Below are 47,184 nucleotides of genomic sequence, written 5' to 3' on the forward strand. Positions count from 1 at the left end.
CGCTATGACAAAACTCCTTCACTTACGTTCACTATCTATCAGCAGCCGTCTGTATCTGCTGGGCTTGATCATTACCATTCTGACCCTGCTCCCTCTGATTACCTTTATATCTGGCTATCAGGAAACCCTTCTGGACCAAAAACGAGATAAAACCAGAAATCTGGTCGAGAGTGCCCACAGTTTGCTGGCTTACTACTACCAGCAGGAAACTCAGGGCCAGCTGACACGCATTGAAGCACAACAGCAGGCAAAACTGGCCATCGCCAGCCTTCGCTATGAAAATAATGATTACTTCTGGATTAACGATAACCATCCCAACATGGTGATGCACCCGTTCAAACCCGAACTGGACGGTAAAGATCTCTCCCAGTTCAAAGATCCGCTCGGCAACACACTGTTTGTCAGCATGGCAGACGTCGTCAGGCAGCAAAGCCAGGGCTTTGTCGATTATCAGTGGGAAAAACCAGGTCACTCTGAGCCTGTTGATAAAATTTCCTATGTAAAAGGATTTGCCCCCTGGGGATGGATTCTGGGATCTGGGATATATGTCGATGATGTCAAAGCGCTGTTTTACACAGAGTTACAACGCCTCGGGCTCATTTTGGCCGCTTCATTGATCCTGATGCTGCTTCTGGCCAAAGTGATAGGCCGCAGCATTACCGCCCCGTGTGAATCCACCTTGCTGGCCATGCAGGATATTTCCCGCGGTGAAGGTGATTTAACCCGGCGCCTGCCGGTTCAGGGTAATGATGAACTGAGCCTCATCGCTACTGCCTACAACCAGTTTGCCGATAAAATCACCGACATGCTGCGTGCTGTCGAACCCGTCAGTGAGCATATCAGTTCGGCCGCCAGTCAGCTCAATGCCGTCGCCAACACCACGGCCGAGAGTGCAAGTCAGGCGCATCAGGGGGTGGATTCCGTCGCCTCGGCCATGACAGAGCTGCATTCCAGTAACCAGGAAGTCGCACGCTCGGCAGCAACAGCTGCCGACGCCGCAACAACAGCGCAATCTCACAGTGAACAGGGGCTGAGTGTTGTATCTCGCTCGGGAGAGGAAATGCGTGCCCTGCTCGCCTTGTTGGATGAAACCAATAAAAGTGCGCAAGCATTGGCCGAAGACTCTGAAGCCATAGGAGCTGTGCTGGACGTGATCCGCAACATTGCTGAACAGACCAACCTGCTGGCCCTGAATGCCGCCATTGAAGCAGCCCGTGCTGGCGAGCAGGGCCGTGGTTTTGCCGTAGTCGCCGATGAGGTACGTACTCTGGCTACCCGCACTCAGTCCAGTACCAATGAGATAGAATCCATTATCACCCGGCTGCAGAATCGCTCCAGCAATGTCAGTAACGCCCTGATCCAGACAAGTGAGCAGTCAGCCAGTACGGTAAAACATGCCCAGGATGTCGCCAATGCACTGGAAGCGATCAGTCAGCAAATTCATACTATTCGAGATCTGAATCAACACATTGCCGATGCCAGCCAGCAGCAGTCCGATGCGACAGAAGCCATTAACATCAGCCTGTCGCAACTGAGTGAACACAGTCACAGCCATGTTTCACAGGGTCAGCAGATTGCGGCGGCCAGTGAGCAACTGCTCGCTAGTGGTCGTCACCTTAATGTACAGATCTCTCAATTTAAGATTTAGCGAAAAGCAAAGTGGATTAATAGCAAGCTCCCTGTGGCTGAGGTAAGATATTCATCTGCCTGTCCCGGAAATTCACCCTATGATAGTCCGGGTAAGGCAGCATGAATGACAGTTTATTAGGGAGAGTTCTGTGTCTGAAATCAGCCATCTTTCGCCACAAATCGTGTGGCAATTCTTTGATCAAATTTGCGCTATACCACACCCGTCCAAGCATGAAGAAGCATTGGCTCAACACATCATACGTTTTGCTGAAACCGAAGGCCTGGCCGTACGCCGAGATCCCACTGGCAACGTATTTATTACAAAGCCAGCCACTGCGGGAATGGAAAACCGCAAAGGCGTGGTGCTTCAGGCACACATTGATATGGTTCCGCAAAAGAATGAAGACACAGATCACGACTTTGCTGCTGACCCAATTCAGCCTTATATCGACGGTGAGTGGGTAACCGCCAGAGGAACGACCTTAGGGGCAGATAACGGTATTGGTATGGCAACTTGTCTGGCTGTACTGGCCTCGAAAGATATTGAGCACGGCCCTCTGGAAGTACTGCTAACTATTGATGAAGAAGCCGGTATGACAGGTGCATTTGGTCTGCAGGAAGGCTGGCTGGAAGGCGATATTCTGCTGAATACCGATTCAGAGCAGGAAGGCGAAATCTACATGGGTTGCGCCGGTGGCGTTGATGCCGAGCTATCTCTGGCGATTGAGCGTGAGACGGTTCCGGCAGAGCACACTGCTGTCAAACTGATGATCAAAGGCCTGAAAGGCGGCCACTCTGGCTGTGATATTCACACCGGCCGTGCCAACGCCAATAAGTTGCTGGGACGTTTCCTGTTTGCCCATGCCGCAGAGCTGGGGCTGCGAGTACACAGCCTCAAAGGCGGCACACTGCGCAACGCGATTCCCCGCGAAGCCTTTGCCATCGTTACGCTGCCAGCCAGACAGGCTGATGCGCTGCAGGATCGCTTCGGTCATTTCCAAAACATACTGAATACCGAGCTGGGTAACGTAGAAACCGGTATCAAACTGTCGGTTGAAAACAGCGAATTGCCTGTAGATGTGCTCTGTGCTGACAGCCAGCAACGTCTTCTGGCACTGATCAATGCCTGTCCGAACGGTGTTGTGCGCATGAGCGACGACATTCCCGGTGTCGTTGAAACCTCACTGAACCTGGGCGTGATCACCACAGAGACTGACCGCGTGACCCTGCTGTGTCTGATCCGCTCTCTGATTGACTCTGGCCGTAGCAGTGTTGAACACGCGCTGAGCGCCCTGGCCCAGCTGGCTGGCGCACAGTGTGAGTTCTCCGGCGCCTATCCGGGCTGGAAACCAGACCCGGATTCAGAAGTGATGCATCTGTTCCGCGACACTTACAAAGAGATTTACGGTAATATCCCGGATATCATGGTGATCCATGCTGGCCTGGAATGTGGCTTGTTTAAAGAGCCGTACCCAAACATGGATATGATTTCTTTCGGTCCGACCATTAAATTTCCGCATTCCCCCGACGAAAAGGTGAACATTAAAACCGTTGGCCTGTTCTGGGAGCAAATGGTCGCCATCCTGAAACAGATCCCGGTGAAAGCCTGATAAATGCAGCGGGGAGCGTATCCGCTCCCCTTTGTCTGTTCCGGAAAACCTGAGTTTCCTAAAACACACCTACCAGTCAAACGACAATTGCTGCGCTTTGACGCCTGATTCCAGCCCGACGCTGATACCAACTAAGCGAATTTCCCGCCCTTTTTGTCTGGTCAAGGCTTCGGTCAGTAAAGCGGCGAACTGCTGCTTCTGCAATACCGGTTGACTATGCTCGACCGTGGTTTGCTGGAAATCGGCGAATTTCACTTTGACTCCCTGACGGGCAATACGCAGATCCGGACGCACTTTTCTGAGCCGTGCTTCCAATTCAGGATACAGTTTCTCAACGACTTGCCAGCATTGAGCATAATCAACAATGTTGCGGGAAAAGGTTCTCTCGACACCCACAGATTTTCGCTCACGCGAGACCACAACGTCACGCTCATCAATGCCGTGTGCACGCGCCCACAGTGATTGGCCAAACTTGCCAAACTGCTTTAACAACTCCCGCCTGTCATAAGCTTGTACATCCTTGCCGAGATACAGGCCGATATCGTGCAGTTTTTGGATGGTGACTTTGCCAACTCCAGGTATTTTCTCCAATGGCAACTCGGCCACAAAATCAGACACGCCGGCTGGCGTCACCACATACTGACCATCCGGTTTATTCATATCGGAGGCTATTTTGGCAATGAATTTTACCGGTGCCACCCCTGCGGAAGCTGTGAGATGCAACTCTTCACGGATAGCCTGACGGATGTCCTGAGCAATTAAAGTCGCTGAACCTCGGTGCAGGTGGCTGTCTGTGACATCCAGATAGGCTTCATCGAGAGAAAGGGGTTCGATCAGCGAGGTATAGCGCCGGAAAATCGCCCTGATTTGATGCGAGACCTCTTTATAAACAGCCATCCTGCCGGGCACCAGTACCAGATCCGGACAGAGCTGCATCGCCTGAGCTGTCGGCATAGCAGAACGCACGCCGAATTGCCGGGCCAGATAATTACAGGTACTGAGCACTCCCCGCTGTTCAGATCGCCCACCGATAGCAATAGGGACATGTTGCAGTTCAGGGTTATCGCGCATCTCAACCGCCGCAAAAAAGCAGTCCATATCAACATGGATAATTTTCCGTTGATGGCTGTTGGTCACGTTTTTATCTGACATAACATCGGCTTTCAACATGTGACTGGATAATAGATAGCTGTATTTATACACAGTATTATATGTGCTCACCTTGCAGATAGCGAGCAACAAAAAGCCCGCGGTTTTAACCACGGGCTTTTTACTCAGCGAGAACGCCAGTCATAATCAGATGATCTGATTTTTCTTCCATTCTTCCTGCTTGGCGGCGCGAGCTTCACGTTTCAAACGCTTATCACAGGGCTCAGGACAGTCACATTCTTTTTCAATGCCAACCGCACCAAGGCCGCCGCAGCTACCAGCTACCGTTTTACGCTGGAAAATATAGCCGACAGCCATAGCGACTATGACCAACAGAAAAACACCAAAGGTTGTTACATATACCAACATACTATGCTCTCAACTTATTTCTTCTGCATGTAAGTCGTAAAGGCATCAGAGGCATATTCCTTAAAGCCTTCTTCCGTACTTACAATTAACAGAACTGGCAATTTTTCTTGGTTTGCCAGTGCAATTGCTTTCTCTTCTCCCATTACAGAAAATGCCGTTGCCAGAGCATCTGCTGTCATGCTTTTCGGATGCATCACAGTCACTGACACCACATGGTTGGTAATCGGCTTACCTGTTTTAGGATTTATCAGATGTGAATAGCGTACACCATTTTCTTCAAAATAGTTACGATAATCACCCGAAGTGGCCACCGCCATTTCCCCCGGCTCAACCACTTCCTGTATCGAACGGCTGCCATCTTCTGTTGGCTTTTCAATGGCTATCCGCCATGGAACACCTTCCAGATTCTTGCCTTTCAGGCGAATTTCACCACCGATTTCAACCAGATAGTCATTCACACCCAAAGAAGCAATATAGTCAGCCACAACATCGACGCCATAACCCTTCGCAATGGATGACAGATCAACATACAGTCCGGGCAAATCTTTTACCAAAGCGTTACCTTCGACTTTCAGATGCTCTATGCCGATTTCCTGACGTCGAGCACTCAGCTCTTCATCCGTCGGTACCACATCCGGACGGGCTTCCGGTCCGAAACTCCATAAGTTAACCAGGGGGCCAACCGTCACATCCAGCGCTCCATCCGTCAATTTTGCCAAGCGAATCGCTTCCCGGACGACTGCCGCCGTATCAGCCGACACAACAAACGGTTCACGGCTTTGATGCTGATTAAATTGGCTGAGCTCGGAGTCCTCACGATAGGTCGACATCTGATCGTTAACCAATTCAAGGCGGCGATCAATTTCTTTCTGAAGTGCCACTTCGCTCGGTAAGCCTTCCTGCTCAATCAACTTGATCGAATAATAGGTCCCCATTGTTGAGCCGGTCAGGTGAATTAACTGACGTTGCTCGCTACAGCCACTGACAACCAGTGCCATCACCAGCAGCACAGCTGCCCGGGTGAATAGTTTCATCATGCAGGGATCTCCCAAATACAGACAATGTCACTCAGTTACCGCTCACACGGCATTGATACGCGCTAAAGAATTTATGCAGGGCTTGACGAAAAATGGCTGATCCCAAGGGATCAGCCATTTTAAAGGAAGACCTCAGGCAGGATTAGCCACCAAAGTCATCCAGCAGGATGTTTTCGTCTTCAACACCCAAGTCTTTCAGCATACTGATAACAGCAGCGTTCATCATCGGTGGACCACACATATAGTATTCGCAGTCTTCCGGTGCATCATGATCTTTCAGGTAGTTTTCATAAAGCACATTATGGATGAAGCCGGTGTAACCGTCCCAGTTATCCTCTGGCAGAGGATCAGACAGGGCGCAGTACCACTTAAAGTTATCGTTTTCGTTCTGCAGCATATCGAAATCTTCCACATAGAACATTTCACGCTTAGAACGAGCACCATACCAGAAAGTCATCTTACGCTTAGACTGCAAACGTTTCAGCTGGTCAAAGATGTGTGAACGCATAGGTGCCATACCTGCACCACCGCCGATAAACACCATCTCAGCATCGGTATCTTTCGCGAAGAATTCACCAAACGGACCAGAGATAGTCACCTTATCACCTTCTTTCAGTGACCAGATATACGAAGACATGATACCTGGTGGCACGTCCGGGTTACGAGGTGGCGGCGTAGCGATACGCACGTTCAGCATAATAATGCCTTCCTCTTCCGGATAGTTCGCCATCGAGTAAGCACGAATTGTTTCTTCGTTAACCTTTGACTCGTATCGGAACAGGTTGAACTTGTCCCAGTCTTCACGGAATTTCTCAGGTACGTCGTAATCAGCATACTTAACATGGTGTGGTGGCGCTTCAATCTGAATATAACCACCAGCACGGAATGGTACTGACTCACCGTCTGGAATGCCCAGCTTCAGCTCTTTGATGAAGGTCGCTTTATTATCATTAGAGATAACAGAGCAATCCCACTTTTTAACACCAAAGATTTCTTCCGGCAGTTCGATGTCCATGTCGGCTTTCACGTTAACCTGGCAAGACAGACGCTCACCTTCACGTGCTTCACCTTTAGTGATGTGATCCAGTTCCGTTGGCAGAATATCGCCGCCACCAGATTTGATTTTCACGCGGCACTGACCGCATGAACCACCACCACCACAAGCAGAAGAGACAAAGATGCCGCTGCCTGCCAGTGCGCCCAAAAGTTTACCACCCGCAGGGGTCGTGATTGCTTTTTCCGGGTCGTTATTGATTGAGATAGTAATGTCACCAGATGGTACCAGCTTGGATTTAGCGAACAGAATCACTAATACCAGAGCCAGGATAATCAAGGTGAACATAACTACGCCAAGAATAATATCCATGAATTATTCCTTATTATCCTGATTACAGCTGTACACCGGAGAAGGACATGAAGCCCAACGCCATGAGACCTACAGAGATGAAAGTGATACCCAGGCCACGCAGACCGGCAGGTACGTCAGAATACTTCATCTTCTCGCGAATACCCGCCAGGGCAACGATAGCCAGCATCCAGCCCACACCAGAGCCAAAGCCGTATACCACAGACTCCGCGAAGTTGTAGTCACGCTGTACCATGAAAGATACGCCACCGAAGATTGCACAGTTAACGGTGATCAGCGGCAGGAAAATACCCAGCGCGTTGTACAGCGGCGGGAAGAAACGGTCCAGAATCATTTCCAGAATCTGTACCAGTGCCGCGATAACACCGATAAAAGTGATAAAGTTCAGGAACGTCAGGTCAACGCCCTCAACAATGGCGCCGTCTTTCAGCAACAGGTTATAAACCAGATTGTTCATCGGCACTGCAATTGTCAGTACCACTGTTACTGCAATACCCAGACCAAAAGACGTTTTGACTTTCTTAGAGACTGCCAGGAATGTACACATCCCCAGGAAGAAAGACAGTGCCATGTTCTCGATGAAAATCGAGCGAACCAGCAAGCTAATATAATGTTCCATGTTTCCCTTACTCCTTCGCTTCTACTTGATCCGGACGTAAAGTACGGATTGTCCAGATCATAAAGCCAATCAGGAAGAAGGCAGACGGTGCCAATAGCATGATACCGTTTGGCTGATACCAGCCACCTTCAGAAATCAGCGGCAGTACCTGAACACCGAAGATGCTACCTGAGCCTAGTAGCTCACGGAAGAAGCCCACTGTCAGCAGTACGAAGCCATACCCCAGACCGTTACCAATACCATCCAACAGAGATGGCAATGGGGCCGATTTCATTGCATAGGCTTCTGCACGTCCCATAACGATACAGTTGGTGATGATCAGACCAACGAATACAGACAGCTGCTTAGAGATGTCGTAAACGAATGCTTTCAGCACCTGGTCAACCACGATTACCAACGAGGCAATAATCGCCATCTGAGCGATAATACGTACGCTGTTAGGGATTTGGTTACGCACCAGAGACACAAAGAAGTTGGAAAATGCAGTAACGAAGGTCACAGCCAGCGCCATTACGAACGCAGTTTCCAGTTTAGTGGTTACAGCCAGCGCTGAGCACACACCCAGTACCTGTAAGGCGATCGGGTTATTGCTAACGATCGGCCCTAACAGGACTTTTTTCATTTCTTTAGTATCAGCCATTGTTCAGGCCTCCATTGCGCACTTTAGCCAGGAACGGACCGAAGCCGTTGTCACCTAACCAGAACTGGAAGGTGTTCTGAACGCCATTACTCGTCAGCGTTGCACCAGACAGGCCGTCGATACCATGAATATCACCTTCCGGCGCGCCGCCTTTCACAACGCGGATGGCAGGTTCGAAGTTATCATCAAGCAGCTTCTTGCCTTCCCACTGTGCACGCCATTTCGGGTTAACGACTTCACCACCCAGACCAGCGGTTTCACCCTGTTCATAGTAAGCGATGCCAGACACGGTGTTGCCGTCGGTTTCAACTGCAACAAATGCGTACATCATGGACCAAAGTCCTTTACCATTAACTGGCAGAATCAGCTTCTGAACCTGACCGTTTTCATCTTTTACCAGATACACTTTGGCAACGTTCGCACGACGAATCAGTTTCGCCGGATCAGCAGCCGGATCCAGTTTCACAGAAAGAGCCGGCGTTTTTGATGCGTCACGCTGGTCATACTCTGCTGGTGATTCACCTTCGACAGACTCGACGAAGTTACCGGATTTCAGTTCAACCAGTTTTGGTTCAATGAACTTGTTATACGTGTCTGGAACATTCACACCCTCTTGCAGCAGGCCAGCTACAGACAGGATATTGCGCTGAACATCCAGCTTAGCGTTCGCTTGCTGCATCGGGCGCAGCATGACTGCTGCTGTTGATACCACGATAGAGCACACCAGGCTCAGGACAACAACAACAATCAGCGTTTTCTTAAAGCTATCATTCTTATTTGACATGACGAGCCAGTCTCCGTTTGATGTTGCCTTGAATTACTGCATGGTCAAACAGCGGTGCAAACAGGTTTGCGAATAGAATCGCCAGCATCATGCCTTCCGGGAACGCAGGGTTAACCACACGTACCATCACAGCCATCACGCCAATCAGTGCACCGTACCACCACTTACCTTTATTGGTAAAAGCAGCAGAAACCGGATCGGTTGCCATGAACATCATACCGAAGGCAAAGCCACCCAGTACCAGATGCCAGTGCCAAGGCATAGCGAACATTGCGTTGGTATCGGAACCAATGATGTTAAACAGTGTTGCGGCAGCAACCATACCTATCATGGTACCGGCAATAATGCGCCAGGACGCAATGCCCAGATACACAATGAAAGCACCGCCGATCAGAATGAACAGAGTCGACACTTCACCGATGGAACCAGGAATGCGTCCAATGAAAGCATCCATCCAGCTCACAGCTTCACCTGTGATAGTGTTAACCACTGCTGTCTGGCCACCGGTTGCCCACTGGCTCAATGCCGTTGCACCAGAGAAACCATCAGCGGCAGTCCACACCAGATCGCCTGAGATCTGCGCCGGGTAAGCGAAGAACAGGAAGGCACGACCGGCAAGAGCCGGGTTCAGGAAGTTACGACCTGTACCGCCAAAGATCTCTTTCGCCACGACCACACCAAAGGTAATACCCAGTGCAGCCTGCCACAGAGGCAGTGTTGGCGGAACGATCAGCGCAAACAGAATCGAAGTCACGAAGAAACCTTCGTTCACTTCGTGCTTACGCACCATACAGAACAGTACTTCCCAGAAGCCACCAACGATAAATACCGTGGCATAGATAGGCAGGAAGTATGTCGCACCCAGCAGCATTTTACTGCCCCAGCCGGCGTCAGCACCTAAGGTGCCGCCCAGAGACTCGGTCAGCCAGTAATGCCAGTCACCACTGATAATGGCAGCCAGCTGATCACCTGCATACAGGTGGTTCAGGGCAAACACTGCCTGATGACCTACGTTGTACATACCCCAGAACATGGCAGGGAATACGGCCAACCAGACCATAATCATGATACGTTTCAGGTCGATACTGTCACGCACATGTGAACCGGTACGGGTTACAATACCTGGGGTGTACAGCACGGTGGCGACTGCTTCATACAGTGCAAACCATTTCTCATGCTTACCACCTGGCTCAAAGTGGTGTTCGATCTGCTCGAGGTAATTCTTGAGGCTCATGAATTATCCTTCCTTCTCAATCTTGTCCAGGCATGCACGCAGCATTGGACCGTACTCATACTTACCTGGGCACACGAAGGTACACAGTGCCAGATCTTCTTCATCCAGCTCCAACGCACCCAACTGCTGGGCACTGTCAGTATCGCCGGCGCACAGATCACGCAATAGCAGTGTAGGCTCGATGTCCAGCGGCATGACACGCTCATAGTTACCGATTGGCACCATGGAACGCTCACTACCATTGGTAGTGGTTGTCATGTTGTACAGCTGGCCTGGGAAAAATTGGCTAAAGAAAGCACGTGTTACAGAGAATTTGTTCTTACCAGGAACGATCCAGCCCATGAACTCTTTCTCACGACCTTCACGCAGCGCAGAAATCTGCAGGTGGTAACGGCCGAGATAAGCATGAGGGCCAGTCGCCGGAATGCCATTCAGGACAGAACCTGACAGCACACGCAGTTCACCGGTTAACAGCTCAGATTCAGTCAACTGCTCGACAGACGCACCGATAACAGTACGAACCAGACGAGGGTTGTTAACGGCAGGACCTGCCAGAGAAACAACACGCTGAGTGTACAGCTCACCAGTCAGGAATAACTGACCGAAAGCAATCACATCCTGATAGTTCAGGTGCCATGCAACATTATGAGCGTCAGCACCGAACAAAGTATGGATGTGCGTACCTACCAGACCGGCAGGGTGCGGTCCGTTAAATACGTGCTCTTCAACATTGGCTTCGCTGCTGCGCGGCAGGCTTGCACCTGACTTACACACATACACCTTGCCACCGGTCAGACGAGACAGAAGCGACAGACCAGCAACAAAGGCTTCGCCTTGTTCGTTGATAATCACTTCTGGGTTGGCTGCCAATGGGTTGGAATCCATCGCATTGACAAAAATCGCCTGTGTTTCAGAATCGATCGCTGGGACCTTGCTGAATGGACGGGTACGTAACGCTGTCCACATACCAGACTCAACCAGCTGCTCTACAATCACAGAGCGATCCAGTTGAGCCAGCCCAGCTTTGTCATAGCGGTTAAAGGTGATTTGATCATCGCCTTCAACATCAATGACAACAGACTGAAGCACACGCTTAGCTCCACGGTTGACTTCCACAACCTTGCCACTGGCTGGAGCAGTAAATTTAACGCCTGGGTTCTTCTTATCTTCGAAGAGCACCTGACCTTTTTTTACTGCATCCCCTACGCGGACATGCATGGTTGGACGCATACCCACGTATTCTTCGCCAAGCAAGGCGACTCGAGAGATGGACTTACCATCATTTATCGCCTGGGTAGGAGTCCCTGCAATTGGGATATCCAGCCCCTTCTTTATTGTAATCATACGCACTTGCACTACATTAACGGGAAAAAGAACTTGTTATTGCGCAACTTAGACACGACTTTCCTTGGTCCGAGGCCGGTTTTCCAGCAACCAGCGCCGCAACATCCTATTAACTCTTCCATCACACATTAAGATGACGAGTTTTTTCGAGGGCCGGATTTTAGCATTAATCAACAGGTTTTTACTATGGCAAACCTCGCTAATCGAACTGAAATTCAGCGATAGCTGATGTGCTAATAATCACGAGAACAGATAAATTTGACCCAACGCACACTTGCGCTGAATCTTCTGCTTGTCGCCTCGAAAATTGTATTTTTCTGCTATTTACAAATTGGTATCAAAACGTCAACACCAAAGGACAGTCGGTAAAACTAACGCATTCGATGGTCATAAAACAGTAAAATTCGACGCAAAACCGCATCGAATTTGCAACATATGTTTTCATCCGGCAGCTAAGGCATCACCGAACATTTCACCACATTCGGGACTCATTATAGTCGCCTGAAATGAGAATAGGCTTGCTAACTAAGCAGCCCTGCGCCACAAGACCAGCAGCGGGACAATCACAGGACACTCTGTGACTTAACGGTGCGTATACTACGCCATGCCTCAATTATTGATGACTATCAACTTCAAACTTCGGACTGTAAAAAACCGCAACAAGATGCGGTTTTTGATCAACGAGCGATTCACCACTGTTCAATCACTTGATGTAGTCATCATATCTTAACCAAACTTACTACCACCCAAACAAGCGGGAGAAGCCGGTGCAGACTGCTGCGCCTGCCATTCATCCGGTGTGTAAGTGTGAATCGCCAGCGCATGAATGTGATTGGCCAGCTCATCTGCCAGTACTGTATTAATTGCTCTATGGCGACCAATCAGACGCTGACCTTCAAATTCATTACTGACCACTATCACTTTAAAATGACTTTCTGCGCCTTCTGGCACATTATGCATATAGCTTTCATTGTGCACTTCCAGATGGGTCGGTGACAATGCGGCTTGCAGTTTCTGTTCAATGCGTTCCTGGATCATATGGCCTCCTGACGCTGGCATGCTAGGTGTCTGTGCAAGAGTAGCGAATGAAAATTCGGCGATATCCTGAAAATCGCTGTGTTATGCTCACCATAACAACACACTTCTCACTGTTAGTCTTTGCAGCTACGTCAGCATCTGCGAAAATATTCAACCCGACAACATACCCTAAAGATAGCCTGAATGAAACCTGAGCTCACCCTGCACGGCCAGACCCTGCAACTGAACCGATACCCGATTCGTCAAAATGAAACTTTGCAAGCCTGGGATGCGGCGGATGAATACCTGATCAACCAGGTTGAAGACATGAAGCAGAAGCAGGCGCTCACTCTGGATGCTGAGCGCCCCGTTTTGATCATGAATGACAGCTTTGGTGCCTTAGCATGCTGGTTCGCCCGCCAGGGACAGACGGTATCTGTTGGTGACTCATACATTGCAAGAACGGCCAGCCAGCACAATCTGGCCGCAAACACGCTACCGGACGTCAAATTCGCTGACTGCCTGGCTCCTGTGCCACCCCAGACCCAGCTGGTACTGCTGAAGCTGCCCAAAAATAACCGGCTGCTCATCTGGCAGCTTACCCAGCTTTGTGCCGCTTTACCTGAAGACTGTGTGGTGATTGCTGCCGCTAAAGCCAGGGACATACATTCCTCCACACTCAAACTGTTCGAGAAACATCTGGGCCCGACCAGTACGTCACTGGCAATGAAAAAAGCACGACTGATTTTCTGTCAGCCGGATAAAAATCTGGCGACATCGCTGCCGGAAACCCAGCGCTGGGAGGTACCTGAGTACAAACTCACCTTAACCAACCATGCCAATGTGTTTTCTGGTGAAAGTCTCGACATCGGGGCCAGATTATTGCTGGAGCATATCCCTCAGGATCAGGCACTGAAGCACATTATCGACTTAGGGTGCGGAAACGGGGTCATTGGCTTGCAGGCAGCCAGGCTCAATCCACAAGCAACAGTGACTTGTGTCGATGAAAGTTACATGGCCGTGGCGTCTTGCCGGGAAAATGCTGACCTGAATCTGACTAACCCGGCTCAACTCGAGGCTAAAGTAGATAACTGCCTGGAAAGTATGGCAAATAGCAACGCAGACCTGGTGTTATGCAACCCACCTTTCCACCAGCAAAATACCATTACCGATCATATTGCCTGGCAAATGTTCTGTGATGCAAAGCAAAGCCTAAGGCAACATGGACGTTTGATTGTGATCGGTAATCGTCATCTTGGCTATGATGGAAAGCTTAAGCGCCTGTTTGCTAAAGTACATAAAATTGCTCAGAACCATAAATTTGTGGTTTATCAAGCTGAAAAATAAGCCCATAATTTTGCTCATTGCGGCTGACGACAGCCAGTTTAATAAGGAACAAACCGGATGAAACCCTTCATTTTCGCCGTATCACTGCTGGCGCTGACTGCCTGTACGGCACCGACTGACTCCCAGCTTTCTATCCAACCCTCCCCTTCTCTGGCCAAACAATCAGACCTGGAGGGGCAAAACCTGACCCTTGAAAGCCGCGACCTGCGCACCGCCCAGTTCGTTGCAGTGGTAGATAACGGCAATCAAAACGTTCACCCCTTGCACGCGAAAGAAAACCTGCGCCTGACATTACAAGACGCACTTTCTCGTCAGTTGACCTCTCAGGGCCTTCAAATTGGTCACGAAAGCCAGAACACAATGCGACTGGATATTCTTGAAGCCATAGTCAATGTCAAGCAGAGCGCCTTCAGCCACACCCTGAACAGCAAGTTGCAGCTGCAGCTGGTTCTGACAACCCCCAACGGAAAATTCATCAAACGTTATGCGGGTAAATCATCCCGGGAAGGCGCGATGACAGCGTCAACGGAGTCAATGGAAGTGGCGATGACGGGTCTGATGGATGCTGTACTTCGTGACATCCAGTCTGATACTGAACTGAACAGCTACATGGAGGAAAACCTGTAATGCGACATTTTATCACTGCCACCCTGCTGGCACTCTCGTTTTCAGCCTCTGCCGCCACTCAGGTTGCCATTGAAACCAGTCTGGGCGAATTTGTGGTTGAGCTGAATGAAGAGCAAGCGCCAGTCACCACCAAAAACTTCCTGCGCTATATCGAAGACGGCAGCTATGTGGGCACCATTTTCCACCGGGTTATTCCGGGATTCATGGCGCAAGGCGGTGGATTTGATGCCGATTTACAGCAGCGCCCGAGTTACGAGCCTATCAAGAATGAATCAGATAACGGCCTGAGCAACCAAAGAGCCACCCTAGCAATGGCGCGGACACAAGTGGCCGATTCAGCCACTCGTCAGTTCTACATCAATTACCAGAACAATACCTTTCTTGACGGCCGCTCGGGCAAGCCGGGTTATGCGGTGTTCGGAAAAGTTGTGAAAGGGTTCTCAGTTATTGAAAAAATGGCCGCGATTCCTACAACAACAGTCCGCTCAATAGGCATGAAAGATGTGCCTCAGCAGCCTATAGTTATTAAAGCTATTAACCTAATCAACAAGTAGATTGACGCCCCTGGCCGTTAATCTTCGGCCAGGGTGGTGCCTATGCTCAAACTTGTTTCCTCAATGCCGGATGTGCCGACAGAACAAATTGCCAGTCACATTACTGATTACGCGCCCGCTCTGGCTGTTTCTATGCTGGGCACCATTAATGGTGATACCAGCTACGACTCCTTAAAAAAAACCTGCACAGAGCATCTGCATGACTGGTGGCTGCTGTCGATCCCCAGCGGTACGCCTGACAATACCTATGAGTCCGTGTACTGGTATCTGCTGCATCTGATGGAGTCGCTGGAAGAACACCAGTTGCTGGGCAACTGCTTTATCCAGTTTCGTGTCACTGCCGGCGCTAAATTCCTGCTGGGTATCGGTGAAGCACCCGACAAAATGCAGGGCATTCGCCCCTAAAGCAGTACTTTGCCCCCAAACTCACCACACTTTGACTTTCCGATGGTTTTTCTCACCCGCGCTTGCTGTTACCTTATAGCGCTAAATCTGGAACCAGATAGTAATCAGTAGCAGAGGCCACTCCACATGGAGCATACCGTCGACGATCGCCCGAACACCGGGTGGCGCGTATATCTCGAAAAAAAAGTTCTCATCATGCTGGCACTCGGATTTTCGTCCGGTCTGCCCATTTTGCTGGTTTTTGGTACCCTGTCATTCTGGCTGCGTGAAGCAGAAGTCAGCCGTACTGACATTGGCTATTTCAGCTGGGTCGCGCTCGCATACGGCTTTAAATGGATATGGTCACCACTGATAGACCGCTTCCCCGTACCTGTACTGTCCAGCTTATTGGGTCGTCGCCGTGGCTGGATGGTGTTCTCGCAACTGCTGATCATCGCCTCACTGTGCGGTATGGCGCTAAGTAATCCGCAGATTGATTTATACCAGTTAGCGGTATTTGCTGTGATAGTGGCGTTTTCTTCCGCGTCGCAGGACATAGTGATTGATGCTTACCGGATAGAACTGGCAACGGAACGCTTGCAGGCCGCGCTGGCTGCCGCTTATATGACAGGCTACCGACTGGCCATGATCATGGCTGGCGCTGGCGCGCTGGCTTTTGCCGCTTTATTTGGTTCAGACACCGGCTATGACCCTATCGGCTGGAAAACTGCCTATTTCATCATGGCCGGCTTTATGGCCGTCGGCCTGATCACCGCGCTTTGCATTCATGAACCAGCACGTAACGGCAAAGAAATGGATGCGCTGGAAGCGGAGATCCGCCAAAGACTGGCAGCCGGGAACATGCCGCACTGGCTGGCCCGTATGTGTGCCTGGTTTTATACCTCTGCGATCATGCCTTTTATCGATTTCTTCTCGCGCTATGGGAGAGCCGGCCTGCTGCTGCTGGCGCTGATCGGCTGTTACCGTATCTCAGATGTCGTCATGGGCGTGATGGCCAATGCTTTCTATGTCGATATGGGGTTCAGCAAAACCGAAGTAGCTTCTGTCTCGAAAATATACGGCGTAATCATGACACTGGCTGGTGCGGGCCTGGGCGGCATATTAATTTACCGCTATAACACGCTGCGGATTCTGGCTCTGGGCGCTGTGCTGGCCGCATTCACTAACCTGCTGTTTATGGCCTTTACCTATATCGGCAACAGCCTGCCTATGCTGACTTTGGTGATCTCGATTGATAACCTGAGTGCGGGCATTGCCACCGCTGCCTTTATTGCCTTTATGTCCGGCCTGACCAACGTGGCGTTCTCCGCTACCCAATATGCCCTTTTCAGCTCCATCATGTTGCTGTTCCCGAAATTTCTTGCCGGTTTTTCAGGCCTGTTTGTTGATCACTGGGGCTATAACATGTTCTTTTTGAGTACCGCATTGATCGGCTTACCTGTACTGATCCTCATCAAAGCGGTGGCGAAATTCGCCCCTCATCAGAACTAAATAACCTTGTCCGGGAACTTTATCTGGCCTGAGTGTTCCAACATGTCAGGCCAGCCAGATAGCTTGCCCACCTCCCCCCCTCTGTTTCTATATCTGTTGATAATTCTGACTCTCAAGTTGACTTTATTTGATCTCAGTTAACTTTCCCGCATACCAGACATGCGCAATAACTGACCTATTACTCATTTAGATCAGAAAAATTACATCCAATACCGAACAAAAAGAGATCAAAATCACTTTTGATTTTTTTTGCAATCCATTACACAAGATCAAACTCACAATCAAAAAACAACTGGTCTTTTGTTACATTCACATTAGTGACATCAAACAATACACTTCCCGCCATTGATACGGACTGGTCAAAAAAGTCCGGTGTTTTAATTCAATTAGCGAGAGTTGACGATGCGTAAATCCCTTGTTGCACTGAGTGTACTGGCAGCTTCCCTGTCTGCTGCTACAAATGCTGCTGATTACACCGACGGTAATATCCACAAGAACGACTACAAATGGTCTCAGTTCAACCTGATGTACGCATTTGACGAGCTGCCAGGCGAATCCAGCCACGACTATCTGGAAATGGAATTCGGCGGCCGTTCCGGTATCTTCGATCTGTACGGTTATGTCGACATCTTCAACCTGACCAACAGCCCAAGCAGCGATAAAGCAACTGCGCCAAAAATGTTCATGAAGTTTGCGCCACGTGTATCTCTGGATGCACTGACTCACTCTGATCTGTCTTTTGGTCCGGTCCAGGAACTGTACTTTGCTACCCTGTTTAACTGGAACGGCGCAGCAACAACTAACCAAGACGGTTCAGCTAATTTAGGAAGCGTAAACAACTCTTTCTGGGGACTGGGCTCAGACGTGAACGTACCTTGGCTGGGTAAAGTGGGTCTGAACGTCTATGGTCTGTATGACCTGAACAAAAAAGACTGGAACGGTTACCAGATTTCGACCAACTGGTTCAAACCTTTCTATACCCTGGACAACGGCAGCTTCGTGTCTTACCAGGGCTACATTGATTACCAGTTTGAGATGAAAGAAGAGTACTCTTCTGCCAGCAACGGCGGCGTCATGTTCAACGGTATCTACTGGCACTCTGAGCGCTATGCGGTGGGTTACGGCCTGAAAGCCTACAAAGACGTTTATGGTCTGAAAGATGGCGGTTTTGCGGGTAAAACAACTGGTGTAAGCCACTATGTCAGCGTGACTTACAAGTTCTAAGGCTTGCCCTGAGCAACACTCTGAATCCTGCAAAGGCGCCTTCCCGGCGCCTTTGTTTTCGTTCTAACTCCTGAGACGATTTTATTCTCCTGCCAAACCCTCTCATCTGACTGATTTTCTGACTGATTTCTAAAGTTACGATCTGTATCACTCTCCAGGGCACAGATTATTTTCTTACTTCTAAGGCATCCCATCCGCAATCCACTAATCTTTTAAGTTAGACACTGTCTTTCTGTTAAGAAACAAGCCTCTTGACAGAAGTGTTACTAAGCAATGGCAACGATAAACGATAAGTGAGAACGCCAACATGAAACAGACTCGTTTAGCTTTGGCTCTTGGAGCAGCACTGGTATGTCCCGGAACCGCTTTTGCCGCTGACTACACTGACGGCGATATCCATAAAAATGACTATAAATGGTTTCAGTTCAATCTGATGTACGCACTGGAAGAGTATCCCCGTGCACCCAGCGATCCATCCGGTCATGACTATCTGGAAATGGAATTTGGTGGGCGGTCGGGTATTTTTGACCTGTACGGCTATGTGGATTTCTTCGATCTGACAGAAAGCGATGCCAGTGACAAGAAAGACAGACCCAAAATGTTCATGAAGTTTGCACCACGGGTTTCGCTCGATGCATTAACCAAAACCGATCTCTCATTCGGCCCGGTGCAGGAACTCTATTTTGCCACCCTGTTCAACTGGGGAGGCGGTGCGCATGACGTCAATAATTCCTTCTGGGGGATAGGCTCCGATATCATGGTGCCCTGGTTTGGTAAAGTGGGCCTGAATCTGTATGGCTTGTATGATGTCAACGCGAAAGACTGGAACGGCTACCAGATATCCACCAACTGGTTTAAACCCTTCTATACCTTTGATAATGGCTCATTCATTTCCTATCAGGGCTATATTGATTACCAGTTCGGGGCAGATGATGAGTTTAACGGCAATTCCCAGGCCACACATGGCGGGAACTGGTTCAACGGGCTTTACTGGCACTCCGATCGCTTTTCCGTCGGATACGGCCTGAAACTCTTCTATGATGTTTACCTGATTGAAGATTCAGATAGCTTTGAGTCAACCGGCCCATCCCATTATTTCTCTGTCACCTATAAATTCTGAATAACATCCGGTCCGGGTACTCAGGTATCCGGACTTTTGCTTTACCCCTTGATTTCACAGCCGCTACAATAGGCTTCAGTGATCCCTTTCCCAACAGGCAATACCGTGAACATTACCTTAGTCGGCGCTGGCGCCATAGGCAGCCTCTGGGCAGGAGCTCTGGCCAGACAAGGCCACACCGTACACCTTTGGCGCCGCCAGACTGACAGTACCTATACGTTGAACTGGCAAGGTATTGATACGACGAATCTGGACACTTTCACCTTTTGCTGTAACCAGATTGACCAGCTCAGCTGCAGCGATATCGTTCTGATCACAGTAAAAGCCTTTCAGGTCTCCGAGGCAATAAAGAGCATCGCCCCCTGGCTGGACGCCTCAACGCCTGTGATTGTGATGCACAACGGCATGGGTACCGAAAACGAGGTGCTGCAACTGCTGCCAGATAACCCGGTACTGTATGCAACCACCTCACAAGCGGCGTTACGTGTCGACAGCCACAGCGTACGCCATACAGGATCTGGCCCGACCTGGCTGGGCGCAGTGAATGCAGCCGGCAATCAGTGGCAGGCACTGGCCGGAGTGCTGAACACGGCTCTGGCTCCCTGCCAGTGGCATGATGATATTCACTATCCGCAATGGCAGAAACTGGCGATCAATTGCGCCATCAATCCGCTGACGGCCATCCACCAATGCCGCAATGGCGATCTGGCTGCGCCGGATTTTAGTGCCGAACTGACGGCTGTCTGCCGCGAAGTTGCGGCTGTCATGACAGCCGTCGGCTACACCACCAGCGCAGACGCTCTCTGGCAACGTACCCTGACAGTGATCAAAGCCACGGCGGCCAACTACTCATCCATGCAGCAGGATGTTGCCAACCGGCGGCCGACAGAAATCGACGCCATTACCGGCTTTCTGATTGAGCAGGCACACCACTTTCAGCTTGCCACCCCGGCGAACGTCGCCTTGTGGCAACAGATAAAACATTTGGAGCAAAACTATGGCTAACCCACAACAATCCTCAGTCCGGCCCCCCAAAGTGGCGGTCTGTATTGCCCCCGGCAGTGAGGAAATGGAAGTCATCAACACGGTTGATATTCTGATCAGGGCCGGCATGCAAGTCACCATTGCCAGCGTGGCTGAGGATGGGGCACTGGCGATGAAAGGCTCGCGGGGCATTACACTGACAGCGGACTGCCCGCTGGTTGAGATTGCGGATGAACCGTTCGACTGCGTGGTACTGCCCGGCGGGCTGCCTGGCGCAGAATATCTCAGAGACAGCACACTGACGGTTGAATTCATTAAACAGCATAAATACGACGGTAAGCTTGTGGCGGCGATCTGTGCCGCACCTGCTGTGGTGCTGGAACATCACCAGCTGTATCCGGACGCGCTGATGACGGCTCACCCGGCCTTTGTTGATCGTATTCCTGAGCACCGTCGCCGTGAAGGTCGTCGCGTGATGTTTGATGTGAACAATAATCTGCTGACCAGCCAGGCACCGGGCACTTCGCAAGAGTTTGCACTGGAAATCATCACCCTGCTGCTGGGGAAAGCAACAACCGCCAAAGTGGCAGAACCTATGGTGATGTGGCCAAGTATGAGTTATGACGTGCTCGGGAAAAGCTGATCTTCCCTCCCCTTCATAATTCGTAAGAGGAGGGAATATTCGTGGTTTCAGTCATCGCTGTACGATCCCTCCCCCTTTTCAAGGGGGAGGTTAGGAGGGGGTTATCAGGCACAGATGCAAAGTCTAGATCGCCTCACGAACCTCACCCTAGCCCTCCCCTTACCAAGGGGAGGGAACGAAAAGCAATGGAAGATTACGGGCGATAAACCTTCACATTATCGAAACCATTTTCTTTCAGGTACAGGGCCTGTAAGCGGCTCATCACACCGCGAGCGCAATACAGCAGGTAGGTTTTATCCTGAGGTAAATCGCCAAACTGGGTCGCCAGTTTGTAGAACGGCAAATGCTTGATTTCAACCCCTTCGATGTGCAGCGGGCTTTCATCTTCTTCATCCGGGCTGCGGATATCCAGCACTGTGCTGTTGCCGTCAATCTGATCCACCAACTCAATCTCAGGCGCCTGCTCCTGACTTTCTTTTTCGATGTCGCGGATATCAAGGATACGGGCTTCACTCACCACACGATCCAGCACCGCAAAATCAAACTTGGCTTCTTCGGTTTCCAGTTTCTCTTTCACCGCCTTCACGGTCGGGCTTTTCGAAATCACACCACAAAATTCAGGCATGGTCTTGGCAAAGTCTTCCGTACCGATATCACGGGCAATATTGATAATATCTTCTTTGTCCCAGTTGATCAGCGGACGAAGGATCAGCGAATCTGTCACGTTGTCGATATGACGCAGATTGGTCAGTGTCTGACTTGAAACCTGACCCAGTGCTTCGCCGGTCACCAGTGCCTGAATACCAAAACGTTCAGCAACCTGGCCTGCCGCGCGCATGAACATACGCTTGAGCACCACGCCCATCTGGCCGTCATCAACATTTTCCAGGATTTCTGCCACAACAGGTTCAAAATCAATGGCAATGAACTTCACTTTGGCCGAAGAGCCGAATTTCTTCCACAGATAGTGAGCAACCTGCTTCACACCAATTTCGTGTGCCGGACCGCCAAGATTGAAGAAACAGTAATGCACTTTACTGCCGCGCTTGATGTGCAGATAGCTGGACACACCGGAATCGAAACCGCCTGAGATCAGGCTCAATACATCTTCCTGAGTACCCAGCGGGAAGCCACCCAGCCCTTTATGGCGGGCAAGCACCTGGTTGAGTTTCTCGCCGTCCACTTCAATATTGACCGTCACCTGCGGATTTTTCAGTTGCACTTTCGCACTTTCAAAGGCCTGATTCAGACCACCGCCGACGTAACGTTCCAGCTCAATGGAGGTGAAATCGTGTTTACCAACCCGCTTGGCGCGCACACAAAAGGTTTTGCCGTCAAGCTCGTTGCCGACATGGGCCAGAGTCTGCTCGAAGATATCGTGCATATCGGTAAAACCGGTTTGTTTGACTTCCAGCACATGGTGAATCCCAGGCGTCTGGGTCAGTACGGTCAGAACCTGATCACGGAGGCTGTCGTCCTTCACTGTGACATCAATGTAGCTGCGTCGGTTGTACACAGCCACTTGATCAGACAGGCGCTGAAGGATAATGCGGATATTGCACTCCAGGATTTTGGTAAAGCGCTTCCGCACTGATTCACTCTTTACAAAAATCTCTGGATGGGGCTTTACAATAAATTTCATAACATGCTTCGCTTCACAGGGCCTAACTAAAGGCGCGGATTATACAGCAAGCAAGCGGTCGCTGAAATACAAAGGATTATCAGAAAAACGGCGATTGCAGAGATTCACAGACACGCGGTCCATCATGGCTCTTGCCCTCGCCGCCTGATGCGTGTTCGCCCTGTCAGGCGAACGCGCATCATGTCCTTATTCAGATTGTAGGCTTAATTTGACGGGACGGCAGATTCCCCTGCCGGGTCGCTGGTCAGTTCATTGGTAAAATGCGGTTTACCCTGCATGATGGCAATTTCTACCCGGCGGTTACGTTTACGTCCGTCCAGGGTGTCATTGCTGTCCAGCGGCGAGGTATCTGCCAGTCCCAGCACGCGCATCCGGTTATGATCAAAGCCTTGCACTTTTTCCATTTCCTGAGCAACGGACACAGCTCGCTGTGCCGACAAGTCCCAGTTGGAGCGATACAACTCTGAATCCAGACGTTGATTATCAGTATGACCAGAAACGGTAATCACGCCAGGCACGTCTTTGACCAGATCAGCCACCTGGCGCACCAGCGGACGAAATTTGGGTTGCAGAAAAGCCGACCCTTCCGGAAATGCCCCTTTTTCACGAATACGGATCACCACCTGCTGACCCAGGTTTTCAACCTCAATCAGATTTTCCTGTATTTCTCGCTCAAGGGCCGTTTGCAAGACATCAGCCAGTTGCTGCTGAGCTTGGGTCATTTCCGACTGAGTATTCTGGTTCATCTGGGTGGCGGTATGCTCGGAGCGCCCACCAGTCAGCTTACCGGCTTCGCGTTTCGTACCGCCGGCCTTATCCGATTCACCTTCATGAAAGTCCAGCGTCCGCTGCGTCATGTCAATGGTTTGCTGCATGATGACTTCAATCGGGGTGGGCTCAGGCCGCCCCGGTCGGAATTCCTGTGCAATAACACTGGTGCCTTTTGGAATGTCTTTCACCTCCACCATGTTCTGCACACCAAAGGCAAATTTCAGAGAACCTGCAATTTGCTTGAACTTCAGGACGTCCAGCTCAGAAAATGACAACAGCAGCACGAAGAAACACATCAGCAGGGTCGCCAGATCGGCGAACGTTGCCATCCAGGCCGGTGTCCCTTTCTTACAATTGCATTCGGTCTCATCCATCACCAGCCTCCTTATTCATCAACGTCAGTACGGCGTTGTTTTTCATGGAGGTAATTTTTCAGAAAACCGTCAATCACACGCGGATTCTGACCATCCTGTATGGCCAGTACCCCATCAAGAATCAGGCGGCGGTTAAGGCGCTCTTCGTTTTTACGTAATGACAGTTTATCAGCAATAGGAATAGCGACCATGTTGGCCAGGATCGAACCGTATAAGGTGGTTAACAGCGCCACGGCCATAGCCGGGCCGATAGATTTCGGATCGTCCATGTTGGTCAGCATGGCGACCAGTCCCACCAGGGTACCTATCATCCCCATCGCAGGTGAAACTTCACCTAATGAGCTGAAAATACTGACACCCCGTTCATGACGCTCGTTGGTCAGCCCGATGTCTTTTTGCAATGTCGAACGCACTACGTCGGCGTCGTGACCGTCGACAAGTAAATCAATCCCTTTACGCAGGAAGCTGTTATTGACTTCCATTTCTTCCAGCGCCAGAAAGCCGCCTTTACGTGCCGCATCCGCCATTTCAACAATCTTGGCGATCAAATCTTCCGGGTCGTCTGTTTTAAACATGAAGGCTTTGGCCGCAATTTTGGCGGCGCCAAAAAACTGCGACAGGCTGTACTTCATTAATACAACAAATAATGTCCCGCCCAATACAATCAAAATAGAGGGCACATTAAAAAATATATCAAGGCTGCCACCCAGCAGCATCGCCATAATGACAAAAGCAAAGGCACCAACTAAGCCTATGAGGGTTGCCAAATCCACGGATCACTCCTCTGTAATTTTTTCTTATCAACCCAAGTAACATCAAGGATGTCCGGGTTACTCTGGCCAGCTCAAACTGGCGCTATTCTAACTTACTCACCCTGTATCGGCACCTTTGGATTTTGGTTTAGCACTGATTAACCCTTGGTTTTGTGCTCTGCTGGGAAAAACCGAACTTCCGCCTGTCATCTGTGATTGCATTCCTCTTGCAATGGGCGATAGAAAGCAGCACAGGGTATAAAAACCATAAAAATAACACTGTAATGCGCACACTTCCCTGTGCCATAATTTGACCCGGCATAGCCTGTGCGCTATTTTCCCCTCATTTTCGGGCGCACCTCCAAACGCGCTCACAACCCATCAATGGACCGGATATGGCGACTAAAAAACCAGAAAAGATGGCCTTCGAAGAGGCCATGAATGAACTCGATGTGATAGTCAACGAGCTGGAATCCGGTGATATCCCTTTAGAAGACGCGCTGAAAAAATTTGAGCGTGGCATTTCCCTGGCCCGCAACAGCCAGCAAAAACTGACCCAGGCCGAGCAACGGGTCGAGATTTTGCTGCAAGCTGACGACAATGCGCCACTGACGGACTTTGAACCGAGCGATGACTAACAGCCTTTCTCAACAACTGGCCGAGTACGCGGCCCGTAATAATGATCAGCTGGAACACTGGCTGAATCAGTTGCCCTTTACCGATCAGCCTCTGGTTCAGGCGATGAGGCACGGCACCTTGCTGGGCGGAAAGCGTGCCCGGCCTTTCCTGACTTATGTCACAGGCAGCATGCTGGGAGCGGATATCAATGATCTGGATACCCCGGCGGCGGCAGTAGAGTGTATTCATGCCTATTCGCTGATCCATGACGATCTTCCTGCTATGGATGACGACGAACTGCGTCGGGGCAAACCGACCTGTCACATTGCCTTTGATGAAGCCTCTGCCATTCTGGCCGGTGATGCCTTGCAGACACTCGCTTTTGAAATACTGGCTTCTGGCCGGCTGAGTGCCGAGGGCAACAGCCAGCGCATCGCCATGGTTCGCGAATTGGCTCAGGCTGCCGGCGCATCCGGTATGTGTGCCGGACAGATGCTGGATTTAGCTGCAGAGCACAAGCGTGTCGGTCTGGCGCAGCTGGAAACGATACACAGACACAAAACCGGGGCACTGATCCGTTGTGCGGTGCGCCTTGGCGCTCTGGCGGCCGGTGAAAAAGGGGTCGCCATCCTGCCACAGCTGGACAGGTACGCAGAGGCGATTGGCTTGGCCTTTCAGGTTCAGGACGACATTCTGGATGTGATCAGCGATACTCAGACACTGGGGAAACCCCAGGGATCAGATGCCGCTCTGGAAAAAAGCACCTACCCTGCCCTGCTAGGATTAGCAGGCGCACAGGATAAAGCTCGCCAGCTATACCAGGAAGCCCTACACGCCCTGGAAGCTATACCCTACAATACAGATTCATTAGAAGTTTTCGCCCGATACGTTATCGAGCGCAACAACTAAAACAGTATAAGCGCCGACTTGTTATGACATTGGATATTTCTAAATACCCACATCTGGCCTTAGCCAATACACCGGACGAACTCCGTTTACTGCCGGTGGACAGTTTACCTGCGCTCTGCGATGAGCTGCGGACGTATCTGCTCAACTCTGTGAGTCAGTCCAGCGGGCATTTTGCTTCGGGTCTGGGCGCCGTAGAACTGACGGTTGCCCTGCATTATGTGTACAACACACCTTTCGATCATTTGATTTGGGATGTCGGTCATCAGGCCTACCCGCATAAAATCCTGACCGGGCGTCGCGATCGTTTAAATACCATTCGCCAGAAAAACGGTTTGCACCCCTTCCCCTGGCGGGAAGAAAGTGAATATGACGTGCTGTCTGTCGGCCACTCCTCTACCTCAATCAGTGCCGGCCTGGGCATGGCGATTGCCGCCGAGCGTGAAGGCGCGGGCCGCAAAGTTGTCAGCGTGATCGGTGACGGGGCCATTACCGCGGGCATGGCTTTCGAAGCCATGAACCATGCCGGTGATGTACACAGCGACATGCTGGTGATCCTCAACGACAATGAAATGTCGATCTCCGAGAACGTAGGTGCGCTCAATAATCATCTGGCACGTCTGCTGTCCGGTAATTTCTATGCCAGCATTCGCGAAGGCGGCAAGAAGGTTCTCTCAGGCGCACCACCGATTAAAGAACTGGTCCGCCGGGCCGAGGAGCACCTCAAAGGCATGGTCGTGCCAGGCACTATGTTTGAAGAACTGGGCTTTAATTACATCGGCCCTATCGACGGCCATGATGTGCAGGAGCTGGTGCGTACGATTAAAAATATGCGCAACCTCAAAGGCCCGCAATTTCTTCATATCATGACGAAAAAAGGCAAAGGCTATGCGCCGGCGGAAGCCGATCCGATCAATTATCACGCCGTACCAAAGTTTGATCTGAGCCAGAACCCGCTGCCGAAAGCCAAAGACAGCAAACCGACTTTCTCGAAAATCTTCGGCGACTGGCTATGTGATATGGCAGAGAAAGACAGCAAGCTGATGGCCATCACACCGGCAATGCGTGAAGGTTCCGGCCTGGTCCGGTTCTCCAAAGAATACCCGGATCAGTATTTTGATGTCGCCATCGCTGAGCAGCATGCGGTAACACTGGCGACCGGTATGGCTATTGGCGGTTATCACCCGGTTGTCGCTATCTACTCGACTTTCCTGCAGCGCGGTTATGATCAGCTGATCCACGATGTCGCCATTATGGATTTACCTGTGATGTTCGCGATAGATCGTGGCGGACTGGTCGGGGCTGACGGCCAGACCCACCAGGGCGCCTTTGATCTGAGCTTCCTGCGCTGCATTCCTAACATGGTGATCATGACACCGAGTGACGAAAACGAGTGCCGCCAGATGCTCTATACCGGTCATCAGCATCAGGGGCCCAGCGCAGTGCGCTACCCGCGAGGCAGCGGAACCGGTGTAACACCAGATGCCACCATGACGGCGCTGGAACTGGGCAAAGGGATACTCCGCCGCCAGGGTGAAAAAGTGGCGATCCTGAACTTCGGCACCACACTGAGCTATGCGCTGGAAGCGGCAGAAGCCCTGGATGCCACTGTTGCTGACATGCGCTTTGTCAAACCACTGGATGAAGCCTTGATTCGCGAGCTGGCCGACAACCATGATCTGCTGGTCACGGTGGAAGAAAATGCCATCGCCGGCGGCGCCGGTTCCGGTGTGATCGAGTTTTTGATGAAAGACAAACGCATTAAGCCTGTGCTGCAAATCGGCCTGCCGGACAAATTTGTCCATCAGGGCACTCAAGCTGAACTGCATGCTGAACTGGAAATCGATGGTCCGGGCATAGAGGCCCAAATCCGCCGCTATCTGGCCAGCTGAATCGCCGGTGATAGCAAACAAAAAACGGACAGGAATATCCCTGTCCGTTTTTTTGTTTGCCACATGTTCACTTTAACCCGTTTTTCGCCTTTCCTAATCGCCTTTTCAGACTGAACACAGGGAAAATCCGCAGCACATCACCCCGCAAAACGGCAATCAGAACCAGCGTTCGAGAGAGGCCTTATCCAACTGCTTAAAGGCTCTGTCCAGCACCTGTGCCAGCTCCAGATAGCGAGGCCGCTCTTTCAGCGGCTGCATGGAATAGCCTTCACTTAAAATTTTGCCGTGTATTTCACGGCACCAGCTCGCCAGTGAGGGCGGCAAGGCTGTCCGGCTGCGTTTCCCCAGCCACAACAGGCCCTGCAACGGCATACTGAGCGCAAACAAGGCCACTGCCATCGCCAGTGGCAAACCAGAGGAATTATGAAAAGCCATCTGGCTCAGAACGCTCATCACGGCCACAGCGGGCATCACACGCACCGCAAATCGGGTGGCCCTGATATAGCGTTGTTCAGGAAACAATACAGCCAGCTCTTTGCGCATTGGCCATACCGACATGTAATGCTGGCCGTGTTGGACCTGTTTCCAGATTTTTGTCTGATTCATATCGCACCAGCCTCAACAAATACTGTAAATTTTCAAAACAAACAACAATCAATCTACCATGAATTAATTTTTAAAAATTTTTTTGTTATATCGACCAACAAGGGCTATCCTATGCACGCCTTAGGTAATTGTTGGCCGATAACCCTGTTATCGCAATAAATTAAGGATAAGTTAACTCCTCAGGTTTGCATTTCACTTCTACGGACAGAAGCAAAAATACCTGGTTTAGTCTCGCCATACACTGGGTCGACTATTCTATGGTTAACGCTTATTCAATTGAATATCAACTTTCAGACAGATTATATAGGTAGTCACTCACATGTCTAAGCTGGTTTTAGTTCTTAACTGCGGTAGTTCTTCTCTGAAGTTTGCTGTCGTCGACGCAGTATCAGGTGATGAGCACCTGACAGGTCTTGCAGAATGTCTGCACCTACCAGAAGCCCGTATCAAGTGGAAACTTGATGGTGCCAAACACGAAGCTCAACTGGGTAATGGTGCAGCACACGAAGAAGCACTGGCTTTCATGGTAGAAACTATTCTGGCTTCCAAGCCTGAGCTGGCTGAAAACCTGAAAGCGATTGGTCACCGTGTGGTTCACGGTGGCGAGAAGTTCACACAATCAGCTCTGATTGATGAAGCCGTGCTGAAAGGCATTGAAGAGTGCGCTACGTTGGCACCGCTGCATAATCCAGCACATATCATTGGTATCAAAGCCGCTCAGAAAGCCTTCCCGGCTCTGCAGAACGTTGCAGTATTCGATACCGCATTCCACCAGACTATGCCAGAAGAAGCGTACCTGTACGCGCTGCCATATAAGCTGTACAAAGACCACAGCATTCGTCGTTATGGTATGCACGGCACTTCGCACCTGTTCATCACCCGTGAAACGGCTAACCGCATGGGTAAAGCAGAAAGCGAACTGAACATCATTAACTGCCATCTGGGTAACGGCGCGTCTGTTTGCGCAATCAAGAATGGTAAGTCTGTTGATACCTCTATGGGTCTGACTCCGCTGGAAGGCCTGGTGATGGGCACGCGTTGTGGCGACATCGACCCGGCTATCATCTTCCACCTGCACGACTCTCTGGGCTACTCTGTTGACGAAATCAACACCATGCTGACCAAAGAATCCGGTCTGGCTGGCCTGACAGAAGTCACTTCTGACTGCCGTTTCGTTGAAGACAACTACGGTCAGAAAGAAGAAGCGACCCGTGCGATGGACGTATTCTGCCACCGCCTGGCGAAATACGTGGCCAGCTACACAGCGACGCTGGACGGTCAGCTGGATGCGATCACTTTCACCGGCGGCATTGGCGAGAACTCAGCCCCAATCCGTGAAATGGTGCTGAACCGCCTGAAGTTCTTCGGTATCGAAGTCGACAGTGAAAAGAACCTGAAAGCCCGCTTCGGTGGCGAAGGTGTGATCACGACAGACAACAGCCGCGTACCGGCCATGGTTATCTCGACCAATGAAGAGCTGGTGATTGCTGAAGATACAGCACGCCTGACCAACATCTAAGCAACACCAATTGGCCGACTTAGTCGGCCTTTTTCTATCAAGAATGATAATAATCGGGAGTTGCTGTCCGACAGCCTGACCTCCCTTTCTACCGTTTGCTAACAGTTTGAGGAATTGACTGTGTCACGTACCATAATGCTCATTCCGGTCGGTGCCGGAGTCGGCCTGACCAGCGTCAGCCTGGGTGTGCTTCGCGCTATGGAGCGCAAAGGCGTCCGTGTTTCCTTTTTCAAACCTATCGCCCAGCCTCGTCACGGCGGCGATCAGCCGGATCTGACAACGTCGATTATCCGTGCCAACAGCGACATGCAAATTGCTCAGCCGGTGTCCATGGCTGAAGCCGATGAGCTGATCCGCAGCGACCAGAGCGACGTGCTGCTGGAAGATATCGTTGCACGCTTTAAAGAAGCCACTGAAGGCGCTGAAGTGGCCCTGATTGAAGGTCTGGTACCCACCCGCAAGCACCCGTTTGCGAACCAGATCAACTACGAAATTGCCAAGACACTGGATGCGGAAATCGTGTTCGTGGTCTCGCCGGGTACAGATAACCCAGCCCAGCTGAAAGAGCGCATTGAAATTGCCTGCTCTAACTTTGGCGGTATTAAGAACAAACACATCTCAGGTGTGATTGTGAACAAACTCAATGCCCCAGTCGATGCTGAAGGCCGTACCCGTCCGGATCTGTCTGAGATTTTCGACGGTTCTGACTCTGTGATGCCCACTCACGTTGAAGTGATGCAAGTGTTCAACTCCAGCCCGATTCGCGTGCTGGGCTGTGCACCCTTCAATGCCGAGCTGATCGCTACCCGTGCAACCGATATTGCGAAGCACCTCAATGCTGACATTATCAACCCGGGTGAAATCGACAGCCGTCGCATTAAGAGCATCACTTTCTGTGCCCGCTCTATCCCTAACATGGTTGAGCACTTCCGTCCGGGTTCACTGCTGGTAACCTCAGCAGACCGTCCTGATGTGGTTGTGGCTGCCTGTCTGGCGGCGATGAACGGTGTGGAAATCGGCGCGTTGCTGCTGACCGGTGGCTATGAACTGCCTGCTACCGTTGAAAAACTGTGCAAGCGTGCTTTCGAAACCGGCCTGCCTGTGATGATTGCCAAAGGGAACACCTGGCAGACCTCTCTGAACCTGCAGAGCTTCAGCCTGGAAGTACCGGCTGACGATAAAGAGCGGGTCGAGATGGTCAACGAATACATGGCCAGCCACATTGATGGTCAATGGATCGAATCCCTGAGCGAAGGTTCTGCCCGTGAACGCCGCCTGAGCCCGCCGGCTTTCCGTTACCAACTGACAGAATATGCCCGCCGCGCGGCAAAACGCATCGTGCTGCCTGAAGGTGATGAGCCACGTACAGTAAAAGCGGCTGCTATCTGTGCAGAACGCGGTATTGCTGAATGTGTGCTGCTGGGTAACCCGGCGGAAATCAAACGCGTTGCCGAACAGCAAGGTGTGGTACTGGGTGCCGGTGTTGACATTATCGATCCGGCCTCTGTGCGCGAGCAGTATGTGGCTCGTCTGGTTGAGCTGCGTAAGAACAAAGGCATGACCGAAGTGGTTGCCCGTGAACAGCTGGAAGATACAGTTGTACTGGGTACCATGATGCTGGAACAAAACGAAGTGGACGGTCTGGTCTCGGGTGCGGTACATACCACAGCCAACACCATTCGCCCGCCGCTGCAGCTGATCAAAACCGCGCCAAGTGCGTCACTGGTGTCTTCTGTCTTCTTCATGCTGCTGCCTGATCAGGTTCTGGTATATGGTGACTGTGCCATCAACCCGGATCCGAACGCTGAGCAACTGGCTGAAATCGCCATTCAGTCGGCGGACTCTGCCAAAGCCTTCGGTATTGAACCGCGCGTAGCAATGATCTCTTACTCTACCGGTAACTCGGGCCAGGGTGCAGACGTTGATAAAGTCCGTGAAGCAACACGTATTGCGCAGGAAAAACGTCCTGATCTGATCATCGACGGTCCGCTGCAGTACGACGCAGCCATCATGGAAAACGTGGCAAAATCTAAAGCGCCGGACTCACCGGTTGCCGGTAAAGCAACTGTCTTCGTGTTCCCGGATCTGAACACAGGTAACACCACCTACAAAGCGGTACAGCGTTCTGCCGAGCTGGTGTCTATCGGTCCAATGCTTCAGGGCATGCGCAAGCCGGTGAACGACCTGTCTCGTGGCGCGCTGGTAGACGACATCGTCTATACCATCGCTCTGACCGCGATTCAGGCCAAGCAGGCTGAAGAGCAAAACGCTTAAGTTTAGGTGTCATTAACTATTGTAAGAGGAGGTCCTTTGGCCTCCTCTTTTTCATGTCGCACTTTTTACTTCACCGCTCATTCAATCTGTCGGGAGACTCTTTCAGTGAGGCCAGCAAGACACTGACCAAAATCATCCCCCCACCCAGTACCTGCACCGCAGAAAGGCTTTCCTGCAACCAAACTACAGCAAACAGCGCTCCGAACAGCGGTTCACTGCCCATCAATAACGAAGCCCTGGTCGGAGATATCTGCCTGACCGCATGATTCTGCACATAGAAGGCAAACAAGGTACAAAACATAACCAGATAGACAAGAATGCTCCAGAACGTCACTGAGTCCGGTAAGCTGATAGCCGCTGTCGGCATTGCAACGTTGAGGGCGACAATAGCCACAAGGGCTACCGTCAGCGACTGCAACGCCGTTAAGGTCGCCGTGGTAATTTCCCGCCCGTCGGTGAACTTTTTTGTCAGAGTTACCATCATCGCCCGCAGCACTGCGGCGAGCAGAATAAAGTAATCCCCTGTGTTCAGCGTCCAGGCCACTCCTTCGCTATGCGTGAGCAGAAATACCCCGGCAACACAGATCAGCACAAGCAAAAACATCCGAGGGCTGACACGACTTTTATTTACAAAAAACTCAGCAAAGGAAGTCAAAATCACCGACAGGCTGATCAAAAATGCGGCATTGGATGCCGTCGTCAGAGAAACCCCAAACACTTCACAGAAGAAAATAGCTGACAGGATCCCCCCAGTCGGTATCGCAACGAACCAGTCTTTATTCCGACCCTTCCTGAAATCCATCACAATGATCGGCAGTAAGGCGACAAAGGTCATCGAAAAGCGAATCGCGATAAATGTCAGTACCGTGGTAAACAGGAGTGCATGCTTGGTCAGGCCATAACTTGTTCCCCAAAATACAGCCACCAGCAGCAGTAGTAATTCCGTTTTCGGAAAGGCAAAACCGCTCCGTTTCATGGTTTGAGTGGTATCAGTCATGTTGTTCCTCCGTCTGGCGAACAAATGCTGCAACCGTTGATAAATCTTCTATGCTTCTTATTTTTCGCATATTCATTCCTTTGCACGACCTAACCATAAATTGACCCGAATACTATCCGTGAGTACTGTGGAACAAACAATACGGCTCAAACGCAAAGGATAATTGCGCAGTGGATACAAATAGACTGATTGTACTGATGCCCGAAATGGCCACCTTTGTCACTGTGGTCGATGAAGGCAGTTTTTCTAAATCAGCAATACGCTTAGGGGTTGCCCCCTCTTCAGTCAGTCGTTCTGTTTCCCGGCTGGAAAACGCTTTACAGGAAAAATTAATTCAACGTACAACGCGGCAGATGCGGTTAACTCCGGTAGGTAAAGATGTTTATCGCCTGTGCCGCGAGATGCTCCAGTCGGCCAGACTGGCGGTCAAAGCTGCTCAGTCCACTAAAGGTGAAATTTCCGGGCTGCTGCGAGTCGCAGCACCTAAAGCGCTGTCCCGTCAAGTTCTGGCTCCTATAATTCTGGACTTCATTGAGCATCACCCCAAAGTGCAGCTTCAATTGAAAGTTGCCGATCATGTTATGGATCCCGTCGGTGATGAAGTCGATCTGATCATCCGGATCTCAGAAAAACCTGTCGATGGCCTGGTCGCAAAAGTACTCGGCCAGACCCGACTTGTGCTTTGCGCAACCCCTGCGTATCTGGCACAGCATGGTATTCCCTCCCACCCTGAAGAAATCAGCCACCACAACTGTATTTGCCTGGGAGAAACCGCAGCTGACAGAACCTGGCGCTTTACCAATAATCAGCAAACATTGGCATTTCAGGTCCGGGGCACCCTGACCGTCAACCACAGTGAAATCCGCCGGGATGCTGTGTTAAGGCACCTGGGCATCTCTATTTTCCCGGCGTTTACCATTTCAACGTACCTTGAATCTGGACAGGTCTGTGAACTGCTGCCCGACTGGCATATCAACGGCAATTATCAGGGGCAAATCGTCGCACAGTATCCGCAGTCAAAATACCTGCCCAATCAGATCAGAGCTTTTCTCGATCACCTTCAATACAAATGTTCGCAAATAACCTGAGCAAGGAAATCAACATAGGGTTTGGCCTTGCGATACATAATCCGTATGCTGTGAAGTCTGAATAATTAAGGATTGCAGCAAGATACATGGATTGGTTGAATTCTCTCGGACTTTTCATTGGCTCCCTGTTTGCCAACACTCTGGCCTCTTTGTCCGGCGGTGGTGCCGGGTTGATCCAGTTTCCCCTGCTGATTTTTCTGGGCCTGCCCTTTTCCGTGGCGCTGGCTACCCATAAAATTGCCAGCGTCGCGCTGGGGCTGGGTGCAGCCGTCAAACATATCCGATCCGGTAAGCAGAACTGGTCAATGACAGGCTATGTCATTGCATCCGGTACCTTAGGTGTCATCCTGGGCGCCAATGCCATTCTCTTTGTACCGGGCCGAATAGCCGAGTCCGCCCTTGGCATCCTCATCATTGGCCTTGGCGTATACTCCCTGTATCAACCCAGCCTGGGCCAGAGCGAAAATGCACGCCGACGGGATACCAAAGGGCTGATCGCCGGCAGCTTGGGTCTGGCTGGGATTGGAGTGATCAATGGCTCGCTGACCGCAGGCAGCGGTCTGTTTGTGACCTTATTTCTGATACGCTGGTTTGGGTATGACTATAAACAGGCCGTCGCGTTAACCATGATCAGTGTCGGTTTGTTCTGGAACGGCACAGGCGCGGTTGCCATGTATGCGGCAGGCGCGGAAATATTCTGGCCCTGGCTGCCGATTCTGATTGCCGGTTCATTGCTGGGGGGCTACCTCGGGGCGCATCTGGCTATCAGGCAGAGCAACAAGCTTATCAAGCGCTGTTTCGAAACCCTGACGTTTCTGATCGGGGCCAAACTGTTATTCGGAATGTGAGAATTCTTATGTCTGACAATACACCGCAAACGGCCAGCAAAGCCGTGATTGATATTTACTACTGCCGCCAGTGCAACTGGATGCTTCGGGCCAGCTGGATGTGTCAGGAGCTGTTGCATACGTTCAGCGAAGATCTGGACGCCGTCAGCCTGCACCCGGACACAGGTGGCCGGTTTGAAGTCTTCTGCAATAACGTTCGCATCTGGGAACGCAAAACCGATGGCGGTTTTCCTGATGCCAAACAGCTCAAACAAAGGGTCAGGGATATTCTGGATCCCGCTCGCGATCTGGGTCATGTTGATCGCTGATCCTCGTTTTTTGACTGACGTCAAAACCGAAAGCGCTGGAAAAACAGAGAACAGCTCGCCGATTGATTATAATTTAGACAAAACAAGGATAAATTATCAGTCAGACAGGCGGACGAGACATGCATATTCTGATCACCGGCGGAACCGGGTTTATTGGCAAAGCGCTACTTCCTCATCTGAATCATGATCAGGTAACTGTTCTCAGCCGTAACCCCAACCGCGCTTATCAACGTCTGGGCCATCATATTAAAGTCATCACCAGCCTGGATTCACTGGTTAATCTGGATGAATTTGATGTGGTGATCAATCTGGCCGGTGAACCGATTGCTGATAAGCGCTGGACAGAGAAACAGAAAGAAGAGATTTGCCGCAGCCGCTGGCAGCTCACCCGGGATCTGGTGGTCAGATTGCAGGCCGGTGAGAACCCGCCGCATACCTTCATCAGCGGCTCTGCTGTAGGCTACTACGGCGATCAACAGCACAACGGCTTTGACGAGTCACTCGATGTTAAGCGCGACGATTTTGCCCATACGGTTTGCCGTACCTGGGAGGAGCGGGCACTGGCGGCGCAGTCAGACAAAACCCGCGTGTGTGTGCTTCGCACCGGCATTGTACTGGGCAAAGGCGGCGGGGCGCTGGCAAAACTGGTCCCGCTGTACAAAATGGGCCTGGGTGGCCCGATTGGCAATGGACAGCAGTATTTCCCGTGGATTCATCTGCAGGACATGGTGAAAGGCATACTGTTTCTGATCAAGCAAACTAATGCTCAGGGCCCCTATAACCTCACGGCCCCCAAACCTGTTACCAATAAAGAGTTCAGCCAGACTCTGGCCAGAGTGCTGCATCGTCCGCATGTGATGAGCACACCGGAATGGTTGTTGCGCCTCGGTATGGGAGAATCGGCCCAGATGCTGCTCGACAGCCAGCGTGCTCTGCCGGCTAAGCTGGAAGCCCATGGTTTCCATTTCTGCTACCCGGAGCTGGAAGGTGCGCTGAAAAGTGCCCTGAGCGATCAGGAAAGCCGGGTTACCCGTGTAGAGTAACCCGGCACAACAACGCTATCGGCCCAAAGGACGCAGCAGTTGCTTCATCATGGTACTGATGATCAGCAGGATCAGCACGATTGAGAGTAGCGGTAATACCAGCCACAACCCCGGATGCCAGCTGACAGGCAGCTCAAATCCCCATTTGATCAAAGAAGCCACCAGTGCTTCAGCCCCGAGTACGGCGATCACCCCCGCCAGTACCGCCATCAGGCCATATTCGCTCCAGATGGTGGCACGGATCCGGCTTCGGCTGGCGCCTAAGGTGCGGTAGAGCTTAATTTCCTGCTGCCGCTGTGACAGGCTCAGGCGTAACAAAGTCAGCACCAGTAACAAGCCGCTGCACACCCCCAGAAAAGCCAGCACAGACAATGACAAGGACACTTGCTGTAGTATGGCCTGAATACGGGTTGCCATGGTTCTCAAGTCCAGCAAGGTGACTGTCGGATAGTCTCGGCCGAGCTTGTTCACCAGCTCACTCTGCTCTGCCGCCACTCTGAAACTGACCAGCCAGGTGGCAGGCAAATCAGCCATGACATCCGGTGTGAAGATGAAGTAGAAATTAGGCCGCATATTGCGCCATTCCACCTCCCGCAGACTGGTAACTGTTGCACTGAACACCTGACTGTTCACGTTAAAGCCCAGGGTATCACCCAGTTTTATCCCCAGCCGTTCTGCCACACCGGTTTCTACCGACACACCGCCGGGGGCATTGCTCCATTCGCCAGCCACTAAGGTGTTGTGTACTGGCATGGAATCTCGCCAGGTAAAATTCAGTTCGCGGCGCAAGGATTCATCCCCTTCCTGACGCTCATCACTCTCACTGCCGTTTTCAGCGCCTTCAGCCCTTGGATTCTGGCCGTTTATGGTTACCAGCCGGCCGCGCACTATAGGATAACTGTCGGAACGCATTAAGCCGCTCTCATCCAGCACATTGAGATAGGCCGGATGCTGAACCGGGCTGATATTAAGCGCAAACACATTGGGGGCATCCGGCGGCAATGTCTGCTGCCAGTCCGCCAGCAAATCGGTACGCAGCAGCCAGATAACCGCCAGCAGCATCAGCGAGCTGGTCAGGGCGGCCAACTGGGCACCGCTTGCCAGCGGACTGCGACCGATACGACTCAGAGCCAGTGTCATCGCCGGTCCCCACTGACGACGACGCAACCCGGCCACCAGCAATAATCCCATGCCCGCCAGCAGCACCAGCAACACAAGCAAACCAGCCAGGGTCAGCCACATCATAGGGTTATTACCGACCCAGAGTAATAGTGCAACAACAGGCAGCAAAATCAGCAGGTAACGTTTCTTAGAACTGGTGTCCGCCGTCTGGCGCTGCATCACAGCCAGAGCCGGTGCATCCAGCAAGCGCCACAGTGCGATCCCGATGCCCGGTACCGATACCAGGATCGCCACCAGCAGACTGACCAGCCAGGGCATGGCTCCCATCTCGGGCAGCGGCTGCGGTAACACATCAGTAAGCGGCAGACGCAACAACCACTCCAGAAAAAGCCCCAGCGCCAGGCCCGCCGAGGCGGCAATGGCAAACAACAGCCCCAGCTGCCTCGCCAGCCACCGCCACAAGAAGGCTTTACCGGCACCGAGGCTTTTCATCATGGCCACGGTTTCCGTCCGGCTGGAGGTGTAGTGCATACAGGTCAGCACCAGAGTGGCCGTGGCCATCATGATCACCAGTATCAGGGTCAGCGAAAGGTACTGCTGCACCCGCTCGATCATCTCGCCGGTCCGGCCTTGGGTGGTTTCACTGATCCAGCGCTGATCCGGTGTCAGCTGTGATTGCTCCCTGAGTTGCTTTAACTGGGCCTCAGTACCATTAAAATAAGCCCGGTAACGTACCCGGCTGCCGGGCTGGATAGCCTCTGTGGCGGCCAGATCGGCTTCATGCATCAACACGGCCGGCATCTGACTGAAAGGGTTAAACGACAGTTCCGGTTCCTGCACTATGGTGCCGGCTACTGTCAGCTCAGCGTTGCCAATGGCCACCTGATCACCATTGCTGACATTAAGCAGAGAGAATAACCGCTCAGACAGCCATAACTCACCCGGGTTGACCTGTTGCTGGGTCCGGCGGGTGCCCTGCAGCACCAGCTCTCCCCGCAATGGAAAATCACTGGAGACAGATTTCACGCTAACCAGCTGCATGGCATTATCGCTGAACGCCATGGTGCCAAACCGCGTTTGCTCTGTGACCGTCAGCCCCAGACGCTCCGCTTCCCCGACAAGGTTATCAGGCACAGGATTGGCCGATCTCAATACCAGATCAGCGGCTATCATGCTGCGCCCCTGGTTAATCATGATCTTCTCAACCCGTACCACCAGCGAGGCCAGTGCAAACACACAGGCAATGATCAAAGTCAGTGCCACCGCAACGGGCCACAACTGCCCTTGCCACAGTTCACGCCAGCTCCATTTCAGCAACAGGGAATGGCCCTTTGGCCTGACAGGACTCTGGCTTTCACTCATCTCTGTCATGCCGCCTCCACCCGTCCGCCATGAATACGCACTACCCGATCACAACGTTCTGCCAGTTGCGGGTCGTGCGTTACCAGCACCAGGGTAGTGCCGTGATCCCGGTTGAGCGCAAACAGTAAATCTATGATGGTCGCAGCGGTTTGCTGATCCAGATTGCCCGTCGGTTCATCGGCAAACAGCACCTGTGGGGCGGTCATGAATGCTCTGGCAAGTGCCACACGCTGCTGCTCACCGCCCGATAACTGGGAAGGAAGATGCTCTTCGCGCCCCTGCAGTCCGACCTGGCGCAACAACTCTGCTGCCCGCTCGCTATCACCGGTTTCCCCTTTGATAATGGCCGGTAATGTCACATTCTCCAGCGCCGTCAGCGACGGGATCAGCAAAAAACTCTGGAACACAAACCCAACGGCCTGGCTGCGCAACGCGGCACGGGACTCATCGTCCATGTGGGACAAAACTTGCCCCAGCAACTCAATTTCGCCGCTGCTGGGTACGTCCAGCCCGGCCAGCAAGGTCATCAGTGTCGATTTACCCGCCCCGGAAACCCCAACCAAAGCAATGCTTTCACCCTGCTCGACCTCAAGCGAAACATCCTGCAGAATGGTGAGAGTCGTGGTGGCCGTTGTCACCTGTTTAGTTACTGATTGCGCTTTTATCACGGATGTAGACATGATGCGGATCCTTGCACTGTTATTACTTGTTATGACCCCACTCAGCAGTGTTGCCGCCACCTTAATGGTGCTTGGCGACAGCCTGAGTGCAGGATATCAGATGCGTGCCGAACAAAGCTGGCCCCGCCTGATGGAACCCATGCTTAACGGCAACGGGCTGAAAATTGACGTCATTAATGCCAGTATATCGGGCGACACCACAGGAAATGGTCTTGCCCGTCTGCCTAAGCTATTGAAACAGCATGCTCCAGATTACGTCATAATTGAACTGGGTGCGAATGATGGTCTGCGCGGATTTCCACCGGCGACCATAGAGAATAACCTCAAAGCCATTATTGACCTTATTAAGGATAGCGGCGGTGAGCCGATGTTGATGCAAATCCGCATCCCGCCCAACTACGGCAAGCGCTATACCAGCCAGTTTGAAGCTATCTATCCCAGACTCAGCACAGACTACGCTTTGCCTCTGCTTCCCTTCTTTTTGGAGCAAGTCATTCTGCGTGACGGCTGGATGATGGATGATGGCCTGCACCCCAAAGCCGATGCTCAGCCCTGGATCGCTGAATTCATAACGGACACTATCACACCTTTTTTGTAACCAGATTTTACGGGCGCGATGATGCCCGGATTTAAGGACTATCAATGAGCACTGCCATTCTTATTACCGGCTGCAGCAGCGGTATCGGTTACCACTGTGCCAGATCGCTTCATCAGGCTGGCTATCTGGTGGTGGCCAGCTGCCGGCACGATGACGATGTCGCACGCCTGCGTGACGAAGGCCTTCACTGCGTGAGGCTCGATCTCGCCGACAACCAGTCTATTGAACAAGGACTGGCAGAAGCACTGAGTATCACTGAAGGTAAACTCGATGTGCTGTTTAACAACGGCGCCTACGGCCAGCCAGGCGCCCTTGAAGATCTCCCCACCGATGCCCTTCGCGAGCAGTTCGAAACCAACCTGTTTGGCTGGCACTCGCTCACTAAAGCTGTGATTCCTGTCATGCTGGCTCAGGGAGGCGGCAAAATCGTGCAAAACAGCTCTGTACTCGGTCTTGTTGCCATGAAGTACCGCGGCGCCTATAACGCCAGTAAATTTGCGCTGGAAGGATACACAGATACACTGCGGCTGGAGCTGGCTAACACCCCGATTAAAGTCAGCCTGATAGAGCCAGGGCCAATTGAAAGTCAGTTCCGGGCCAATGCCAAGCGTCAGTTTGAATCCCATATTGATATGACGGCATCACGGCACAAAGAGAGTTATCAGAACACACTGAACAGACTGGGCAAGCCCTCCCCGTCCAATAAGTTCACACTGACCCCGGAGGCCGTACTCAAACCGCTGATGCACATTATCAACAGTGATCGGCCATCAGCCCGGTACTATGTCACCCAGCCGACCTATATCTTTGGCTTTCTGCGCAGAGTGTTGCCCGTTCGCTGGCTCGATCATCTGCTGGGAAAAAGCGATTAACTGGCACTCATAATGGGCAAACTTTGATCTTGATCCGAGAGTCAAAACCTCAGCGGAAAAATGCGCTTTTTTTAGCCAGCTGTCATGATTGTGTCATCTGAGCACTCTAGGCTTCAGGGTAAGTTGGTCCTTACCTGCTGAAGGGGTAAACCAGCGATCCCCCTAAATAAACGTGCTACATTTTTCGGAGAGATCGGCATGACATTACGCCAGATAAATGCGCTCTGTCTTTGTGTCGCTATTGCTCTGCTTCTGACCTTCCATCTGTAACGGAGAGCCCTGCTCTCCGTTTTTTTCTCTTAGACCCGTTACCAGCCGCGTTTTTCTGTCTTTTCTCTTGATTTTCCAGCCAATCAGCCCAACATCTTGAACATCACTCTTAAACGATCACGGAAACGCCCGGTATGAATGACAAATTAGCAATTGAACTGAATGAAACCAATCTGCATCAGGTGATAGAGCAGTCAATGCAACAGCTGGTCGTGATCAGCTTCTGGGCTCCATCCATGCCAGAAACAGCAGAAGTCAACACCCTGCTTGAGCGTCTGGCGGCCCAGTATGCTGGCCAGTTTGTGGTGGCAACGCTCAATTGTGAAGAACAGCAGATGGTGGCAGCCCAGTTTGGTGTGCGCAGTCTTCCGACCGTCGCCATTTTCAGCAATGGTCAGCCGGTTGACGGCGCGGCAGGTCCGCAAACCGAAGACAGCCTGCGTCAGATGCTGAGTAAGCATTTACCCAGCCAGGAAGAAATGCAGCTGGAACAGGCCATTCAATTAGTCAGCCAGCAAGCCTTCAACGAAGCACTGCCCATTCTGCGCGAACTGGCAGGCAGCCTGCCGGGTAACAGCCAGGTGTTGCTTGCCACCGCCGAATGCCTGCTGGAAACGGCACAGTTTGACGAAGCGGAAACCCTGCTTGGGCAGATTCCGATGCAGGATCAGGACGGTTATTACAAAGGGCTGGTTGCAAAGCTGGAGCTCCACCGCCAAGCCAGCGATTCTCCGGAGATCCGCCAGTTAGAAGAGAAACTGGCCACCGATCCGGGCAACGGACAGCTCGCTTATGAGCTTGCGGTGCAGTACAGCCAGGTCAATCGTCATCAGGAATCTCTGGATATCCTGCTGAATCTGCTGCGTAAAGATCTGAACTTTGCCGACGGTAATGCCAAGAAAACCATGATGGATATCCTGGCCTCACTCGGTCAGGGCAATGCCCTTGCCAGTCAGTATCGTCGTCAGCTTTATTCTCTGCTGTACTGATCTCATCCACGCCGCAGGCAATCCCACTTTGCCTGCGGTTATCTTGCCGCAGCCTCCCCTATGGTCAGGGCATCTATGATCGGACAACCCGGCTGGTTGTTACCCGGACACTGACTGATCAGGCTCTGAAGGCTTTGTTTCATTGCCAGTAATTCCTGGATCTGATGATCAATCTCAGCCAGTTTGTGCTCAGCTTTTTCTTTTACGTCAGCACTTTTTCTGTCCGGATCCCGCGACAAGGCCAGCAGCTCACGACTTTCATCCAGACTGAATCCGACCAGCCGCGATCGTTTTATCATCAACAGTTCGTTCACCTGCTTTTGGCTGTAACGGCGATAGCCATTCTCACCCCGCTGCGGCTCACTAATCATGCCCTTGCTTTCATAAAATCGTATGGTTTTGTTAGTCAGGCCCGTCTGTTTTGCCACTTCGCTGATATTCATCATTACCTCGTTAAAATACCGCTTGACATTCCATTAACTGGAAGCTTTAGAGTTAGCATATCTCATAACTGTGGTGTAGAGGAAGCCCATGGATAATTCAAATCACGCCGCCACCCCAGCCAGCCATTCCGCTGCCAACATGGATATCAGGCTGCCACTTGGCAAGGTTCGCTGCATGAACTGCGTCGGAAAAATTAAACAGGCACTGAGCAAGCTTGATGGTATCGAATCTCTGGACATTAATACCCAGCAAGCCCATATCACAGGGCCGGTCGATCTGAATGAAGTGATCACTACCATCGAAAGCCTTGGCTACCAAGGGGGTTACTATCATGATTTGCCTCTGTCGGGTCTGTCATGTGGCAAGTGCGTCAGCAAACTGGAGGCCATATTCACAAACGAGCCGGAAATCACGCAGTTTGAAGTCAGCAAAACCCGGGCAAAGGTGCAGGGCTCACTGACCGAATCCGCGCTGATAGCCCTGATTGAATCTGCAGGCTATCAGGTACCGGCTGAAGCTGGTGCGGTTGAAACGAATGCGGCAGAAGCTGTCTTGCACGACGCAACTGCACCTGAACAAGCGAAAACGGAGCAACCCGAGCCGTCACCATCAGCCGCTGCTGAAACCGCGCCATCATCCGATAACAGCCACTACTTTTTACTTTCAGGCATGACCTGCGCCAGTTGTGTGTCCTCAGTTGAAAAAGCCATTCAGGGCGTGGCAGCGGTTACGGCTGTCAGTGTCAACCTGGCCGAACGGACAGCGCTGGTTCAAGGGGATATCAGTCCTGAATCTGTGATCCAAGCTGTGTCTGATGCCGGGTATGGTGCAGAGCTCAGTGAAGATGAAGCGACAAGACGTGAGCGCCAGCAAGCCCAGAATACAGCAACTTACAAACAGCATCTGCTCAATGCCGGGCTGGCATTAGTGCTGGGTGTGCCCCTCATGGCCTGGGGCGTATTCGGTGGCAGTATGATGATAGAGTCGGTCACCAGCCAGTGGGCTTGGGGCATCATAGGTGTGCTGACGCTGGCGTTGCTCATTTACTGTGGCGGCCACTTTTTCCGCGATGCCTGGAAAGCTTTTTTACATCACAGAGCCAGTATGGATACCCTGGTCGCTCTGGGGACAGGTGCTGCCTGGTTTTATTCCATGTTTGTGGTGCTCAAGCCAGACTGGTTCCCGGCACAAGCCAGGCATGTCTATTTTGAAGCGTCAGCCATGATTCTGGGGCTGATCACACTGGGCCATGCACTTGAAGCCAAAGCGCGCGGTCGCACTTCACGGGCACTGGAAAAACTGATCGATCTGCAGCCGCAGACCGCCATTCTGGTGGATCAGCAAGGCGAGCGTGAAGTCCCTCTGGCTGAAGTTCAGTCGGGTATGGTGCTGCGTTTACGTCCGGGTGCCAAAGTGCCTGTCGATGGCGTGATTGAGCAAGGTGAGAGCTATCTTGACGAATCCATGCTGACCGGTGAACCCGTCCCGGCCCACAAGAAGCCGGGAGACAAACTCCATGCCGGTACCATTAACCAAAGCGGCAGCCTGCTGTTTAAAGCGGTGCAGGTCGGTAATCAAACCCTGCTGGCCCGGATCATAGGTCTGGTTCGTCAGGCGCAGAGCAGCAAGCCTGAGCTGGCGAAAATGGCGGATACCATTTCTGCCATTTTTGTTCCGGCCGTGATGATCATTGCCATTGTTACCGCCACTCTCTGGTATTACTTTGGCCCGGATCCCGTCTCGATTTACATGCTGATCACCGCAACAACGGTACTCATCATTGCCTGCCCCTGTGCACTTGGACTGGCGACCCCCATGTCGGTGACAGTCGGTCTTGGCCGCGCTGCGGAATACGGCATCCTTATCCGTCATGCCGATGCGATGCAACTGGCCGCCAACATAGATACAGTGGTGCTGGACAAAACCGGTACGCTGACCGAAGGCAAGCCTGTGCTCACACACAACCATTATTATGGTGATCACACTGAACACGCTGTGCTGACTCTGGCGGCCAGCCTCGAACGGGGTGCAGAGCACCCGCTGGCAAAAGCTATCGTCTCGGCGGCACAGGAAAAAGGACTGTCTTTGCAATCAGCCCGAGATTTTAACGCTCAGGCTGGCTATGGCGTCAGCGGCGAGGTTAACGGACAGCGTGTTCTGCTGGGCAACCGTGCGCTGATGGAAAAAGAAAATATCGACATTTCTGCCCATCAAAACGATGCCCACTCGCTGGCCGATGCAGGTGCAACGGCTATTTTCATTGCCGTAGACGGAGTACTGGCCGCACTGTTAGGCATCAGTGATCCGCTGCGCTCAGACTCTAAAGCGGCAGTAGAGAGACTTCAGGCGAAAGGGATCGAGGTGATCATGCTGACCGGTGACACCGAACGAACAGCCAAAGCGATCGCTCGTCAGGCGGGGATTAACCGCGTCATTGCCGGTGTCCTGCCCGATGGAAAATCCGAGCAGGTGGCGCAATTACAGCAGTCCGGGAAACACGTAGCCATGGTCGGGGACGGCATTAATGACGCTCCTGCACTGGCTAAGGCAGAAATTGGTATTGCCATGGGCAGCGGCAGCGATGTCGCCATTGAAAGCGCGCAATTAACCCTGGTGCGCCATTCTCTGCACGGCGTCGCCGATGCACTTGAGCTCTCATCAGCGACGTTACGTAACATGAAGCAAAACTTGTTCGGTGCCTTTGTGTATAACACATTAGGGATTCCGCTGGCCGCCGGTATCCTGTTCCCTTTCACCGGCAGCCTGCTCAGCCCTGTGATAGCCGGAGCAGCAATGGCGCTCTCGTCCATCACTGTGGTCAGCAATGCCAACAGACTGAGACTTTTCCGCCCTGGTAGTCAGGACAACGCTCAATTGAAGAAGGAGGCCTGAGATGATGGCTATACTTGCTGCACTGACCATTGGCTTTATTGTCTGGTGGTTCTGGCTGCATCCAAAAAAATAATGACTTTTGAGCGGCTGCTTTCTACAGCCGCTTTTTCTTGCCAGCCCACACCAGATTCCATAGGCTGTATGCATCCTACCGCCAATGGAAACAGCATGTTCAAATCCTTGCTCACCAAAGCCGGTATCCTGCTGACAATCTTCAGTTCAGGTGCCTCTGCAGAACCTCAGGTCTGGCTGGCCAAAGACAACCAGCGACAGTTTGTGCTGATGGGATCTATCCATGTCGGCAGCGATGCACTCTACCCGCTGCCTGATGCCTTTAACCGTTACTGGCCTCAAGCGGATGGTCTGATTTTAGAAGCCAATATCCAAAAACAATTCAGTATGCCGGCCATCGACGAGGCTCACTTTACCCGTAAACTGCTGCCGCCATCTGATATCCGGACACTCAGAGAGCTTGCCGCTCAGCTCAAACTGTCTCCTTTCAGCCTGCTTGAAAACCCTCCCTGGCTCACCGCCATGCATCTGCAAATGGCCCAGTCACTAGCGCTTGGCCTCACTCCGGACAAAGGGATTGATCAGGTGGTCTTTAACCGGGCACTAAAAGAGAATCTGCCCATTTTCGAGCTGGAAGGGATAGAAGCGCAGTTCCGCCTGCTGTCTTCACTGCCTGATCACGGATTAAACCTGCTGCAAACGACGCTCAACGAATGGCCTCTGCTGGAAGAAGAAATGACCTGCCTGCTCACCGCCTGGCAGCAGGGCAATAATGCCGTACTGACAGAGCTCAGCCAGCAAGTCGCCCTGTCTGAAGAGACCGAACAGCACTTGCTGGTACAGCGTAATTACAATTGGGCTAAACAGCTCACCATCTCCCCTCAGTACCAAAAAGGGACTTTCCTGGTGGTAGTCGGCGCTTACCACATGATGGGCGAGGAGGGGCTACCGGCATTGCTGCAAAAGCAGGGATTCACAGTTCAGCAAATCAACAGCGCGCAACCAGCTACCTGCCAATCTGGTGTCGCAAAAAAAAGGTTCATCTCGGATCTCCGGGGAAGACTGATCGTATTTTCAGAAAGAAATAACCAGTATCTCGATAGCCATAAGCC

The 47,184-nt window shown here is 51.8% G+C and carries 44 protein-coding genes; 25 read left to right on the forward strand and 19 right to left on the reverse strand.

The annotated features are described in order from the left end of the window. Positions 1–4 precede the first annotated feature (4 nt). Together Q4491_RS10300 and Q4491_RS10305 are read left to right on the forward strand one after the other, a co-directional pair. Positions 5–1,648 carry a methyl-accepting chemotaxis protein gene (locus Q4491_RS10300; RefSeq protein WP_303457245.1) on the forward strand — a complete coding sequence of 548 codons (1,644 nt, stop codon included), beginning with the start codon at positions 5–7 and terminating at the stop codon, positions 1,646–1,648. Positions 1,649–1,778: 130 nt separating this feature from the next. Then, a complete protein-coding gene (locus Q4491_RS10305) occupies positions 1,779–3,239 on the forward strand; it encodes an aminoacyl-histidine dipeptidase (protein WP_192014649.1) in 1,461 nt (486 codons plus the stop codon). 69 nt (positions 3,240–3,308) lie between these two features. Here the strand turns inward: Q4491_RS10305 and dinB are convergent, their stop codons facing one another. From dinB to bolA, 10 genes are all read right to left on the reverse strand, one after another. Continuing rightward, the gene (dinB, locus tag Q4491_RS10310) at positions 3,309–4,391 is read right to left on the reverse strand and encodes a DNA polymerase IV (protein ID WP_303457248.1); all 1,083 of its coding nucleotides are present in this window, start codon (positions 4,389–4,391) and stop codon (positions 3,309–3,311) included. Positions 4,392–4,535: 144 nt separating this feature from the next. Then, entirely contained in the window at positions 4,536–4,757 is a 222-nt protein-coding gene (gene nqrM, locus Q4491_RS10315) for a (Na+)-NQR maturation NqrM (RefSeq protein ID WP_027253869.1), read from the reverse strand. Positions 4,758–4,771: 14 nt separating this feature from the next. Further along, positions 4,772–5,755 carry an FAD:protein FMN transferase gene (locus Q4491_RS10320; protein ID WP_225445067.1) on the reverse strand — a complete coding sequence of 328 codons (984 nt, stop codon included), beginning with the start codon at positions 5,753–5,755 and terminating at the stop codon, positions 4,772–4,774. 181 nt (positions 5,756–5,936) lie between these two features. Continuing rightward, positions 5,937–7,160, reverse strand: coding sequence for an NADH:ubiquinone reductase (Na(+)-transporting) subunit F (gene nqrF, locus Q4491_RS10325; RefSeq protein ID WP_192014647.1), 1,224 nt, complete (start codon positions 7,158–7,160; stop codon positions 5,937–5,939). 22 nt (positions 7,161–7,182) lie between these two features. Continuing rightward, positions 7,183–7,779 carry an NADH:ubiquinone reductase (Na(+)-transporting) subunit E gene (gene nqrE, locus Q4491_RS10330; RefSeq protein ID WP_192014646.1) on the reverse strand — a complete coding sequence of 199 codons (597 nt, stop codon included), beginning with the start codon at positions 7,777–7,779 and terminating at the stop codon, positions 7,183–7,185. A 7-nt stretch (positions 7,780–7,786) separates the two neighbouring features. After that, the gene (locus tag Q4491_RS10335; RefSeq protein ID WP_192014645.1) at positions 7,787–8,419 is read right to left on the reverse strand and encodes an NADH:ubiquinone reductase (Na(+)-transporting) subunit D; all 633 of its coding nucleotides are present in this window, start codon (positions 8,417–8,419) and stop codon (positions 7,787–7,789) included. Continuing rightward, on the reverse strand, positions 8,412–9,203 hold the full coding sequence (locus Q4491_RS10340) for a Na(+)-translocating NADH-quinone reductase subunit C (RefSeq protein WP_192014644.1): 792 nt from the start codon (positions 9,201–9,203) through the stop codon (positions 8,412–8,414). The genes Q4491_RS10335 and Q4491_RS10340 overlap by 8 nt, the downstream gene beginning before the upstream one ends. Next, positions 9,193–10,437, reverse strand: coding sequence for an NADH:ubiquinone reductase (Na(+)-transporting) subunit B (locus tag Q4491_RS10345; protein WP_192014643.1), 1,245 nt, complete (start codon positions 10,435–10,437; stop codon positions 9,193–9,195). Before Q4491_RS10345 ends, Q4491_RS10340 begins: the two co-directional genes overlap by 11 nt. A 3-nt stretch (positions 10,438–10,440) precedes the next feature. Next, positions 10,441–11,781 (reverse strand): Na(+)-translocating NADH-quinone reductase subunit A, encoded by a 1,341-nt coding sequence (locus tag Q4491_RS10350; RefSeq protein WP_218383804.1) that lies wholly within the window; start codon positions 11,779–11,781, stop codon positions 10,441–10,443. A 726-nt stretch (positions 11,782–12,507) separates the two neighbouring features. After that, positions 12,508–12,819 (reverse strand): transcriptional regulator BolA, encoded by a 312-nt coding sequence (gene bolA, locus Q4491_RS10355; RefSeq protein WP_161445517.1) that lies wholly within the window; start codon positions 12,817–12,819, stop codon positions 12,508–12,510. Positions 12,820–13,002: 183 nt separating this feature from the next. Between bolA and Q4491_RS10360 the strand changes: the two genes are divergently transcribed. The 9 genes from Q4491_RS10360 (at position 13,003) to Q4491_RS10400 (ending at position 21,193) form a co-directional block, all read left to right on the forward strand. Further along, complete coding sequence (locus Q4491_RS10360; RefSeq protein ID WP_218383806.1) at positions 13,003–14,145, forward strand: methyltransferase; 1,143 nt, start codon at positions 13,003–13,005, stop codon at positions 14,143–14,145. A 57-nt stretch (positions 14,146–14,202) separates the two neighbouring features. Continuing rightward, positions 14,203–14,772: a YajG family lipoprotein gene (locus Q4491_RS10365; RefSeq protein WP_237794767.1), complete on the forward strand. Its 570-nt coding sequence runs from the start codon at positions 14,203–14,205 to the stop codon at positions 14,770–14,772. Beyond that, positions 14,772–15,326: a peptidylprolyl isomerase gene (locus Q4491_RS10370; RefSeq protein ID WP_303457265.1), complete on the forward strand. Its 555-nt coding sequence runs from the start codon at positions 14,772–14,774 to the stop codon at positions 15,324–15,326. Before Q4491_RS10365 ends, Q4491_RS10370 begins: the two co-directional genes overlap by 1 nt. Before the next feature lie 42 nt (positions 15,327–15,368). Next, a complete protein-coding gene (locus Q4491_RS10375; RefSeq protein WP_192014638.1) occupies positions 15,369–15,731 on the forward strand; it encodes a hypothetical protein in 363 nt (120 codons plus the stop codon). A 126-nt stretch (positions 15,732–15,857) separates the two neighbouring features. Continuing rightward, the gene (locus tag Q4491_RS10380; protein ID WP_303457270.1) at positions 15,858–17,222 is read left to right on the forward strand and encodes an MFS transporter; all 1,365 of its coding nucleotides are present in this window, start codon (positions 15,858–15,860) and stop codon (positions 17,220–17,222) included. A 402-nt stretch (positions 17,223–17,624) separates the two neighbouring features. Continuing rightward, complete coding sequence (locus tag Q4491_RS10385; RefSeq protein ID WP_303457273.1) at positions 17,625–18,446, forward strand: outer membrane protein OmpK; 822 nt, start codon at positions 17,625–17,627, stop codon at positions 18,444–18,446. 307 nt (positions 18,447–18,753) lie between these two features. Continuing rightward, complete coding sequence (locus Q4491_RS10390) at positions 18,754–19,566, forward strand: outer membrane protein OmpK (protein WP_218383809.1); 813 nt, start codon at positions 18,754–18,756, stop codon at positions 19,564–19,566. A gap of 105 nt (positions 19,567–19,671) precedes the next feature. Beyond that, on the forward strand, positions 19,672–20,571 hold the full coding sequence (panE, locus tag Q4491_RS10395; RefSeq protein WP_303457277.1) for a 2-dehydropantoate 2-reductase: 900 nt from the start codon (positions 19,672–19,674) through the stop codon (positions 20,569–20,571). Continuing rightward, positions 20,564–21,193: a DJ-1 family glyoxalase III gene (locus tag Q4491_RS10400; RefSeq protein ID WP_218383811.1), complete on the forward strand. Its 630-nt coding sequence runs from the start codon at positions 20,564–20,566 to the stop codon at positions 21,191–21,193. The genes panE and Q4491_RS10400 overlap by 8 nt, the downstream gene beginning before the upstream one ends. 193 nt (positions 21,194–21,386) lie before the next feature. Here Q4491_RS10400 and thiI read toward each other — a convergent pair whose 3' ends face one another. The 3 genes from thiI to pomA all read right to left on the reverse strand — a co-directional run bounded on the left by thiI (position 21,387) and on the right by pomA (position 24,753). Further along, on the reverse strand, positions 21,387–22,835 hold the full coding sequence (thiI, locus tag Q4491_RS10405; RefSeq protein ID WP_192014632.1) for a tRNA uracil 4-sulfurtransferase ThiI: 1,449 nt from the start codon (positions 22,833–22,835) through the stop codon (positions 21,387–21,389). A gap of 203 nt (positions 22,836–23,038) precedes the next feature. Next, complete coding sequence (locus Q4491_RS10410) at positions 23,039–23,980, reverse strand: flagellar motor protein MotB (protein WP_192014631.1); 942 nt, start codon at positions 23,978–23,980, stop codon at positions 23,039–23,041. Positions 23,981–23,991: 11 nt separating this feature from the next. Further along, on the reverse strand, positions 23,992–24,753 hold the full coding sequence (pomA, locus tag Q4491_RS10415; protein ID WP_303457286.1) for a flagellar motor protein PomA: 762 nt from the start codon (positions 24,751–24,753) through the stop codon (positions 23,992–23,994). Between the two features lie 374 nt (positions 24,754–25,127). Here pomA and xseB point away from each other — a divergent pair, with 374 nt between their 5' ends. From xseB to dxs, 3 genes are read left to right on the forward strand one after another with little or no spacing between them, the layout of a single operon-like run. Further along, positions 25,128–25,370: an exodeoxyribonuclease VII small subunit gene (xseB, locus tag Q4491_RS10420; RefSeq protein ID WP_192014629.1), complete on the forward strand. Its 243-nt coding sequence runs from the start codon at positions 25,128–25,130 to the stop codon at positions 25,368–25,370. Further along, a complete protein-coding gene (ispA, locus tag Q4491_RS10425) occupies positions 25,363–26,259 on the forward strand; it encodes a (2E,6E)-farnesyl diphosphate synthase (RefSeq protein ID WP_192014628.1) in 897 nt (298 codons plus the stop codon). The genes xseB and ispA overlap by 8 nt, the downstream gene beginning before the upstream one ends. 23 nt (positions 26,260–26,282) lie before the next feature. Beyond that, on the forward strand, positions 26,283–28,148 hold the full coding sequence (gene dxs, locus Q4491_RS10430) for a 1-deoxy-D-xylulose-5-phosphate synthase (RefSeq protein ID WP_192014627.1): 1,866 nt from the start codon (positions 26,283–26,285) through the stop codon (positions 28,146–28,148). Positions 28,149–28,304: 156 nt separating this feature from the next. On the opposite strand, the gene yfbV is transcribed toward dxs, so the two are convergent. Further along, positions 28,305–28,754 carry a terminus macrodomain insulation protein YfbV gene (yfbV, locus tag Q4491_RS10435; protein WP_192014626.1) on the reverse strand — a complete coding sequence of 150 codons (450 nt, stop codon included), beginning with the start codon at positions 28,752–28,754 and terminating at the stop codon, positions 28,305–28,307. A gap of 319 nt (positions 28,755–29,073) precedes the next feature. Here yfbV and Q4491_RS10440 point away from each other — a divergent pair, with 319 nt between their 5' ends. Then, complete coding sequence (locus Q4491_RS10440) at positions 29,074–30,273, forward strand: acetate kinase (protein WP_192014625.1); 1,200 nt, start codon at positions 29,074–29,076, stop codon at positions 30,271–30,273. A 120-nt stretch (positions 30,274–30,393) separates the two neighbouring features. Beyond that, the gene (gene pta / locus Q4491_RS10445; RefSeq protein WP_192014624.1) at positions 30,394–32,547 is read left to right on the forward strand and encodes a phosphate acetyltransferase; all 2,154 of its coding nucleotides are present in this window, start codon (positions 30,394–30,396) and stop codon (positions 32,545–32,547) included. Between the two features lie 70 nt (positions 32,548–32,617). Here pta and Q4491_RS10450 read toward each other — a convergent pair whose 3' ends face one another. Beyond that, positions 32,618–33,544, reverse strand: a complete 927-nt coding sequence (locus Q4491_RS10450) for a DMT family transporter (RefSeq protein ID WP_303457300.1) — start codon at positions 33,542–33,544, stop codon at positions 32,618–32,620. 170 nt (positions 33,545–33,714) lie between these two features. Here Q4491_RS10450 and Q4491_RS10455 point away from each other — a divergent pair, with 170 nt between their 5' ends. The 4 genes from Q4491_RS10455 (at position 33,715) to Q4491_RS10470 (ending at position 36,831) form a co-directional block, all read left to right on the forward strand. Further along, a complete protein-coding gene (locus Q4491_RS10455; protein ID WP_303457303.1) occupies positions 33,715–34,632 on the forward strand; it encodes a LysR family transcriptional regulator in 918 nt (305 codons plus the stop codon). A gap of 86 nt (positions 34,633–34,718) precedes the next feature. Further along, positions 34,719–35,480, forward strand: a complete 762-nt coding sequence (locus Q4491_RS10460; RefSeq protein ID WP_303457306.1) for a sulfite exporter TauE/SafE family protein — start codon at positions 34,719–34,721, stop codon at positions 35,478–35,480. 8 nt (positions 35,481–35,488) lie between these two features. Then, a complete protein-coding gene (locus Q4491_RS10465) occupies positions 35,489–35,788 on the forward strand; it encodes a SelT/SelW/SelH family protein (protein WP_237794755.1) in 300 nt (99 codons plus the stop codon). Positions 35,789–35,907: 119 nt separating this feature from the next. Further along, complete coding sequence (locus tag Q4491_RS10470) at positions 35,908–36,831, forward strand: TIGR01777 family oxidoreductase (protein WP_303457309.1); 924 nt, start codon at positions 35,908–35,910, stop codon at positions 36,829–36,831. Positions 36,832–36,846: 15 nt separating this feature from the next. Here Q4491_RS10470 and Q4491_RS10475 read toward each other — a convergent pair whose 3' ends face one another. Next, on the reverse strand, positions 36,847–39,324 hold the full coding sequence (locus Q4491_RS10475) for an ABC transporter permease (RefSeq protein ID WP_303457311.1): 2,478 nt from the start codon (positions 39,322–39,324) through the stop codon (positions 36,847–36,849). Then, the gene (locus Q4491_RS10480) at positions 39,321–39,995 is read right to left on the reverse strand and encodes an ABC transporter ATP-binding protein (protein ID WP_192014619.1); all 675 of its coding nucleotides are present in this window, start codon (positions 39,993–39,995) and stop codon (positions 39,321–39,323) included. Before Q4491_RS10480 ends, Q4491_RS10475 begins: the two co-directional genes overlap by 4 nt. Here Q4491_RS10480 and tesA point away from each other — a divergent pair. From tesA to Q4491_RS10495, 3 genes are all read left to right on the forward strand, one after another. Beyond that, complete coding sequence (gene tesA / locus Q4491_RS10485) at positions 39,994–40,593, forward strand: multifunctional acyl-CoA thioesterase I/protease I/lysophospholipase L1 (RefSeq protein ID WP_192014618.1); 600 nt, start codon at positions 39,994–39,996, stop codon at positions 40,591–40,593. The genes Q4491_RS10480 and tesA overlap by 2 nt on opposite strands. A gap of 44 nt (positions 40,594–40,637) precedes the next feature. Next, entirely contained in the window at positions 40,638–41,465 is an 828-nt protein-coding gene (locus Q4491_RS10490; protein WP_237794753.1) for an SDR family oxidoreductase, read from the forward strand. Positions 41,466–41,869: 404 nt separating this feature from the next. Then, a complete protein-coding gene (locus tag Q4491_RS10495; protein ID WP_192014616.1) occupies positions 41,870–42,724 on the forward strand; it encodes a co-chaperone YbbN in 855 nt (284 codons plus the stop codon). 38 nt (positions 42,725–42,762) lie between these two features. Here Q4491_RS10495 and cueR read toward each other — a convergent pair whose 3' ends face one another. Further along, positions 42,763–43,167 carry a Cu(I)-responsive transcriptional regulator gene (cueR, locus tag Q4491_RS10500; RefSeq protein WP_237028844.1) on the reverse strand — a complete coding sequence of 135 codons (405 nt, stop codon included), beginning with the start codon at positions 43,165–43,167 and terminating at the stop codon, positions 42,763–42,765. A gap of 175 nt (positions 43,168–43,342) precedes the next feature. Between cueR and Q4491_RS10505 the strand changes: the two genes are divergently transcribed. Then, a complete protein-coding gene (locus tag Q4491_RS10505) occupies positions 43,343–46,060 on the forward strand; it encodes a copper-translocating P-type ATPase (protein ID WP_303457336.1) in 2,718 nt (905 codons plus the stop codon). Positions 46,061–46,095: 35 nt separating this feature from the next. Here the strand turns inward: Q4491_RS10505 and Q4491_RS10510 are convergent, their stop codons facing one another. Beyond that, positions 46,096–46,230 (reverse strand): hypothetical protein, encoded by a 135-nt coding sequence (locus Q4491_RS10510; protein ID WP_255557874.1) that lies wholly within the window; start codon positions 46,228–46,230, stop codon positions 46,096–46,098. Here Q4491_RS10510 and Q4491_RS10515 point away from each other — a divergent pair. Continuing rightward, the coding region (locus Q4491_RS10515) for a TraB/GumN family protein (protein ID WP_303457324.1) at positions 46,229–47,184 on the forward strand (956 nt) is incomplete at its 3' end. The genes Q4491_RS10510 and Q4491_RS10515 overlap by 2 nt on opposite strands.

Source organism: Photobacterium sp. 2_MG-2023 (assembly GCF_030547675.1).
In the GTDB taxonomy this organism is placed as follows: Bacteria; Pseudomonadota; Gammaproteobacteria; order Enterobacterales; family Vibrionaceae; genus Photobacterium; species Photobacterium arenosum.

Excerpts from the sequence above, each read along its gene's own strand:
- nqrE (WP_192014646.1), bottom strand. The coding sequence starts at position 7,779 with ATGGAACATTATATTAGCTTGCTGGTTCGCTCGATTTTCATCGAGAAC.
- Q4491_RS10470 (WP_303457309.1), top strand. The coding sequence starts at position 35,908 with ATGCATATTCTGATCACCGGCGGAACCGGGTTTATTGGCAAAGCGCTA.
- Q4491_RS10335 (WP_192014645.1), bottom strand. The coding sequence starts at position 8,419 with ATGGCTGATACTAAAGAAATGAAAAAAGTCCTGTTAGGGCCGATCGTT.
- Q4491_RS10365 (WP_237794767.1), top strand. The coding sequence starts at position 14,203 with ATGAAACCCTTCATTTTCGCCGTATCACTGCTGGCGCTGACTGCCTGT.
- Q4491_RS10510 (WP_255557874.1), bottom strand. The coding sequence starts at position 46,230 with ATGCTGTTTCCATTGGCGGTAGGATGCATACAGCCTATGGAATCTGGT.
- Q4491_RS10400 (WP_218383811.1), top strand. The coding sequence starts at position 20,564 with ATGGCTAACCCACAACAATCCTCAGTCCGGCCCCCCAAAGTGGCGGTC.
- thiI (WP_192014632.1), bottom strand. The coding sequence starts at position 22,835 with ATGAAATTTATTGTAAAGCCCCATCCAGAGATTTTTGTAAAGAGTGAA.
- cueR (WP_237028844.1), bottom strand. The coding sequence starts at position 43,167 with ATGAATATCAGCGAAGTGGCAAAACAGACGGGCCTGACTAACAAAACC.
- Q4491_RS10475 (WP_303457311.1), bottom strand. The coding sequence starts at position 39,324 with ATGACAGAGATGAGTGAAAGCCAGAGTCCTGTCAGGCCAAAGGGCCAT.
- Q4491_RS10440 (WP_192014625.1), top strand. The coding sequence starts at position 29,074 with ATGTCTAAGCTGGTTTTAGTTCTTAACTGCGGTAGTTCTTCTCTGAAG.
- Q4491_RS10460 (WP_303457306.1), top strand. The coding sequence starts at position 34,719 with ATGGATTGGTTGAATTCTCTCGGACTTTTCATTGGCTCCCTGTTTGCC.
- Q4491_RS10490 (WP_237794753.1), top strand. The coding sequence starts at position 40,638 with ATGAGCACTGCCATTCTTATTACCGGCTGCAGCAGCGGTATCGGTTAC.
- Q4491_RS10410 (WP_192014631.1), bottom strand. The coding sequence starts at position 23,980 with ATGGATGAGACCGAATGCAATTGTAAGAAAGGGACACCGGCCTGGATG.
- yfbV (WP_192014626.1), bottom strand. The coding sequence starts at position 28,754 with ATGAATCAGACAAAAATCTGGAAACAGGTCCAACACGGCCAGCATTAC.
- nqrF (WP_192014647.1), bottom strand. The coding sequence starts at position 7,160 with ATGGATATTATTCTTGGCGTAGTTATGTTCACCTTGATTATCCTGGCT.
- Q4491_RS10375 (WP_192014638.1), top strand. The coding sequence starts at position 15,369 with ATGCTCAAACTTGTTTCCTCAATGCCGGATGTGCCGACAGAACAAATT.
- nqrM (WP_027253869.1), bottom strand. The coding sequence starts at position 4,757 with ATGTTGGTATATGTAACAACCTTTGGTGTTTTTCTGTTGGTCATAGTC.
- bolA (WP_161445517.1), bottom strand. The coding sequence starts at position 12,819 with ATGATCCAGGAACGCATTGAACAGAAACTGCAAGCCGCATTGTCACCG.
- Q4491_RS10450 (WP_303457300.1), bottom strand. The coding sequence starts at position 33,544 with ATGACTGATACCACTCAAACCATGAAACGGAGCGGTTTTGCCTTTCCG.
- Q4491_RS10340 (WP_192014644.1), bottom strand. The coding sequence starts at position 9,203 with ATGTCAAATAAGAATGATAGCTTTAAGAAAACGCTGATTGTTGTTGTT.
- Q4491_RS10300 (WP_303457245.1), top strand. The coding sequence starts at position 5 with ATGACAAAACTCCTTCACTTACGTTCACTATCTATCAGCAGCCGTCTG.
- Q4491_RS10370 (WP_303457265.1), top strand. The coding sequence starts at position 14,772 with ATGCGACATTTTATCACTGCCACCCTGCTGGCACTCTCGTTTTCAGCC.
- Q4491_RS10390 (WP_218383809.1), top strand. The coding sequence starts at position 18,754 with ATGAAACAGACTCGTTTAGCTTTGGCTCTTGGAGCAGCACTGGTATGT.
- Q4491_RS10345 (WP_192014643.1), bottom strand. The coding sequence starts at position 10,437 with ATGAGCCTCAAGAATTACCTCGAGCAGATCGAACACCACTTTGAGCCA.
- Q4491_RS10465 (WP_237794755.1), top strand. The coding sequence starts at position 35,489 with ATGTCTGACAATACACCGCAAACGGCCAGCAAAGCCGTGATTGATATT.
- Q4491_RS10380 (WP_303457270.1), top strand. The coding sequence starts at position 15,858 with ATGGAGCATACCGTCGACGATCGCCCGAACACCGGGTGGCGCGTATAT.
- Q4491_RS10385 (WP_303457273.1), top strand. The coding sequence starts at position 17,625 with ATGCGTAAATCCCTTGTTGCACTGAGTGTACTGGCAGCTTCCCTGTCT.
- Q4491_RS10495 (WP_192014616.1), top strand. The coding sequence starts at position 41,870 with ATGAATGACAAATTAGCAATTGAACTGAATGAAACCAATCTGCATCAG.
- dinB (WP_303457248.1), bottom strand. The coding sequence starts at position 4,391 with ATGTCAGATAAAAACGTGACCAACAGCCATCAACGGAAAATTATCCAT.
- Q4491_RS10505 (WP_303457336.1), top strand. The coding sequence starts at position 43,343 with ATGAACTGCGTCGGAAAAATTAAACAGGCACTGAGCAAGCTTGATGGT.
- xseB (WP_192014629.1), top strand. The coding sequence starts at position 25,128 with ATGGCGACTAAAAAACCAGAAAAGATGGCCTTCGAAGAGGCCATGAAT.
- tesA (WP_192014618.1), top strand. The coding sequence starts at position 39,994 with ATGATGCGGATCCTTGCACTGTTATTACTTGTTATGACCCCACTCAGC.
- dxs (WP_192014627.1), top strand. The coding sequence starts at position 26,283 with ATGACATTGGATATTTCTAAATACCCACATCTGGCCTTAGCCAATACA.
- Q4491_RS10320 (WP_225445067.1), bottom strand. The coding sequence starts at position 5,755 with ATGGCACTGGTTGTCAGTGGCTGTAGCGAGCAACGTCAGTTAATTCAC.
- Q4491_RS10360 (WP_218383806.1), top strand. The coding sequence starts at position 13,003 with ATGAAACCTGAGCTCACCCTGCACGGCCAGACCCTGCAACTGAACCGA.
- ispA (WP_192014628.1), top strand. The coding sequence starts at position 25,363 with ATGACTAACAGCCTTTCTCAACAACTGGCCGAGTACGCGGCCCGTAAT.
- Q4491_RS10350 (WP_218383804.1), bottom strand. The coding sequence starts at position 11,781 with ATGATTACAATAAAGAAGGGGCTGGATATCCCAATTGCAGGGACTCCT.
- Q4491_RS10480 (WP_192014619.1), bottom strand. The coding sequence starts at position 39,995 with ATGTCTACATCCGTGATAAAAGCGCAATCAGTAACTAAACAGGTGACA.